The following is a 57,671-nucleotide window of genomic DNA, read 5'->3' as shown; positions in this document are numbered from 1 at the left end:
GGACAGCCGGAAGGCACGCACCGGGTCACCCGCCAAGTAGGCGATGTAGGCGGTCAGTTCGCGCAGCTTCAACACCTCGCCGTGTTCCGGCCCGAGCACCGCCATGGCCTCCCCCACGGCTCCCACAGCCAACCCGTCCGCCTCCGCTATCCGCCCCGCCTTCACGGCCTCGTTGATCCGTGTCATCGGCTCCGCGAGAACCCCGGTGGTGGTGGACGGCTCGTCCCCCAGCACCGCCTCGGCCACGGCATCGAACCCACGGGCGGGGGTCGGGGTGGGCTCGGGACCGGGGTCGAGGGGCGGGATGGCGAGGGGGTTGGGGGCGGGGGCGGAGGCGACAGAGGCGGGCGCGGGTAGGGGGGTGGGGGCCAAGGGTGCTGAAGGGGGCGCGGGAAGCGGGTGGGGGGTGGCGATGCGCGGGGGTACGGCGGCTCGGGCGGCGCTGGTTCCGGGTGTCTGGTCGGCCCCGGGTGCCTGGTCGCCCTTTGCTCCGGTTGCCTGGTCGGCCCCGGCGACCGCGTGCGGCGGGATCGCGTCCATGGGCGGGGGCGGACCGAACTGTCCCGTGGGCGGTGCGACCGTGCCGGGTGCGCGGTCCTGAGGCGGCTCCGGCAGCGCGCGCAAGGGGAAGGTCGGCGCGGCGTCCCGTACGGGCTCGGAGGCCGGCCGCAGCAGGTGGGTGGGCTTGTCGCGGTACGGCGTGGACTGCGGCTGGGGATCGGACGGGTCCGCAGGGTGCTCCTTCGCCACCGCGTCCCCCGACAGACCTGCGCCAGCCGCCGCCGGGGCCGACTCCCGTACCGCGGAAGCCGACGGGACCGCTTCCTCCCGGTGCCGGGCCTCACCCCTCGCCCGCTCCCCCTGCTCGACCGGTTCCCTCGGCTCGACCGGTTCCCTCGGCTCAACCGCCGGAGGCATCCGTACCGGCTCCCCCGTGAATGTGCTCGAACCGTCGGCCGCCACCTGGAGGTGTACGACGCAGCCGATGCGCTCGTCGTGAATCGTGGCCCGGACGGGGTGGCCCGTGGCGAGGGCGATGCGGTGGAGGTGGTCGAGGACGGCCTGCTGGATCTCCTGACCGGCCGCCGGGACGACCGGAACGCCGCCGATCGAGGCACCCCCCGCTCCCGGACCGCCCGCGGGGACATGGACGTCGATCGGTGCCGCCGCGGGAGCCGCGGGGAGCGCGGCCCCCTTCTGTTCCCGCTTCTTCTCGCGGCTGAGTCGAGACATCGGTTCCCTCACTCGGATGCGTCGGAAGTGGAGCGGACGGCGCGTTCGGGTTCCATGGTGCTCCCTCCCGCCGTCGGGCCCGGCCACCCCGGCGTCAAGATCCGGTCGTTCACGTACTGTCGAGTCTCTCCGGTCACTGCCGGTTCAACGTCACCGTCGCGTCACAGACTCGTCCCAGCGATCGGCGTCCCGGTTCGTGGCCGCCCGGCACCCCGCGGATCCCTGGGCTTGGCGAGGAAGGAGAGCGGGCATGCGCACGGACATGCAAAAGGGACCGGAGATCTGGCTCCGCGGACCGGTCGCCCCGTCGGAGCCCGGACCCCAGGAGCCCGCCCACGCGGTCGCCACCGCCCGGCGCTACTCCTGGGTCGGCACCCACGGCGGCGCCGGCGTCTCCACCCTCGCCGCCGTGTACGGCGGCCATGACTGCGGCCGGGAGTGGCCCGGACCGGACGACCCGCGCTCCGTCCTGCTCGTCGCCCGCACCCATGCCTCCGGACTGGCCGCCGCCCTGCGCGCCCTGGAGGTGTTCCGGCGCGGGCAGGCGCCCCAGGGGCTCGACCTGGACGCCCTCGTCCTGGTGGCGGACGCGCCGGGCCGGCTGCCCCGCCCGCTGGACCGGCAGATCCGGCTGCTGGAGCAGGTCATCGACGTCTACCGCGTCCCCTGGGTCGCCGACTGGCGTCTCGGCGACCTCGGCGGCCGTCCGCCCCGCGAGACGGAGGCGCTGGCCCGGCTGACGGGGGCGGCGGCCGGACGGCGCGGCTGAGTCCCGTCCGTTGGGGGCGCCCTCCGGGCGTCGCCCCGCCACCCCATGGACAGCTACTTGCGTATGCATATAATGCAGGTGCGAGTAATCGTCGTACGCCGCCTTCCTCTGGGGGACCTCATGACTCGTCGCTTCCTGTTCGTGCTCGGCAGCAGCCGCACCGACGGCAACACCGAACTCCTCGCCCGCCGGGCCGCAGAGCAGTTGCCCGCCGATGTCGAGCAGCAGTGGATCAGCCTGGCCGAGCAGCCGCTGCCCGACTTCGTGGACCTGCGACGCGACAGCGACCATGTCCACCCGCCCACCGGCAGTGTCCCGGCCCTCCTGCTCGACGCGACGCTGGCGGCCACCGACATCGTGATCGCCTCCCCGCTGTACTGGTACTCGCTCTCCGGTCTGACCAAGCGCTACCTGGATTACTGGTCCGGCTGGCTGCGCACCCCGGGTCTCGACTTCAAGGCGGCCATGGCCGGCCGCACGCTCTGGGGTGTCGCCGCGCTCGCCGACAGCGAGCCGTCCGTCGCCGACCCGCTGATCGGCACACTGAACAACTCGGCCGCGTACCTCGGGATGCGGTTCGGCGGAGTGCTCCTCGGCAACGGCAGCCGGCGCGGTGATGTGCTGCACGACAACGCGGCCCTCGCCCGCGCCAAGAGCTTCTTCGCGCAGGAACCGCCGCTCGCCCGCTTCCCCCACGAGACCCGGGCCGCCGCCTGAGCTACGCCGTGATGTCCCTCGCCGTGAACCGCGCCCAGGCCGCCGAGCCGAACACCGCCGCGTACAGGGCCTGGAGGCCGAGGTTCTTCGTCAGGTCGTCCCAGTAGACCGGGTCGCGCATCAGGTCGGCGAAGGACAGCCAGTAGTGGGAGAAGAAGTACGGCTGCAGGGCGTGGAGTTGGGGTATCTGGTCGAGGATCTGAACGGTGATCAGCAGTCCGACGGTCGTGGCCATCGCGGCGATGCCGCTGTTGGTCAGCGTCGAGATGAACAGGCCGAGCGCGGCTATGCCGATGAGCGAGGCTGCGACGACCAGGGCGATCAGCAGGGCCCGCCCCAGACCGTCGGCGAAGCTGATCCGGGTGCCGGAGATGGTCGTCAGATCGCCGAGCGGGAACAGGACGGCTCCGACGGCGAGCGCCGATGCCGCGACCACGAGGGTGGCGACCAGGCAGAAGGCCAGCACCGTCGCGTACTTGGTGAGCAGCAGCCGGGTGCGGCCGGCCGGGGCGACCAGCAGGTAGCGCAGGGTGCCGGCGTTGGCCTCCCCCGCTATCGCGTCTCCCGCGACGACCCCGATCGCCATCGGGAGGAAGAACGGCAGCGTCGCCGCGAGGGCCGTGAAGACCAGGAACAGGCCGTTGTTGGTGATCTGGGCGATGAACGCCGGGCCGCCCCCTCCGCCACCGCGGCCGGGACCGGCCGAGGAGCCGTCGCTCGTCTCGATCTTGACGGCGATGCCGACGAGGATCGGGACGGCCGCGAGGACGGCGAGCAGGGCGAGGGTGCGCCAGCGACGGAAGGTGGTGACCAACTCGCTGCGCAGCAAGCCGAAGGTCCACAGGGGGCTCGGCGTGCGCACCTCGCCCAGCTCCTCCCGTGGGACCGCCGTCTCAGCCCGCGACATCGAAGCCCTCCCCCGTCAACGCCACGAACGCGTCCTCCAGCGAGGCCCGCTCCACTCCGAAGCCACGCACGCGCACGCCCGCCGTCACCAGCGCGGCGTTCACCTCGGCCAGGTCCCGGTCCGGGGGCTCCGCGGTCACCCGGTCCTCGGTGACGACGACGTCGCCGGCGCCCTGCTCCTTGAGCACGCGGGCCGCGTCCCCGGTGTCCGGCGTCGTGACGACCAGTCGGCCGCGCGCGCCCGCCGCCAGGTCGGACACCGCGCCCTGGGTGATGAGGCGGCCCTGTGCCATCACCGCCGCGTGGGTGCAGACCTGCTCGATCTCGTCGAGGAGGTGGGAGGAGAGGAAGACGGTGGTGCCGTCCGAGGCCAGCTCCCGGACCAGGGAGCGGATTTCTCGCATGCCCTGGGGATCGAGGCCGTTGGTCGGCTCGTCCAGGACCAGGAGTCTGCGCGGCTGCAGCAGCGCGGCGGCGAGACCGAGCCGCTGCTTCATGCCGAGCGAGTAGGCCTTGGCCTTCTTGCCGGCTGCCGCCATGAGCCCCACCCGCTCCAGCGCCGCCGCGACGCGGGCCCGCCGGGTGCGCGGGTCGGCGGTCGGGTCGGCGGCGTCGTAACGGATCAGGTTGTCGCGGCCGGAGAGGAAGCCGTACAGGGCGGGGCCCTCGATGAGCGCGCCGACGTGCGGGAGGACGGCGCGCGAACTCCTCGGCATGGGGCGGCCGAGCACCCGGGCGGTGCCCGAGGTGGGCTCGATCAGGCCCATCAGCATGCGGATGGTGGTGGTCTTGCCCGAGCCGTTCGGACCGAGGAAGCCGAAGACGCTGCCCGCCGGGACGGTCAGGTCGAGGCCGTCGACGGCGAGTTGCCCGCCGCGGTAGCGCTTGGTGAGCCCGCGGGTGGCGATGACGCTGTCACCCGGCTCAGCGCGGTCCGGCTCCGGGGCGGACGCCTCGTCCATCGGCTCCCTCGATTCGTGCTCGTACCGCGTGGCGCGGTGACTACTCACCGTGATGACGAACGGCCGCCGCGCAAGGTTCCCGGCTAGCCCGCGTTCGCCGCCTTCACCAACGCGTCCTTGCTGACCGCGCCGACGTAGACCTTGCCGTCGTCGGTGATCAGGGCGTTGATCAGGCGGGTCTTGAAGACCGTGCCCGAACCGAACTTGCCCGTGACCTTGTCGCCGAGGGAGTCGAGGAAGCCGCCGAACTGGCCGCCGGCCTCGGCGCCGGAGGGCACGCCCTTGCCGCCGGTGTCGAAGGTGGCGATGGAGTCCCAGCCCTTGCCGATGACGTTCATCCCGTCGGGACCCTTGCCCGAGTCCTTCCCGGACGGGCCGCTCCAGTCGTCACCCTTCGGTGCGCCCTTCGGAGCGACCTTGGCGTGCCCGTCCGCGTGCTTGCCCTGGTCGCCCTCGGTGACCTTCGCGCCCTTGGGTGCCTTGAAGTCGAAGGTCGAGGCGGCCGGCTTGGCGAAGCTGATCCGAGTGAAGCCCGCGTCGATGACGGCGGCGCCGCCGCTCGCCGGGGTCAGGGTGAACTTCAGCGGCAGACCGGTCTTCGCGTCCACGGCCACGGTGATCTGACCGACCGTCGAACCGGAGTCCTTCGGCTTGACGACCAGCCGGTACGCGTCCCGGCCCGCGACCTGGGCGGTGCCCTGGACGGTCACGGAGGTGGTGTCGTCGACGGCCTTCAGGGCGTCCTTGGTGAGCTGGTCGGGCGTGGCGGGCGGCTGCTCCTGCTTCTTCTCGGAGGCACCGTCGTCGGGGGCGGTGGAGTGGTAGACCTCGTTCGACTGGCTGTCGTAGCCCCAGACGTCCTTGCCGTTGTGGATGAGGCTGTACTCCGCCGCGTTCTCCAGCAAGGACAGCTTCTGTCGGTCCGGGCCGTCGGCCGCCACGCGCAGGGTGTGGGTGCCGGTGGCGAGCTCGGTGAGCTTGGACGTGGGGTCGGCGGAGGATCCGTCACCGGATCCGCGCCCGGCACCGGACGTCAGGCTGCTCTCCAGGCCGCCCAGGTTCGGCAGGCCCAGATCCGTGGTGACCTTCACCGTGCCGGACAGCTGCTGCACGTCCGACTTGGCGATCTTGTCGAGGAGTTGCTGCGCGCTGATCTTCGGCAGGCTGGGGTCGCCGGAGTCGGCGAGCGCCGGGACGAGCCCGATGGTCGCCGCCGCCACCCCCACCACCGCGACCGGGACGACGTACCGCGCGGCCTTGCGCCTGCCCGCGCGCAGGTCGTCGGCCTCGCCGGCGATCGTGCTGTCGTCGGATTCGTACGGTGCCATGTGTGCGCTACCTCCGTCGTCGGCGGCGGCTTCCAACTTGCCTGTCAGCACTCGTCTTCCACCCAAGCCGCCATTCTCACCCGAATCGGTGAGGAGTGGTGTTTTCCGTGGTTTCCAGTTGACCAAATCGACGGAGGAGAAGCGTCAAACCTCGGAGGCAACTCCGTGTACTCCTGGGGTATGACACGAGAGGGCGACGCCTCCCCCGACCCGTAGGGGTACGGGTGTGAGGGGGAGGGCGCCGCCCTGCGTTTGAGCCTCAACTACCGTGTCAGCGCTGCAGGAACACGTAGTCGGCGTGGTACGGAACCCCGACGATGTCGCCCGGCGTGCAGCTGCCGGAGGGAGCGACTCCGCCGACCGTGTTGAGCCGCAGGATCTCCGCGGTGCCGGCGAGCAGGCCCCGGTGCTTGCCGGACTGCGTGGCCTTCAGGTCGAGCTCGGGGATGTTGCCGTTGCCGTTCGGGGTCTTGGTCAGGACGGCCCCGGTCACCGAGCTGCCGTCGGGTGCGACCCACTGCGGCGTACCGGAGTTGGGGGCGACGAAGGAGTGCTTGATGCCGCCGCCGAGCAGGGCGCTGACGTCCCGCTGGGCGAAGGCGTACCCGCCGCCGTCCGCCGGCTTGCACTCGTAGATCTGCTTGCCCTTGACCACGGACGCCTGGAAGTTGTGCAGGGCGTCGCGGAAGTCGAAGGCGGCGACGGCGACCTTGTGGAGCTGGCCGCGGACGGCTCCGCCCGGGAACCGGGACGTGTGCAGGTTGGCGTAGAAGGAGCCGGGGTCGGAGGTCAGCGCCTCGAGCAGCGCCGGGTCGTCGACCTTGACGGTACCGGTGAGGTGGTGGCCCTTGGCCTTCTTGGCGATGAGCTTGCTGAAGTCGATCTTGACGCCGCCGTTGGTGCCCTTGGCGCCCTGGTGGATGTGGAGCATGGTCGGCCTGCCGGTGCCGCGCCAGGTCACGGCGACGGACACCTTGTCGCCCCGGACCTTGATGAACTCCAGCGCGGCGCCGTCCTTGTCCCCCACGGCCGGGCCGCCCTGCACCGGCACCTCGTTGGCGCCGCGCAGGCTGGTGGCGAGCAGGGTCGCGGTGGAACCCGCGTGGTCGGCGCGGGTGCCCGTGGTGGCGGAGGCGGGAATCGTGGCGGCGGCGACACCGCCGGCGGCGGCCACCGCGAGGGCGGTGACGATGAGGCTCTTACGGCGCTTCGAGAACGTCGTGTTCTTGCCCATGATGCAGTTTTCTCCCCGTAGACCGGCCGACACCCCCTGCGTCGGCCTGCTGGGTATGAGTACGGAAGCGATCTGAGACTGGACTCAGTCCAAGGATGTGATGCGCATCACATCACCGGGAAGGGCTGGCTCAGCCCGTCCGTTGTAGCCCGTACGGCATCCGGGGAACGAGGCCCTTCCGGGCCGACGGCGGTGCAGGGGACGAGTCCCCTGCCGCGTCCAAAGGGGCATTCCCTCTGGTGAGGGGGCGTGGGCAGATCAGCCCGCGCGGTGCACCACCGCGTCGCACATCTCCATCAGCGCCAGCTTCGCGTCGCACTCCCTCAGCGGCGCCAGCGCCGAGCGCGCCTCCTCCGCGTAGCGCACGGTGTCGCGCCGCGCCTGCTCCAGGGCGGGATGCGCCCGCAGCCCGGCCAGCGCCTCCGCGTGCCGCTCGTCGTCGGTGAGGTCGGAGTCGAGCAGCTCGCACAGGGCGATGTCCTCGGCCAGCCCGAGGCGCGCAGCCCGCTCGCGCAGCCGCAGCACCGGCAGGGTCGGGATGCCCTCGCGCAGGTCCGTCCCCGGCGTCTTCCCCGACTCGTGCGAGTCGGACGCGATGTCCAGGACGTCGTCGGCGAGCTGGAAGGCGACCCCGAGCCGCTCCCCGTACTGGGTGAGCACGTCCACGACCGTCTCGTCGGCGCCCGACATCATCGCGCCGAACCGGCAGGACACGGCCACCAGCGACCCTGTCTTGCCGCCGAGCACGTCCAGGTAGTGGTCGACCGGGTCGCGTCCGTCCTGTGGTCCCGCGGTCTCCAGGATCTGTCCGGTGACCAGTCGCTCGAACGCCTCAGCCTGCACCCGCACGGCCTCCGGACCGAGGTCGGCCAGGATGTGCGAGGCACGCGCGAAGAGGAAGTCGCCGGTCAGTACCGCCACCGAGTTGCCCCAGCGGGTGTTCGCGCTGTCGACCCCGCGGCGCACCGCCGCCTCGTCCATGACGTCGTCGTGGTACAGCGTGGCGAGGTGGGTCAGCTCCACGACCACGGCGGACGGCACGACTCCGGGCGCGTACGGGTCGCCGAACTGGGCGGCGAGCATCACGAGCAGCGGCCTGAAGCGCTTTCCACCCGCCCGCACCAGGTGCTGGGCGGCCTCCGTGATGAAGGGGACCTCACTCTTGGTGGCTTCGAGCAGTCCCTCCTCGACGGCCGCCAATCCGGCCTGGACATCGGCTTCCAGAGCCTGGTCCCGCACGCTCAGCCCGAACGGCCCGACGACGGTCACGAGGGGTCTCCTGTCTGCTGGTGTCTACTGGCGGTTACGCGGTTTGTCGATACGTCGCTGCCATCACTCAAGTCAGCGTATCCGGTCACCTTTCGATCACCGATGCCGCCCACCCGTCCAGGCCGGGCGGTATCGGATCACGACCGGTATGTATTTGATCAACTGATATGAACCGATTTTTACCGACTCACGCGCCCGACGTGAAGAGGAGCGGCGGCGCGTGTCCCGAACAGAAGCCGACGCCGAGCCCGGCAGTCAACCTTTCCCCGGTGACGACCACGCATTCCTCGGCAGTCAGACCATCCCGATACCCCTGTCCGCCGACACGCTCACCAATGGCGGAACGGGCGAGTGCCACCTCTGCCCCACGGGCGGCCGTTTGACTATGAGTTGAGGGCATTGCCCGTTTTGCCTCTCTTGTCTAAACCAGTGACTTGGCTCACGCCTGAGCATGATCCGCATTCCGGTGCATTTCTCCCGATCCGCCTTTTCCTGCGCCCGAGTTGAGGCTTGGCAACCGCAAAGGATCAAGCACCCCATATGCCTCAGACCAAGGTCAACAGGGGTGATGTGTGAATTCGGGACTTGTTCCGGACATGTGCTCTCGCATACGTTCCCGGCCTGTCGGGCGGACGCCTAATCCTGCCGCCGCCCGTTCCACCAACCGAGAACGCACGGCAGGAGCGGGGGAACCAGGTAGTTCGCCGATTCGGACGTCCCAGGACATCCGGTCCGGCTCGGGGTGAAGTCGTGTCGCCGTACGGCGGTGCGGCCGGGCATCTCCCGCCCGAACCCGACAGCTCACCTCGCAGGCGACGGAGAGGAACCTCGTCATGTCCGCTGCCGCTCAGCACCGCCGTACCAGAAGCTCCCGCATCGTCCGCAAGCTCGCCGTCATCGGCACGGGTGCCGCCGTCCTCGCCCTGCCGATCGTGGGCGCGACCAGCGCCTCCGCCGCCACCCCCACCGTGGCCACCGCCACCTCGCTGGGCTACGCCAACAACCTCGACGGCTGGATCCGGGCCTCCCTCCAGGTCATGGCGCAGCACGGGATCCCCGGCACCTACAACGGCATCTACCGCAACGTGATCCGCGAGTCCTCGGGCAACCCGTACGCGATCAACAACTGGGACTCCAACGCGCTCGCCGGCACCCCGTCCAAGGGTCTGCTGCAGGTCATCGACCCGACCTTCACCGCCTACCACGTGTCCGGCACCTCGTGGGACCCCTACGACCCGGTCGCCAACATCACCGCCGCCTGCAACTACGCGGCCGCGCGCTACGGTTCGATCGACAACGTGTACGGCGCCTACTGAGCCGACCGGTCAGAACAGTCTCTCGAGGACGACGGCGATGCCGTCGTCCTCGTTCGACAGGGTGATCTCGTCGGCCACCGCCTTGAGTTCGGGATGGGCGTTGGCCATCGCGACGCCGTGGGCGGCCCAGTCGAACATCGGGATGTCGTTGGGCATGTCGCCGAAGGCGATGGTCTGCCGCGGGCCGAGCCCCAGGTGTTCGGCGGCCAGCGCGAGCCCGGTGGCCTTGGTGATGCCGCACGGTTGGAGTTCGACGGTCCCGGGCCCCGACATGGTGACGGTGGCCAGCGAGCCGACCACCGAGCGCGCCGTCGCCGCCAACTCGTCGTCGGACAGCTCGGGATGGCGCAGCAGCACCTTGCTGATGGGCTCGCACCACAGGTCGTCGCGCCGGCCGACCCGTACGGCGGGCAGGGTGGGGTGCGGCATGAGGTACCCGGGTTCGATGAGCGTGAGGCCGTCGACGCCGTCCTGGTCGACGGCCGCGTACACCTGTCCCACCTCGGCCTCGATCTTGCCGAGGGCCGTCTCGGCCAGCTCCCGGTCCAGCGTGACGGACCACAGCAGACGGTCCGCGCGGTGGTCGTACACCTGCGCGCCCTGTCCGCACACCGCGAGCCCCCGACCGCCCAGGTCGTCGAGGAGCGGCCGCACTCTGGGAGCCGGCCGGCCGGTCACCACGAGGTGCCGGACACCGGCGCCGGCCACGCGCGCGAGGGCGGCGAGAGACCGGTCGGAGAGGGTGTCGTCACCTCGGAGCAGTGTGCCGTCCAGGTCGGTGGCGATGAGTCCATATGCGGTGGGTGCGGCCATGATCAGAGAATACGGACCGCACGTCCCACCGACTCATCGCGAACCGGTCGACCGGCCCGTTCTCCCCCGCCCCTCCGTCAACTCCCGTATCTCCGGCAGGTGTCGCTCAACTCCCTTGTCACCGGCGGGTGTCGGGGAGCTCGCGAGGAGCGCCTCGCGCCGGGCGGACGCGCTCCTCGCCGGTCGGCGGTGGGCGGTTCAGCCGTGTGCCGCCGCCAGGTGCCTCGCCAGCCTCGGGGAGGCGAACCCCGTGCCGCAGACGAACCGCATCACCGGTCCGTACGAGGCCGCGGCCGGCAGACCGGTGAAGTACAGGCCGGGGACCGAGGACACGTACCCGGCGCCCAGCCGGGGCGCGCCACGGCTGACGGCGACACGGGTGCGCAGCTCGGGCCCGAGGAAGTCCATCGCCGCGATGTCCACGCGGTAGCCGGTCGCCGCGATGACGTGGTCCGCCGCCAGCTTCTCGGTCTGACCGCCGAAGGTGCGCACCGTGAGCGTCGGGCTGCCACCGTCCGCGTCGGTTCCTACGATCCTGTCGACCTCGGTGACCTGCACCTTGCCCTCGAAGCGGTCGCGCAGCCACCAGGCGCCGAGCGGGCCGAGGACCCGGCGGACGAGATAGTGGCGCGCCCCGGCCGGGAGACGGCGGTACGGGTGCGGGTAGTAGCTCAGTGCCCACAGCGACCAGGCACGGCCGAAGGGCGACTCGGGGCGCAGCCTGGGCTGGTTCCAGGGCGGTGCCCCGAAGGCGACCTTGCCGCGGCCCCGGGAGACCACCCTCACCTGCGCGCCCGCCTCCGCCGCCAGCACCGCCGTCTCCAGCGCGGACTGGCCGGCGCCGACCACGATCAGGTCCTTGCCGGCGTAGCGCGTGAGGTCGTGGTGCTGTGAGCTGTGGGAGACCGGGCCCGTGGGGGCGGGGCCGTCCGGCGCCGCGGCCAGTTCCGCGGGCAGGTGGGCGAGGCCGTGCAGGCCGGTCGCCACGACGACCGCGCGGGCGGTGAACAACTCGCCGGAGTCCAGCTTCAGTTCGAAGCCGCCGCCGCTCCCCCGGTCGACCGAGACCACCCGCACCCGCTCCAGCTCGGGCACCAGCTTCTGCTGGAACCACTCGCCGTAGGCGATGAAGGTCTCGACCGGGATGATGTCCTCGTCCGTCACCAGCCGCTTGATGCCGGCGGCGTCGCAGTAGTCGGCGAGAGTGTGCCCCTGCTGCGGCGCGTCGAGGCTGGAGGCCACGGGCGTCGACTTCAGGAGCATCCCGGCGGGCATGTGGTCGCGCCAGCTGACCATGGGCTCGCCGAAGACGCGGACCGGGATGCCGCGTGCGCGCAGATGGGCGGCGGTGGACAGGCCGAACGGCCCGGCGCCGATGATCGCAACCGGTTGAATCACGAAGTCCCTCCCCAGGACGCTGAATTCGCCACTTCGTGTGGTTCGGCTCGGACGGCTGACGGTCGGCTAGCCCCCCGAACTGGTGGTGCCGCCGCGGCGGTTGGTCCGCCACAGCTGATACAGGTGCTTCGCGCCCGGCCGCACGAAGCGCGCGAGCATCGTGAGGAACGGCAGCGGGTCGTCACCCGCGAGCCAGGCCAGTTCCGTCCCGCTCGCACGGGCCGGCGCGTGCGGCGTCGTGTAGCCGCTGCGGCGGTAGGCGAGCAGGGCGGGCAGGTCGATGTTCTCCACGATGTACCGGTGACCGGCTCGCTGTTCCCCCTCCGGGACGGTGCGGCCGGTCAGGTCCAGATGCATGGCGCGGACGACGTCCACCCCCGACTCGTTCTCGAAGAGCCGGAACTGGGCGCCCACGCGCGGGTTGAAGTCGAGCAGCTTGTACCGGCCGTCGCGCCGGTCGAAGCGCAGGTCGAGGTCGATGATGCCGGTGAAGCCGATCTGCTTGATGAAACGCGCGGCGAGGTCGGCGAGTTCCGGGTTGTCGACGACGTACGCGTTCGCCGTCATTCCGGCGTGCGGGGGCCAGGAGCGCACCTTCACGCCGGTGAACATGGCGAGCGGGGTGGAGTCCTGGTCGAAGTAGGCGTGCACGATCCAGTCCTCGGCGTCCTCCCTGGGCAGGTACTCCTGGAGGATCACCCCGGGCCGCTCGCCCCAGTCGCGGGCCAGCCGCAGCAGGCCCTCGCGGGTGCCGATGCGTGTCGTGCCGTTCACCGCGGGCCGCCTGCGCCGCAGGAACGCCTCGCGGTTCTTGGCCACCACCGGGAAGCGGGCCTTCTCGGCGAAGGCCACGATGTCGTCGTACGACCGCGGGAACGCGGCCGTCGGGCTGGGGATGCCGTGCTCCACGCACAGTTCGTGCAAGCCCTGCTTGCTCGCCAGGCGGCGCGGCAGGGCGGGCTCCACACGCGGGAAGAGGAAACGGCCCGCGAGGTCGCCCTGGTGCTCGGCGATCAGGACGGCGGCCTCCTCGTCGGTGGGCAGGAGGACGGTGGGGCGGCCGATGCGCCGCCCGACGCGCAGCAGGCCCTCCACCAGGTGGCCGGGGTCCTCCGTGCCGGTGGTCGGCCAGACGAAGGCCCGCTTGAGATAGCGGGAGGATGCGGCGGGCGTGTAGGCGTCCTCGGTGATCGCGTACATGGGGATGCCCAGCCGGCCCAGACTGCGGATCGCACCCACGCCGCCGTGGTGCAAGGGATAGTCGCCGAACTTGACGATCAGGCCCGGCACGTCACGGTCCGCCTGGAACGGCACACTGCTCGTGCTCCTGGCCACGGGTCCCCCCACGTGTCCCCCCTACGGACCGGACCCACCCCGTCCGTGTCCCCCAAAGGACGCTAAGCCGGAATTGCCTGCTCCGACAAGGCCAATTCGGACATTGCAAACTCTTTAGACACTGCCCAAGAAGGCGGCCCCGGCCGTAACGTGTGGCACGGCCAGCAGAAACGCACGAGAGTGAGGCAGCACCCCATGCCCCCCTTCGATGTTCCCGAAGGCGATCCCTTCGGTCCGCACAACCTTCCGTACGGCGTGTTCTCGCCCGCCGGTTCTGCCCGGCGAGGTGTCGGCGTCCGGCTCGGCGACCACGTCCTGGACGCGGGCGGGGCGGCCCGGGCGCTCGGCTCGCCGTACGTGTCGCTCCTGGCGCAGCCCTCGCTGAACCCTCTGCTCGCCGCGGGTCGCACCGCCTGGTCGGACGTGCGGCGCGCGCTGACGGCGTGGGTGACCGTGCCGGCGCATCAGGAGGCGATCGCGGACTTCCTGCACCCTCTGTCCTCGGTGACCCTGCACCTCCCCTTCGAGGTCGCGGACTACGTCGACTTCTACGCCTCCGAGAACCACGCGCGGAACGTCGGGCAGATCTTCCGCCCCGACGCGGCGGACTCGCTGACGCCGAACTGGAAGCACCTCCCGATCGGTTATCACGGACGGTCGGGCACGGTGGTGGTCTCCGGCACCGATGTCGTACGGCCCTCGGGCCAGCGGAAGGCTCCGGGGGACGCGGAGCCGGTCTTCGGGCCGTCGGTCCGCCTCGACATCGAGGCCGAGGTGGGTTTCGTGGTGGGTGTGCCGTCCGCCATGGGAACGCCCGTGGGGCTCGCGGAGTTCCCCGAGCACGTGTTCGGGCTGTGCCTGCTCAACGACTGGTCGGCGCGGGACGTCCAGGCCTGGGAGTACGTCCCGCTCGGCCCGTTCCTCGGCAAGTCCTTCGCCACGTCGGTGTCCGCCTGGATCACTCCGCTGGACGCGCTGGAGCACGCGCGTGTGGCGCCGCCGCGGCGCACGCACGCGTTGCTGCCGTATCTGGACGACTCCGGCCCCGAAGCCGAGCCCGGGGGCTACGACCTGCGGATCTCCGTCGCGATCAACGGCCATGTCGTCTCGGAGCCGCCCTTCTCCACCATGTACTGGACGGCGGCGCAGCAGCTGGCCCACATGACCGTGAACGGGGCCTCCCTGCGGACGGGCGACCTCTACGGATCCGGCACGGTGAGCGGGCCGGAGCCGGCGCAGCGCGGGTCGCTGCTGGAGCTGACCTGGAACGGACGGGATCCGCTGGAACTTCCGGAGGGCAAGCGGACGTTCCTGGAGGACGGGGACGTGGTGACGCTCTCGGCGTGGGCTCCGGGGCCGGACGGGGTGCGGCTGGGTCTGGGGGAGGTGACGGGGCGGATCGTGGCGGGGTGACGGGGTGACGGGGTGACGGGGCGCTGATCGTAGTGACGTGGGCGCGGTTCGCGGCGGGTGACGAGGCACGGATCGTGGCGGGTGATGCGGCAGGGATCGTGGCGCTGTGACACGGCCGGGAGGGCCGGTGAGCAGGCCGATCGCGGGTGAGGGACGGGCCGGCGAGGCGCTGATCTCCGGAAGGTGTCGGGGCGTTGGGGTGTGACGGTGACTGCACGGGACGTAGTGGGTCGCTCTTGTCTCCTGACTCCGGCGTCCTTCGCCGTCATACTGGCGGCGGGCGACTTGCGCGCCGAGCCGGTTGCCCCGCCCTCGCCCCTTTCCTCCGACCAGGATCCGGAGCCCGTGGCATGACCTTCTGCCTGCTCCTGCTGAGTGTCGTGGCCCTGACGGCCGCCGTGCCGGTCCCGCGTGCCCTGGTGCGGGCCGGCTGGCCCGAGCGGGAGCCCGTGGTCGCGCTGTGGGTGTGGCAGTGCCTGGTCGCCACGGTCCTGATGTGCTGCCTGGCGGCGCTGCTGCTCGGCGCGGCGGCCGTGTTCGGCACGGTGCGCACCCAGCTCTTCGCACCCGCGCCACCGGCGGTCACCGCCGCCTACGACCTGTCCGTCGCGCCCGTGTGGGCCGCCGCCCTCACGGTGCTGCTGGCCTGCGGTGCCGCCTGGACGACCGCGGTGCTCGGCCGCGAACTGGTCGAGGCCCGGCGGCGGCGCGGTGTGACCCGGGCGCATCTGCGCGAGCGGGCGCCCGAGCTGCCGGCCGGTCTCGAGGCGGCGGCGCGGGGGCCGCTGCTGGTGCTGGAGGACGAGTACCCCGACGCCTGGTGGATGCCGGGACATCCGGCGCAGCTCGTCGTCACGACGGGCGCGCTGCACCGGCTCACCGACCACCAGCTGGACGCCGTACTCACGCACGAACGGGACCACGCGCGGGCCCACCACGACTGGTTGCTGCATCTGTCGACCGCGCTGGCCACCGGGTTCCCGCGGGTGCCGCTGTTCGCCCACTTCTGCGACCAGACGCACCGGCTGGTGGAGCTGGCGGCGGACGACACGGCGTCACGGCGGTGCGGACATCTGACGACCGCGCTGGCGCTGATCGAGCTGAACCAGCACCGCGGGGTACTGTCCTGCGCCTCCAGCCACCGGCTGCTGGGCGAGCGGGTGGACCGGCTGCTGGAGCCGCCACTGAGGCTGGGGCGGCGGCACCGGGCACTGACGGCGACGGTGGCCGCCCTCGTGCCGCTGCTGCCGTTGCTGATCACGTTCGCTCCCGGACTGACCGCCCTGTCCTGACTGGCAGATCTTGCTCCACACCAGCCCTTTGCGCAGGTCAGTGCTCTGCCTGACGGGTCGGCAGGTGGCGCAACACTGTCGCAACACTTCGTTCCCTACCTGCTCGGTATGGTTCGAGGCATGCCACCGAGCGACCGCATCCGAGACCACGCCGGACAGGGCGCGACCACCGTCGCCGCCCACCGTGCGCGGGGCCGGCTGCGCGCCGACCAGGCACGGCAGCTCGCCGACCTGCTCCGTCACCAACTGCTGGCCGGCGGCTTCCCGGACCGCACGCTGCCGCACGAGACGACCCTCGCGGCGGACTATCGCGCCACCCGCAACACCGTCCGCCAGGCCCTGGACCTGCTGAGGGCCGAGGGCCTCGTCGAGCGTCAGCCGGGGGTCGGCACCGTCGTCGTGGGGCGGAAATACCCGCACGGCCTCGACCGGCTGATGGGGCTCGCCGAGACCCTCCACGAACACGGCCGGGTCACCAACGAGGTCCGCACGATGGGCCCCGCCCCCGCACCCGCCCCGGTCGCCGAACGCCTGCGGGTCCCCGCCGGCGCCGACGTCCTCTACATCGAACGCCTGCGCAGGCTCAACGGCATTCCCCTCTCCCTCGACCTGACCTACATCCCGCTCGACATCGGCACCGCCCTGCTCGGCGCCGACCTGGAGAACACCGACGTCTTCCGCCTCATCGAGGCCATCACCGGCCGGCGGCTCGGCCACGCCGAGATCACCCTGGAGGCGGTCAACGCGGACGCCCACTCCGCCGCCGTGCTCGAGGCACCGCGCGGCGCGGCCGTCCTCATGCTGGACCGGCTCACGCATCTCGCCGACGGCCGCCCGGTCGACCTGGAGTTCATCCGCTTCCGCGGCGACCGCATCACCATGAGCGGCCTGCTGCACCGCTCCCTCTAGTCCCCCTTCAGGCAGTCCCCTTCCCGTAGTCCCCTTCCTGACCCGTTTCCTGGAGACAGCCATGCCTTTGGCGCCCCAGCGGGCCGACGTGCCCGTGACCATCGACGAGTCGAAGTGCATCGACGGCTGCACCCTCTGCGTGGACATGTGCCCGCTGGACTCCCTCGCCATCGACGACAGCAGCGGCAAGGCGTACATGCACGTCGACGAGTGCTGGTACTGCGGCCCGTGCGCGGCCCGCTGTCCCACCGGAGCCGTGACGGTCAACATGCCCTATCTGCTCCGGTGAGAGGCCCGAACTCCCGTGAAACGCGCCGTACTTGCGAACCGACTCGTGAAACGCACCGCCCCTCCCGTCTCCGCCGCCCTGCTGCTGCTCCCCCTGACCGCCTGCGGCGGCAGCGCCGAGACCGGTGACGGCAAGAACGTCACCATCACCGTCGGCTACCAGTCCAAGACCATCAACACGGTCACCGCGGGCACCCTCCTGCGCTCCCTCGGCTACTTCGAGCGGGACCTCAACGCCCTCAACGACGGCCACACCTACAAGGTCGACTGGCAGGACTACGCCACCGGTGCCCCCATCACCGCGCAGATGACCGCGGGGAAGATCGACATCGGCTCGATGGGCGACTTCCCGCTGCTCATCAACGCGGCCCGGGGCAAGCAGCTCGGCAGGCCGACTCGTCTGGTCTCCGTCACCGGCTACAACCTGCGCGGCGGCCTCAACACGATCGTCACCTCCCCCGACTCCAAACTGGCCTCCCTCGCCGACCTGAAGGGCAAGAAGGTCTCCACCAGCATCGGCTCCGCGGCCGACGGCACGCTCGTACGGGCCGTGCAACGGGCCGGCATCGACTCCGACAAGGGCATCGAGAAGCTCAACCAGCAGCCCGCGGTGGGCGCTTCGGCCCTGTCGGCGGGCAGCGCGGACGCGCTGTCCCAGTTCGTCGCCTGGCCCGGACTGCTCACCTTCCAGGGCAAGGCGAAGGCCCTGTACGACGGCGCCGAGCTGAACCTCCCCACCTTCCACGGTGTCACCGCCCGCGAGGACTTCGCCAAGCAGCGGCCGGCCGTCCTGGAGGCCTTCCTCAAGGCCCAGTCGGAGGCCACCGACTATCTCGACGCCCACCCGGTCGCCGCGGCCGAGTCCGTTGCCAAGGCCACCGGACTGCCCGCCGAGGTCGTCTACCTCTACAACGGCGCCCACGGCATCTCCACCTTCGACCCGGCGATCAAACCGCAGCTGATCTCCGCGCTGAAGCAGGACGTCTCGGTCCTGAAGTCGGCCAAGCTGACCGGGGACATCGACGTGGACGCCTTCGTCGACGACCAGTACGTCAAGAAGGCCCTCGGCGCGGACTACGCCCAGCAACTCGCCTCGGCACCCCCGGCGGCGGCGAGCGAGGTGTGGCCGAAGGGCGCCGAGAAGACCCTGAGCTTCAAGTCACCCGACCAGCTGCTGAGTTACGTGGCCCGGCACAAGGACGGCATCCGCGCCGCCTACGTCCCCGACGCCACCACCGGCACCCTCTGGTTCGCCGACAAGGCGATATGGGTGGCCGACGGCAAGCAACTCCTGCCCTTCGTGGCCCCGGAGACCGCGCGGGCGTACGTCGCCGCGCACGGAGGCGCCCGGGTCGTCACGTACGCGGACGCGCTGAGGCGGGCGTCGTGAGCCTGCGACCCCTTGCACGCTATGGACTGAGGGTGGCGTCGCTGGCCGTCGCCCTCGGGGTCTGGCAGCTGCTGACCAGCCTTGACGTCGACCTGTGGCTGCGCTTCTCGCAGTTCCCGACGGTCGCCGACGTGGCCCGCGCCTTCGCCGACCGGCTGTCCGGGCCCGACTACTGGACGGACCTCACCGACAGCCTGACCCGTATCCTCACCGGCTTCCTCCTCGCCGCCGTCCTGGGTGTGGCGACGGGCGTGCTCGTGGCGCGCTCCCGCCTCGCCGAGGACGTGCTCGGCCCGTTGCTGGAGGTCGTCCGCCCGATCCCGGCGATCGCCCTGGTCCCGGTCGCGATCCTCCTCTTCCCCTCCAACGAGCAGGGCATCGTCTTCATCACCTGCACGGCCGCCTTCTTCCCGGTCCTTGTCTCCACCCGGCACGCGGTCCGCGCGCTGACGCCCGCGTGGGAGGAGGCGGTGCTCACGATGGGCGGCGGCCGCTGGCGGGTCCTCGGCTCGGTCGTGCTGCCCGGCGCGCTGCCCGGCATCTTCGGCGGACTGTCGGTCGGCATCGGCGTCTCGTGGATCTGCGTGATCTCCGCCGAGATGATCTCCGGCCAGTACGGCGTCGGCTACCGCACCTGGCAGGACTACACGGTCGTCGACTACGCGGGCGTCTTCGTCGGCATGGTCACGATCGGCGTACTCGGCTGGATCACCTCCACGGCCGTGGAACTGCTCGGCCGCCGTCTCACACGGTGGCTGCCGCGGACCTCGTACGTCCCCGGCGTACGCCCCCGAGCGACCGTCCCGGTGTCGCCCGCCGCCGCGGTCACGAAGACCGAGACCGCCACGTCGACCGAGGAGACACGCGATGAGCACCTCGTCTGACACGGAAGTGACCACCCCGGAAGTGACCGGCCCCGAGGCGTCCCGCCCTCCCCTCCCGGAGAGGGAGGGGCAAGTACCGAAGAGGGAGGGGCAAGCACCGGGCGCGGTACGGGGCACGCGCCTCGCCCTCCGGCGCGCCGCCCTCGGCCGCCCGGACGCCGCGGTCCTGGCGGACGTCGACCTGGACATCGCACCCGGCGAGATCCTCACCGTCGTCGGCGCCTCCGGCTGCGGCAAGTCGACGCTGCTGCGCACCCTGGCCGGGCTGCTGCCGCTGCTCGCCGGCGAGATCACCCAGGACGGCGGCCCGCTGACCGGCCCCGCCGCGGACCGCGCCCTGGTCTTCCAGGAGGACGCCCTCCTGCCCTGGCGCACCCTGCGCGCCAACGTCGAACTCCCGCTCGCCATCAAGGGCCTGTCCCGCACCGCACGCCGGTCCCAGGCCGACTCCTGGCTCGACCGGGTCGGACTCGCCGCGCACGCACGGCAGTTGCCGCACCGCGTCTCCGGCGGACAGCGCCAGCGCGCCCAACTGGCCCGCGCGCTCGCGGGAGCGCCCCGCGCCGTCCTCATGGACGAACCCTTCGGCGCGCTCGACGCCCAGACCCGCGCCGGCATGCAGGACCTGCTGGTGGAGGTGCTCGGCGGCACGGGCGCGACCGTCGTCTTCGTCACCCACGACGTGGACGAGGCGCTCTTTCTCGGCGACCGCGTGGCCCTGCTCGGCAATGGCCGGCTGACCGCCGTACGCGAGGTGCCGCGCCCTCGTGACCGCACGGCGCACGACGACCCCGCGCGCGTGGCGCTGCGCCGCGACGTCCTCTCCTCGCTCGGAACGTGACCCGGCCCGGCACTCGGACGGTGACTCGCATGGTGAAAGGCACATTGGTGGACACCCCTCTGCAGATCCCCGCCCTCGACGAGGCGGAGGAGATCTCCTGCGACGTCCTCGTGGTCGGCGGCGGCACCGCCGGCACCATGGCCGCGCTGACCGCCGCCGAACACGGCGCGAACGTGCTGCTGCTGGAGAAGGCCCACGTCCGCCACTCCGGCGCGCTCGCCATGGGCATGGACGGCGTCAACAACGCGGTCATCCCCGGCCGCGCCGAGCCCGACGACTACGTCGCCGAGATCACCCGCGCCAACGACGGCATCGTCGACCAGTCCACCGTCCGCCAGACCGCCACCCGCGGCTTCGCCATGGTGCAGCGGCTCGAGTCCTACGGCGTGAAGTTCGAGAAGGACGAGCACGGCGACTACGCGGTCCGCCAGGTGCACCGCTCCGGCTCCTACGTGCTGCCGATGCCCGAGGGCAAGGACGTCAAGAAGGTCCTGTACCGGCAGCTGCGGCGGCGTGAGATGCGGGAGCGGATCCGCATCGAGAACCGGGTGATGCCGGTGCGCGTGCTGACGTCCCCCGATGACGGGCGGGCCGTGGGGGCGGTCGGCTTCAACACACGTACGGGTGCGTTCGTGGTGGTGCGCGCCGGCGCGGTGATCCTGGCGACCGGCGCATGCGGCCGCCTGGGACTCCCCGCCTCCGGCTACCTGTACGGAACCTACGAGAACCCGACCAACGCGGGCGACGGCTACGCGATGGCCTACCACGCGGGCGCCGAGCTCACCGGCATCGAGTGCTTCCAGATCAATCCGCTGATCAAGGACTACAACGGCCCCGCCTGCGCCTACGTCGCCAACCCCTTCGGCGGCTACCAGGTCAACCGGCACGGCGAACGCTTCGTCGACTCCGACTACTGGTCCGGCCAGATGATGGCCGAGTTCGCGGCGGAGATCGCCTCCGACCGGGGACCTGTGTACCTGAAGCTCAGCCATCTCCCAGAGGAGTCGATCTCCGCCCTGGAGTCGATCCTGCACTCCACGGAGCGGCCCACGCGCGGGACCTTCCACTCCGGCCGCGGCCACGACTACCGCACCCACGACGTGGAGATGCACATCTCCGAGATCGGCCTGTGCGGCGGCCACTCGGCCTCGGGAGTACGGGTGGACGACCACGCCCGTACGACCGTGCCGCGGCTGTACGCCGCCGGCGACCTGGCCTGCGTGCCGCACAACTACATGATCGGCGCGTTCGTCTTCGGTGACCTCGCGGGGGCGGACGCGGCCCAGTACTCCCCCTACGAAGGGGAGTTGTCCGCCGACCAGCTGCGTGAGGCGCACGAGCTGATCTACCGCCCGCTGCACAACCCGGACGGGCCGCCGCAGACCCAGGTCGAGTACAAACTGCGCCGCTTCGTGAACGACTACGTGGCGCCGCCGAAGTCGGGCGCCCGGCTCTCGCTCGCCCTCGAGGCCTTCGAGCGGATGCGCGACGACATCGCGGCGATGGGTGCGCGGACCCCGCACGAGCTGATGCGGTGCGCCGAGGTCACCTTCATCCGCGACTGCGCGGAGATGGCCGCGCGCGCCTCGCTGGCCCGCACGGAGTCCCGCTGGGGCCTGTACCACGATCGCCTGGACCATCCCCATCGCGACGACACCTCCTGGTTCCACCATCTCGATCTCCACAAGTCCCCCTCCGGTGCGATGGAGTTCACGGCCCGTCCCGTGGCTCCGTACCTCGTGCCCATCGACGAGTTCACGCCGGTGGGCGGCCCGTCCCGCCACCTCGGCGAGGTCCACGCCGAGGAGGTCGCCACGGCCGGGTCACGGGACGTGGCACCGGTGGCGGCGGGCGCGGTCACGGGCGGCGTGTCGGTGGCGGACGGCACGGGTGCCGGGCTGGGTTCGGGTTCGGGTGCGGGTGCGGGTTCGGGTGCGGGTTCGGCTTCGGGTTCGGCTTCGGCTTCGGGCGGCTTCTCCGAGCCGGCCGTGGACCAGACCCGCGCGTCCGACGCCTCCGAGGCCTCCAACCCCGAGCGTGCCTCGGCGCGCCTCCTCGAACTCGTCGCCCTCGCCGAGGAGGAACCCGAACTCGACGCGTTGCGGCCCTACTTGACCGACCCGGCGTCGGCCGTCCGCCGTGAGGCCGTCGCCGTCCTCACAGAGACGGTGCCGCCGGGGACGGGCCCCGCCCTCGCCGAGGCCCTCCGCGACGGCGCCGCCGAGGTACGCGCCGCGGCCGCCGCCTCACTCCGCGAACTCGTCGAGACACTGCCCGCGGAGGCCACGCTCCGGGACGGCCTCGCCGCCGCGCTGACCGTGGCCGACCCGGTCGTCCGTGCTGCCGCTCTGGACGTCCTGCGCGCGCTGCGCCTGGGTGACGCGGCGCTGTTCGCCGGGGCGTTGACCGACGCGGAGATCCCGGTCCGCATCGAGGCCGTCCGGGCCCTGGTCTCGGTCGACGCCGCCACGGAACTGGCCCGGGCCGCCACCGTCGACCCGTCCCGCGAGGTCCGGGTGACCCTCGCCAAGGCGCTGGCGACGGTGTGGGCGGAGGGCGGTGCAGGGACCGTCGGTTCCGACGACACCGGCCCCGACGACACCGGGCCCGGCAGCCCGTCGGCCACCATCCTTGCCGCCCTTGCCGACCTCGCCCAGGACCCTGACGCGCTGGTCCAGGGGGCCGCCTACGGGGCGCTCGGTACGACCGGGTGTCCGCCGCCGCTGGCCGCACGTGCCGTGGCCGCCCTGTCCGCCTCGGCGTGGCAGGTCCGGTCGGGCGCCGCGACCGCGCTGTCCGCCGCCGAGTCCGACGTGGCCGTCCCCGCCCTGGCGAAGGCCCTCGCCGACCCGAACGCCGACGTCCGCAAGGCCGCCGTACTGGCCCTGACCCGGCACAACCACACCGCCGACGCCCGCGCGGCCCTCGCCACGGCCACGACGGACACGGACGCGGACGTCAGGGCGTACGCGGCGCGGGCGCTGTGACCCATGCTGACGCCCTGAGGAGGACGGAGGGTTCGCCCTGGAGCGAGCTGCGCCTTCCGCCTTTCGCCGCCGGACACCGGCCGCCCCGGGTCACCGATGCCCGACCCGGGCGGCCGGCCAACCTGCAGCCCACGGCACCCCCGGCCGCCTAGATCCAGTCGTCCGGCTCCGGCTCCGGCTCCATCTCGGGCCAGTCGTCGTGTATCTGCTTGTCGTCCGGCGCCGGCTTGCCGTCCGTCGCCGGAGCCGCACCCGGGGCGTCGCCCAGTGAGGCCAGTACCGCCAGCACACCCTCCCCGTACGTCGTCAGCTTCTTCTCGCCGACCCCGCTGATGCCGCCGAGCTGCCGTACCGACGTCGGCCAGGCCAGGGCGATCTCCCGCAGCGTCGCGTCGTGGAAGATGACGTACGCCGGGACGCCCTGCTCCCGGGCCTGCTCGGCGCGCCAGGCGCGCAGGGCCTCGAACGCCGGCTGCAGGGCCTCGGGCAGCTCCACCGCGGCGGCCTTGGCCTTGCGCTCGCCCCGGCCGGTGGACGAGGACGCCGACCGCGAGGTCGCCGGCTTCTTCGGCTCCTTGCGCAGCGGCACCTCCCGCTCGCGCCGCAGCACCGATCCGCTGGCCTCGGTCAGCACCAGCGTGCCGTACTCGCCCTCGACCGCGAGCAGTCCCTGGGCCAGCAACTGCCGTATGACGCCCCGCCATTCGCCCTCGGTCAGTTCCTCGCCGATGCCGAACACCGACAGCTGGTCGTGGTCGAACTGGATGACCTTGCCGGTGCGCTTGCCCAGGAGGATGTCGATGATCTGCACCGCGCCGAACTTCTGCCCACGCTCCCGCTGCAGCCGCACCACCGTCGACAGAACCTTCTGCGCGGCGACTGTGCCGTCCCAGGTCTCGGGCCGGGTCAGACACGTGTCGCAGTTGCCGCAGCCGGCCGGGTCCGGTTCCTGGCCGAAGTAGTTCAGCAGCTGTCCGCGCCGGCACCGGGCCGTCTCACACAGCGCCAGCATCGAGTCCAGGTGGGCGGCGGCCCGCCGACGGAACGCCTCGTCGCCCTCGCCGAGCTGGATCAGCTTGCGCTGCTGTATGACGTCGTTGAGGCCGTACGCCATCCAGGCCGTGGACGGCAGACCGTCGCGGCCCGCGCGGCCCGTCTCCTGGTAGTAGCCCTCGACCGACTTGGGCAGGTCGAGGTGGGCGACGAAACGGACGTCCGGCTTGTCGATGCCCATGCCGAAGGCGATGGTCGCCACCACGACCAATCCCTCCTCCCGCAGGAACCGGGACTGGTGCGCCGCGCGAGTGCCCGCGTCCAGACCGGCGTGGTACGGGACGGCCTCGATGCCGTTGCGGCTGAGGAACTCCGCCGTCGCCTCCACGGACTTGCGCGACAGGCAGTACACGATGCCCGCGTCGCCCGCGTGCTCCTCTCTCAGGAAGCCCAGCAGCTGCTTCTTGGGGTCGGCCTTCGGCACGATCCGGTACTGGATGTTGGGCCGGTCGAAGCTCGCCACGAAGTGCCGGGCCGTCGGCATGTGCAGCCGCTCGGTGATCTCCTGGTGCGTCGCGTGCGTGGCCGTGGCCGTGAGTGCGATGCGCGGCACGTCCGGCCAGCGCTCGCCGAGCAGGGACAGGGCCAGGTAGTCGGGGCGGAAGTCGTGGCCCCACTGGGACACGCAGTGCGCCTCGTCGATCGCGAAGACGGAGATCTTGCCGCGGGAGAGGAGATCGAGGGTGGAGTCCAGGCGGAGCCGCTCCGGCGCCAGGTAGAGGAGGTCCAGCTCCCCGGCCAGGAACTCGGCCTCCACCACTCTGCGCTCGTCGAAGTCCTGCGTGGAGTTCATGAACCCGGCGCGCACGCCGAGCGCCCGCAGCGCGTCCACCTGGTCCTGCATCAGCGCGATGAGCGGCGAGACCACCACGCCCGTACCGGGTCTGACCAGGGCCGGGATCTGGTAGCACAGGGACTTGCCGCCGCCGGTCGGCATGAGGACCACGGCGTCACCGCCGGCCACCACATGCTCGATCACCGCCTCCTGCTCGCCGCGGAAGGCCTCGTACCCGAAGACCCGGTGCAGCGTGGCCAGCGCCTCGCTCTCAGTCGCCCCTGCCGTCCCGGTCACCGTTGGCATCGCGCTGATCCCGCCCATCCCACCCATAGTCCTGTCCCCCGTACGTCGTCCCTCGACCACTGCCTCCACGATAGGGGTCCGGACCGACAGCGCCGGAGTTATCCACAGGCTGTGCCCGCCGAGCCCGGCGTCAGCCCAATGGCTCCCGTCGCATGGCGTGCTCCCGGCGGCCGGGACATGCTGCTCGGGCGGGACGGGGGTGGCCCGCCCATCCCCGAGCCCAAGGAGCACCGCGATGTCCCCTCGGCCCGTCAAGGCCGCCATCACCGTGGCGCTGGCCGCTGCCTTCTCGCTGGCCGCCGTGCCCGCCCAGGCCGACACCGACCCCTCCGTCTGGACCGATCTCGTCGACACGTACAACGCGACGGCCCAGTACGCCTACGAGGGCCTCGCGAAGGACAGTGACTTCGTCCCGATGGGCGGGTGCTACGCCACCACCGCGGGAGGCGTGGGCTACCACTACGTCAATAAGGCGAACATCGGCTCACTCGATCCGGCGAAACCCGCGGCTCTGGTTTACGCGGACAAGGTCGCCGACGACTACGACTTCGTGGACACGGACGAGGTCGGCGCCAACCGCAAGCTGGTCGCGGTGGAGTGGATCGTCAAGGACACGGGACAGGCCACACCGACGCTGTTCGGCCATACCTTCCAGAAGAACCCGGTCGCCGGTTACTACACCCTCCACGCGTGGATCTACCAGCCCAACCACAACGGGCTCTTCTCGGCGTACAACCCCGACGTGACCTGCGCGACCACCTGATCAGGCGCATACGCACAAGGCCCCGGCCCCACCACACGGGGGAACCGGGGCCTTGTGCACGCCCGTCGCGGGTCAGCGCACGAACACTCCCGCCTGGCTCGCCAGGTCCAGGAAGTACTGCGGTGCGACACCGAGGACCAGCGTGACCACCACACCGAGCCCGATGGCGGTCATCGTCAGCGGGGACGGCACGGCGACCGTGGGGCCTCCGGGCCTGGGCTCGCTGAAGAACATCAGCACGATCACGCGGATGTAGAAGAAGGCAGCGATGGCGGACGAGATCACACCGATCACGACCAGCGGGGCCGCCCCGCCCTCCGCCGCCGCCTTGAACACGGCGAACTTCCCGGCGAAGCCGGAGGTCAGCGGGATGCCGGCGAAGGCCAGCAGGAACACTGCGAACACGGCCGCCACCAGCGGTGAACGGCGGCCGAGTCCGGCCCACTTGGACAGATGGGTTGCCTCGCCGCCCGCGTCGCGCACCAGGGTGACGACGGCGAAGGCGCCGATCGTCACGAAGGAGTACGCGGCCAGGTAGAACAGGACGGAGGAGACGCCGTCCTTCGAGGTCGCGATGACACCCGCGAGGATGAATCCCGCGTGCGCGATCGACGAGTACGCCAGCAGCCGCTTGATGTCCGTCTGGGTGATCGCGACGATCGCGCCGCCCAGCATGGTGACGATCGCTACGGCCCACATGACCGGCCGCCAGTCCCAGCGCAGGCCCGGCAGGACGACGTACAGCAGGCGCAGCAGCGCGCCGAAGGCCGCCACCTTCGTCGCCGCCGCCATGAACCCGGTCACCGGGGTCGGGGCGCCCTGGTAGACGTCCGGCGTCCACATGTGGAACGGGACCGCGCCCACCTTGAACAGCAGACCCATGACGATCATCGCGCCGCCGACCAGCAGCAGCGCGTCGTTGCCCATGGTGTCCGCGAGCGCCGGGTCGACGTTGGTGACCGTGCCGTCGACGACCCGCGCGATGGTCCCGTACGACACCGAGCCCGCGTACCCGTACAGCAGCGCGATGCCGAACAGCGTGAACGCCGAGGCGAAGGCGCCCAGCAGGAAGTACTTGACCGCGGCCTCCTGCGACATGAGCCGCTTGCGGCGGGCCAGGGCGCACAGCAGGTAGAGCGGGAGGGAGAAGACCTCCAGGGCCACGAAGAGGGTCAGCAGGTCGTTGGCCGAGGGGAAGACCAGCATTCCGGAGACCGCGAACAGCAGCAGCGGGAACACCTCGGTGGTGGTGAACCCGGCCTTCACGGCCGCCTTCTCGCTGTCGCTGCCCGGCACGGACGCGGCCTGCGCGGCGAAGGAGTCGACCCGGTTGCCGTGTGCCGCCGGGTCCAGGCGCCGCTCGGCGAAGGTGAACAGGCCGACCAGGCCGGCCAGCAGGATCGTGCCCTGCAGGAACAGGGACGGCCCGTCGACCGCGATCGCGCCCATCGCCGCGATGTGCGCCTTGGTGGTGCCGTATCCGTCGGCCGCGAGCGCCACGACCGCCGCGAAGGCGGCGACGAGCGCGACGGCGGAGACGAACACCTGGGCGTAGTAACGCGACCTGCGCGGCACGAACGCCTCGATCAGTACCCCGATGATCGCTGCGCCCACGACGATCAGGGTGGGCGACAACTGCCCGTACTCGATCTTCGGCGCGTTGATCTTCGAGATCGGTTCGGCCGCCGTGGCCGCCGTTGTCCACAGGCTGTGGACGGCTGCTGCGCTCACTTGGCCACCGCCTCCACCTCGGGCTTGGGGTCCTTCTTGTGTACGTCGGACAGGGTCGACTTCACGGCCGGGTTGACGATGTCCGTCACCGGCTTCGGGTAGACGCCCAGGAAGATCAGCAGAACGATCAGCGGAGCGACGACCACCAGCTCACGGGCTCTGAGGTCGGGCATGGCGGAGACCTCCGGTTTCACCGGGCCCGTCATCGTCCGCTGGTAGAGGACGAGGGCGTACAGCGCGGCGAGGACGATGCCGAAGGTGCCGATGATGCCGATCGCCGGGTAGCGCGTGAACGTGCCGACCAGGACGAGGAACTCGCTCACGAAGGGCGCGAGTCCCGGCAGGGAGAGCGTGGCCAGCGTGCCGATCAGGAACGTGCCGGCGAGCACGGGGGCGACCTTCTGCACGCCGCCGTAGTCGGCGATGAGCCGCGAGCCGCGCCGGGAGATCAGGAACCCGGCCAGCAGCATCCACGCGGCCGTGGAGATCCCGTGGTTGACCATGTAGAGCGTCGCGCCGGACTGGCCCTGGCTGGTCATCGCGAAGATGCCCATGATGATGAAGCCGAAGTGCGAGATGGACGCGTACGCCACCAGACGCTTGATGTCCCGCTGGCCGACCGCGAGCAGCGCTCCGTAGACGATGCTGATGAGCGCCAGGACGAGGATCACGGGCGTCGCCCACTTGCTGGCCTCCGGAAAGAGCTGGAGGCAGAAGCGGAGCATCGCGAAGGTGCCCACCTTGTCGACGACCGCCGTGATGAGGACGGCGACCGGGGCGGTGGACTCCTGCATGGCGTTGGGCAGCCAGGTGTGCAGCGGCCACAGTGGCGCCTTCACCGCGAAGGCGAAGAAGAAGCCGAGGAACAGCCAGCGTTCGGTGCTGGTCGCCATGTGGAGCGAGCCGTTCGCGCGGGCCTGGGCGATCTCCTGGAGGCTGAAGTTCCCGGCGACCACGTAGAGGCCGATGACCGCGGCCAGCATGATGAGGCCGCCGACCAGGTTGTAGAGGAGGAACTTCACGGCCGCGTACGACCGTTGCGTGGACGCCGCCTCCTCGCCGTGCTCGTGGGCACGGTCCCCGAAGCCGCCGATGAGGAAGTACATCGGGATGAGCATGGCTTCGAAGAAGATGTAGAAGAGGAAGACGTCGGTGGCCTCGAAGGAGATGATCACCATCGCCTCGACGCCCAGGATCAGGGCGAAGAAACCCTGTGTGGGACGCCAGCGACGGCTTCCGGTCTCCAGCGGGTCGGCGTCGTGCCAGCCCGCGAGGATGATGAACGGGATCAGCAGGGCGGTCAGCGCGATCAGCGCCACCGCGATGCCGTCCACGCCGAGTTCGTAGCGGACCCCGAAGTCCTTGATCCAGGCGTGGGATTCGGTGAGCTGGTAGCGGCCGCCGTCCGGGTCGAAGCGGACCAGGACGGTGATGGCCAGGGCGAGGGTGGCGAGCGAGACGGTCAGCGCCAGCCACTTGGCGGCGGTGCGCCGCGGGGCCGGTACGGCGGCTGTGGCAATCGCGCCGATCGCCGGGAGCACCGCCGTCGCTGTCAGCAGAGGAAAGGACATCGGTATCAGACCGCCCTCATCAGCAGGGTCGCGGCGACGATGATCGCCGCGCCGCCGAACATCGAGACCGCGTAGGAGCGCGCGAAGCCGTTCTGCAGCCTGCGCATGCGTCCGGACAGGCCCCCGACCGAGGCCGCCGTGCCGTTGACGACGCCGTCGACCAGGGTGTGGTCGACGTACACCAGGGAGCGGGTGAGGTGCTCGCCGCCGCGGACCAGGACGACGTGGTTGAAGTCGTCCTGCAGCAGGTCGCGCCGCGCGGCCCGGGTGAGCAGCGACCCCCGCGGGGCGAGGGACGGCACCGGGCGGCGGCCGTACATGGCGTACGCGATGCCGACACCGATGATCAGGCAGACCATCGTCGCGCCGGTGACGGCCCCGGCGCTGAGCGGGGAGTCGCCCTCGCTGTGGCCGGTGACGGGCTCCAGCCAGTGCAGGAAGCGGTCGCCGATGCTGAAGAACCCGCCGGCGAAGACCGAGCCGAAAGCCAGCACGATCATCGGGATCGTCATGACCTTCGGGGACTCGTGCGGGTGCGGCTCGGCGTGCTCGCCGTGGTGCTCGGCGGCGGGCTCCGCGCTCGGCGCCTCCGGGGAGCGGGTGGGCTGGTTCTTCCAGCGCTCCTCTCCGAAGAACGTCATCAGCATCACGCGCGTCATGTAGAAGGCGGTGATGGCCGCGCCCACCAGGGCGCAGGTGCCCAGGATCCAGCCCTCGGCGCCGCCCTCGGCGAAGGCAGCCTCGATGATCTTGTCCTTGGAGAAGAAGCCGGACAGGCCCGGGAAGCCGATGATGGCGAGGTAGCCGAGGCCGAAGGTGATGAAGGTGATCGGCATGTACTTCCTCAGGCCGCCGTACTTGCGCATGTCGACCTCGTCGTTCATGCCGTGCATGACCGAACCGGCGCCGAGGAAGAGCCCGGCCTTGAAGAAGCCGTGCGTCACCAGGTGCATGATCGCGAAGACGTAGCCGATGGGGCCGAGGCCCGCCGCCAGCACCATGTAGCCGATCTGGGACATGGTCGAGCCGGCCAGCGCCTTCTTGATGTCGTCCTTGGCGCAACCGACGATCGCACCGAACAGGAGCGTGACCGCTCCGACCACGACCACCGCCGTCTGCGCGTCCGGCGCGCCGTTGAAGATCGCCGCCGAGCGGACGATCAGGTAGACGCCCGCGGTCACCATCGTCGCGGCGTGGATGAGGGCCGAGACCGGGGTCGGGCCCTCCATCGCGTCCCCGAGCCAGGACTGCAGCGGCACCTGGGCGGACTTGCCGCAGGCGGCGAGCAGGAGCATCAGGGCGATGGCGGTGAGCTTGCCCTCCGAGGCGTCTCCCGCGTGGCTGAAGACCGGTCCGAAGGCGAAGGTGCCGAACGTCGTGAACATCAGCATGATCGCGATGGACAGGCCCATGTCGCCGACGCGGTTGACCAGGAAGGCCTTCTTCGCCGCCGTCGCCGCGCTGGGCTTGTGCTGCCAGAAGCCGATGAGGAGGTACGAGGCGAGACCGACGCCCTCCCAGCCGACGTACAGCAGCAGGTAGTTGTCGGCGATGACCAGGAGCAGCATCGCCGCGAGGAACAGGTTCAGATAGCCGAAGAAGCGGCGGCGGCGCTCGTCGTGCTCCATGTACCCGACCGAGTACAGGTGGATCAGCGAGCCGACGCCGGTGATCAGCAGGACGAACGTCATCGAGAGCTGGTCGAGGCGGAAGGTGACGTCCGCCTGGAAGCTCTCGACGGGGATCCACGTCCACAGGTGCTGCATCAGGGTGCGGTGTTCGGCGTTCTTGCCGAGCAGGTCGGCGAAGAGGATCACGGCGAACACGAAGGAGAGGGTAGACAGCAGGACGCCGATCCAGTGGCCGACGGCATCGAGCCGCCGGCCGCCGCACAGCAGTACGGCCGCTCCGAGCAGTGGCGCCGCCACCAGCAGCGCAATCAGGTTCTCCACGATTCAGCGACCCCTCAGAGCTTCATCAGGCTGGCGTCGTCGACCGAGGCCGAGTGGCGGGAACGGAACAGGGACACGATGATCGCGAGCCCGACCACGACCTCCGCGGCGGCGACGACCATCGTGAAGAACGCGATGACCTGGCCGTCGAGGTTGCCGTGCATCCGGGAGAAGGTGACGAACGCGAGGTTGCAGGCGTTCAGCATCAGCTCGATGCACATGAACACCACGATGGCGTTGCGCCTGATCAGCACGCCGGTGGCACCGATCGTGAACAACAGGGCCGAGAGATACAGGTAGTTGACCGGGTTCACTTCGACGCCTCCTCCCGCTTGAAGGTGGCCGGTTCGATCTCGGTGCGCTCCAGGCGCTCCTGCGCGCGCTGCTCCAGCGCCCGCAGGTCGTTGAGCGCCTCGGCGGACACGTCACGGATCTGGCCGCGATCGCGCAGCGTCTTGCTGACCGTGAGCTCCGACGGGGTGCCGTCGGGGAGCAGACCCGCGATGTCGACCGCGTTGTGCCGGGCGTAAACACCGGGGGCCGGCAGCGGCGGCACGTGCTTGCCCTCGCGCACGCGCTCTTCGGACAGCTCGCGCTGGGTCTTGGCGCGCTCGGTGCGCTCGCGGTGGGTGAGCACCATGGCGCCGACGGCGGCCGTGATCAGCAGGGCGCCGGTGATTTCGAAGGCGAAGACGTACTTGGTGAAGATCAGGGCGGCGAGGCCCTGCACATTGCCGTTCGCGTTGGCCTCGGCCAGGCCGTCGAACTGCTTGAGGGAGGCGTTGCCGATCCCGGCGAGCAGCAGGATGCCGAAGCCGAGGCCGCACAGTAGGGCCAGCCAGCGCTGGCCCTTGATGGTCTCCTTCAGCGAGTCCGCGGCCGTCACGCCGACGAGCATCACAACGAACAGGAACAGCATCATGATCGCGCCGGTGTAGACGACGATCTGCACGATCCCCAGGAAGTAGGCGCCGTTGGCGAGATAGAAGACCGCCAGGATGATCATGGTGCCGGCGAGGGAGAGGGCGCTGTGCACGGCCTTCCTCATGAAGACGGTGGACAGGGCACCGATCACGGCGACGGTGCCGAGGACCCAGAACTGGAAGGCCTCTCCGGTGGAGGTGGAGTAGGCGGCGAGTTGCAGCGGGCTCATCGGCCGATCACCTTCTCCGACGCGGGCTCTTCCTCGCCGAAGGTGGAGGCGGCCTCCTGCGGGACCTCGCCCTTGGAGAGCGCCACCTGCTGCACCGTGCCCGGCGCGGCCTCGGTCACCAGGCCCCGGTAGTAGTCCTGTTCGTCGGTCCCCGGGTAGATCGCGTGCGGGGAGTCGACCATGCCCTCTTCCAGGCCGGCGAGCAGCTGCTCCTTGGTGTAGATGAGGTTGGCGCGGCTGGAGTCGGCCAGTTCGAACTCGTTGGTCATCGTGAGCGCGCGCGTGGGGCACGCCTCGATGCACAGGCCGCACAGGATGCAGCGGGCGTAGTTGATCTGGTACACGCGCCCGTACCGCTCGCCGGGCGAGTAGCGCTCCTCGTCCGTGTTGTCGGCGCCCTCCACGTAGATGGCGTCGGCGGGGCAGGCCCAGGCGCACAGCTCGCAGCCGACGCACTTCTCCAGGCCGTCCGGATGGCGGTTGAGCTGGTGCCGTCCGTGGAAGCGCGGAGCGGTGGTCTTCTTCTGCTCCGGGTACTGCTCGGTCAGCCGCTTCTTGAACATGGCCTTGAAGGTCACGCCGAAGCCGGCGACGGGGTTCATGAAACCGGGCTTGGTCTCCTTCGGCTCCTCAGCCATCGGACGCCTCCTTTCCATCCGTAGATCCGTCACTGGCAGTATCCGACCCACCACTGACAATGAGCTCCCGCTCCCGGCGCGGGCTGCGCCTGGGAACCGGCGGAAGCTCCTGTCCGGGCAGTGGCGGTACAGGGAATCCGCCCGCCATGGGGTCGAATCCGGCGGGTTGCGCGGCGGGCTGTTCGCTCTCCTTGGCCTTCTCGCGGAACATGTCGACGACGAAGGACAGGAGCAGCAGGGCGAGGACGCCGCCGACGATGTAGAGGGCGATGTCGGCGAAGTCGTAGTTCTCGTTCCTCAGTGCCCGCACGGTCGCGACCAGCATCAGCCAGACCACGGACACGGGGATGAGGACCTTCCAGCCGAGCTTCATCAGCTGGTCGTAGCGGACCCGCGGGAGCGTGCCGCGCAGCCAGATGAAGAAGAACAGCAGCAGCTGCACCTTGATCACGAACCAGAGCAGCGGCCACCAGCCGTGGTTGGCACCCTCCCAGAAGGTGCTGATCGGCCAGGGGGCGCGCCAGCCGCCGAGGAAGAGCGTGGTCGACACGGCCGAGACGGTCACCATGTTGACGTACTCGGCGAGCATGAACATCGCGAACTTGATCGACGAGTACTCGGTGTTGAAGCCGCCGACCAGGTCGCCCTCGGACTCCGGCATGTCGAAGGGGGCGCGGTTGGTCTCGCCGACCATGGTGACGATGTAGAGGATGAAGGAGACCGGCAGCAGCAGGATGTACCAGCGGTCGTGCTGCTGTTCGACGATCGTCGAGGTCGACATCGAGCCCGAGTAGAGGAACACCGAGGCGAAGGCGGCGCCCATGGCGATCTCGTAGGAGATCATCTGCGCGCAGGAGCGCAGGCCGCCGAGCAGCGGGTAGGTGGATCCGGAACTCCAGCCCGCGAGCACGATGCCGTAGATGCCGACCGAGGCGACCGCGAGGATGTAGAGCATCGCGATCGGCAGGTCGGTGAGCTGCATCGTGGTGCGGTGGCCGAAGATCGAGATCTCGTTGTCGGCCGGGCCGAAGGGGATCACCGCGATCGCCATGAAGGCCGGGATGGCCGCGACGATCGGCGCGAGGACGTAGACCACCTTGTCCGCGCGTTTGACGATGACGTCTTCCTTGAGCATCAGCTTGATGCCGTCGGCGAGCGACTGGAGCATGCCCCAGGGGCCGTGCCGGTTGGGGCCGATGCGCAGCTGCATCCAGGCGACGACCTTGCGCTCCCAGACGATGGAGAACAGCACGGTCACCATCAGGAAGGCGAAGCAGAAGACGGCCTTGATGACGACCAGCCACCAGGGGTCACGGCCGAACATCGAGAGGTCTTCAGCGGCGAGGTACGGGCTCATGCCTCCACCTCCTTCGGGGCCTCGCCGACGGACGTCGCCGGGCCGATGCGGACGAGGGCGCCGGGCAGCGCCCCGGTGTCGGAGGCGACGCCGCTGCCGACGGAGTTGAGCGGAAGCCAGACCACCCGGTCGGGCATCTCCGTGATCCGCAGGGGCAGTCCGGTCGTTCCGGCGGGACCCGTCACGGCGAGGACGTCGCCGTCCTTGACGCCCGCCTCGGCGGCCGTCGCGGGCGACACGCGCGCGTGGGCCGCGTGCCGGGTTCCGGCCAGCGCCTCGTCGCCCTGCTGGAGGACGCCGAGGTCGAGCAGGAGACGGTGCCCGGCGAGGACGGCCTCTCCGGCCGCCGGCCGCGGCAGCACGCCCGCGCTCTCCAGGGATCCGCCGGCCCGCGGGCCGTCCCAGGGGCCGAGCCGGTCGATCTCCGCGCGGATGGTGCGCAGATCCGGCAGGCCCAGGTGGACGTCCATGGCGTCGGCCAGCATCTGCAGCACGCGCGCGTCGGTCGGCGCGAGACGCCGGGTCATCTGGTCGGGCTTGAGCGCGGCCTCGAAGAAACGCACGCGGCCTTCCCAGTTGAGGAAGGTGCCCGGCTTCTCGGCGACCGCGGCGACCGGCAGGACGACGCTGGCGTGCTCGCTGACCTCGCTGGGCCGCAGCTCCAGCGACACCACGAACCCGGCCTCGTGAAGTGCTTCACGTGCGCGTGCCGGGTCGGGCAGGTCGGCGACCTCGACGCCCGCGACCAGCAGGGCCTGCAGCTCGCCGTTGGCCGCGGCCTCGACGATCTGGCTGGTGTCACGGCCGTAGCGGTGCGGGAGTTCGGCGAGCCCCCAGGCCGCGGCAACCTCCTCACGCGCGCGTGGGTCGGTCGCCGGGCGTCCGCCGGGCAGCAGCGACGGCAGCGCGCCCGCCTCGACGGCGCCGCGCTCCCCGGCGCGCCGCGGGATCCACACCAGCTGGGCGCCGGTGGCGGAGGCGGCCCGTACGGCGGCGGTGAGGCCGCCCGCGACGGCGGCCAGCCGCTCGCCGACGACGATGACCGCGCCCTCGCCGCGCAGCGCCTCGGCGGCCGTAGCACCGTCGCCGTCCAGGCCGACCCCGCTCGCGAGCGCGTCCAGCCATTCGGTCTCGGTACCGGGGGCCGCGGGAAGCAGGATGCCGCCCGCCTTCTCCAGGCCGCGCGTGGTGTGCGTGGCCAGCGAGAACACCTTCTGCCCGTGCTTGCGCCAGGCCTTGCGCAGCCTCAGGAAGACGCCGGGGGCCTCCTCCTCGGCCTCGAACCCGACCAGCAGGACGGCCGGCGCCTTCTCCAGGGAGGTGTACGTGACACCCGTACCGTCCAGGTCACGGCCGTGCCCGGCGATCCGGGACGCCAGGAAGTCGGCTTCCTCGCTGCTGTGCACGCGCGCGCGGAAGTCGATGTCGTTCGTGTCGAGCGCCACGCGCGCGAACTTGCTGTACGCGTAGGCGTCCTCGACGGTGAGGCGGCCGCCGGTGAGGACGCCGGTGCGGCCGCGCGAGGCGAGCAGACCCTGGGCCGCGATCTGCAGCGCCTCCGGCCAGGAGGCCGGTTCGAGGTCGCCCTCGGCGTTGCGCACCAGCGGCGTCTGGAGCCGGTCGCGCTGCTGCGCGTACCGGAACGCGAAGCGGCCCTTGTCGCAGATCCACTCCTCGTTGACCTCGGGGTCGTTGGCCGCGAGCCGCCGCATGACCTTGCCGCGCCGGTGGTCGGTGCGGGTCGCGCAGCCGCCGGAGCAGTGCTCGCAGACCGACGGCGAGGAGACCAGGTCGAAGGGGCGGGAGCGGAATCGGTACGCAGCCGAGGTCAGCGCACCCACCGGGCAGATCTGGATGGTGTTCCCGGAGAAGTACGACTCGAAGGGGTCGCCCTCTCCGGTGCCGACCTGCTGCAGCGCGCCGCGTTCCAGCAGCTCGATCATCGGGTCGCCCGCGACCTGGTTGGAGAAGCGGGTGCACCGGGCGCACAGCACGCACCGCTCACGGTCGAGCAGCACCTGAGTGGAGATCGGGACGGGCTTCTCGAACGTCCGCTTCTTCCCCTCGAAGCGGGACTCGGCCTGGCCGTGCGACATGGCCTGGTTCTGCAGCGGGCACTCGCCGCCCTTGTCGCAGACCGGGCAGTCCAGCGGGTGGTTGATGAGCAGCAGCTCCATCACCCCGTGCTGGGCCTTCTCGGCGACCGGCGAGGTGAGGTGCGTCTTGACGACCATGCCGTCGGTGCACGTGATGGTGCAGGACGCCATCGGCTTGCGCTGACCCTCGACTTCGACGATGCACTGGCGGCAGGCGCCGGCCGGGTCGAGGAGAGGGTGGTCGCAGAAGCGGGGGATCTCGATGCCGAGCTGTTCGGCGGCCCGGATGACCAGGGTGCCCTTGGGCACGCTGATCTCGGCGCCGTCGATGGTCAGCGTCACGAGATCTTCCGGCGGGACCGCCGCCTCTCCCCCTCCCGCGGGAGCGTTGGTGGTCACGGTCATGCGTTCACCTCCGGGCGGTCGGCCCAGGCCGTCGACTTCGCCGGGTCGAAGGGGCAGCCCCGGCCGGTGATGTGCTGCTCGTACTCCTCGCGGAAGTACTTGAGCGAGGAGAAGATCGGCGAGGCGGCGCCGTCGCCGAGGGCGCAGAAGGACTTGCCGTTGATGTTGTCGGCGATGTCGTTCAGCTTGTCGAGGTCGGACATGACGCCCTTGCCGGCCTCGATGTCGCGCAGCAACTGCACGAGCCAGTAGGTGCCTTCACGGCACGGTGTGCACTTGCCGCAGGACTCGTGGGCGTAGAACTCGGTCCAGCGGGTGACGGCGCGGACGACGCAGGTCGTCTCGTCGAAGCACTGCAGGGCCTTGGTGCCGAGCATCGAGCCGGCGGCGCCCACGCCCTCGTAGTCGAGGGGCACGTCGAGGTGCTCGTCGGTGAACATCGGCGTGGAGGAGCCGCCCGGCGTCCAGAACTTCAGCCGGTGCCCCGGCCGCATGCCGCCGCTCATCTCGAGCAGCTGGCGGAGCGTGATGCCGAGCGGGGCCTCGTACTGGCCGGGGCTCGCGACATGGCCGCTGAGCGAGTAGAGCGTGAAGCCCGGGGACTTCTCGCTGCCCATCGACCGGAACCATTCTTTGCCCCGATGCAGAATCGCGGGAACCGACGCGATCGACTCGACGTTGTTCACAACAGTCGGGCACGCATAGAGGCCCGCCACCGCAGGGAAAGGGGGACGGAGCCGCGGTTGACCACGGCGGCCTTCGAGCGAGTCGAGCAGTGCGGTCTCCTCACCGCAGATGTACGCGCCGGCGCCGGCGTGCACGGTGAGGTCGAGGTTCAGCCCGCTGCCCAGGATGTTCTCGCCGAGGTAGCCCGCCGCGTAGGCCTCGCGCACGGCCTCGTGCAACCGCCGCAGAACGGGGACGACTTCACCACGCAGATAGATGAAGGCATGCGACGACCTGATGGCATAACACGCGATGACAATGCCCTCGATGAGGCTGTGCGGGTTCGCGAAGAGGAGCGGGATGTCCTTACAGGTCCCCGGCTCCGATTCGTCGGCGTTGACAACTAGATAGTGTGGCTTTCCATCACCCTGGGGAATGAACTGCCATTTCATTCCCGTCGGGAATCCCGCGCCACCGCGGCCGCGCAGCCCGGAGTCCTTGACGTACGCGATCAGGTCGTCCGGCGACATGGCGAGCGCCTTGCGGAGCCCCTCGTAGCCCTCGTGCCTTCGGTAGACGTCCAGCGTCCACGACTTGTCCTCGTCCCAGAAGGCCGACAGCACGGGTGCGAGCAGCTTCTCGGGGCTGGTGTCTTTGAGTTCGGGTGCCAAGGTCATCACTCCCCCTCCTCGGCGGCAGGCCCTGCCGGGTGGGCTGGGTCGGAGGCCGACGTGTCCTGTGGCGCGTCGTGTGAGCTGAGGTGCTCGGTCGGAGAGGGCTCGTGCACGGCCCTGTCCTGCTCGTCGTGCGGTCCGCCGTCCCGTGGATGGACCACGCGCGCGGGTGCGGTCTCTCCCTTTGCCAGGCGGAGGCCCACCAGCGACGCCGGTCCCGCACTGCCGCTCGCCTCGACGGCCCCTGGCCGCTCGTCGGGGAAGCCGGCCAGGATCCGCGCGGTCTCCTTGAAGGTGCACAGGCGCGCCCCGCGCGTGGGCTCGACCTCCCGTCCCGCGCGCAGGTCGTCGACGAGGCGCTTGGCGCTGGCCGGGGACTGGTTGTCGAAGAACTCCCAGTTGACCATCACCACCGGCGCGAAGTCGCAGGCCGCGTTGCACTCGATGTGCTCCAGGGTGACCTTGCCGTCCTCGGTGGTCTCGCCGTTGCCGACGCCGAGGTGCTCCTGGAGCTCCTCGAAGATCGCGTCGCCGCCCATCACCGCACACAGGGTGTTCGTGCAGACGCCCACCTGGTAGTCACCGCTCGGCTTGCGCCGGTACATCGTGTAGAAGGTCGCGACGGCGGTGACCTCGGCCGTGGTCAGGTCCAGTACGTCCGCGCAGAACCGCATCCCGGTGCGCGTGACATGGCCCTCCTCCGACTGCACGAGGTGCAGCAACGGCAGCAGGGCCGAGCGGGAGTCCGGGTAGCGGGCGATGATCTCGCGCGCGTCCGTCTCCAGCCGGGCTCGGACGTCGTCCGGGTAGGCGGGCGCAGGCAGTTCGGGCATGCCCAGGCTGACGCCCCGCTCGGAAGAACTGGTGGTCACCGGTCGACGCCTCCCATCACGGGGTCGATGGACGCGACGGCGACGATGACGTCGGCGACCTGGCCGCCCTCGCACATCGCCGCCATGGCCTGCAGGTTGGTGAAGGACGGGTCGCGGAAGTGGACCCGGAAGGGGCGGGTGCCGCCGTCGGACACGGCGTGCACCCCGAGTTCGCCCTTGGGTGACTCGACGGCCGCGTACGTCTGTCCCGGCGGGACGCGGAAGCCCTCGGTGACCAGCTTGAAGTGGTGGATCAGGGCCTCCATGGAGGTGCCCATGATCTTCTTGATGTGGTCGAGGGAGTTGCCGAGCCCGTCCGGTCCCAGGGCGAGCTGGGCGGGCCAGGCGATCTTCTTGTCGGCGACCATGACCGGGCCGGGCTGCAGCCGGTCCAGGCACTGCTCGATGATCCCCAGCGACTGGCGCATCTCCTCCAGGCGGATCAGGAAGCGCCCGTAGGAGTCGCAGGTGTCGGCGGTCGGGATCTCGAAGTCGTAGGTCTCGTAGTCGCAGTAGGGCTGTGCCTTGCGCAGGTCGTGCGGCAGGCCGGTGGAGCGCAGGATCGGTCCCGTCGCGCCGAGGGCCATGCAACCGGCCAGGTCGAGGTAGCCGACGTCCTGCATACGAGCCTTGAAGATGGGGTTCCCGGTGGCGAGCTTGTCGTACTCCGGGAGGTTCTTCCTCATCTTCTTCACGAACTCGCGGATGTGGTCCACCGCGCCGGGCGGCAGGTCCTGGGCGAGTCCGCCGGGCCGGATGTACGCGTGGTTCATGCGCAGGCCCGTGATGAGCTCGTAGATGTCGAGAATCATTTCACGATCACGGAATCCGTAGATCATGATCGTGGTGGCGCCGAGCTCCATGCCGCCGGTGGCGATGCACACCAGGTGCGAGGAGAGCCGGTTCAGCTCCATCAGGAGCACCCGGATGATCTTGGCGCGCTCGGTGATCTGGTCCTCGATGCCGAGGAGCTTCTCGACGGCGAGACAGTAGGCGGTCTCGTTGAAGAAGGACGTCAGGTAGTCCATGCGCGTCACGAACGTGGTGCCCTGCGTCCACGTGCGGAACTCGAGGTTCTTCTCGATGCCGGTGTGGAGGTAGCCGATGCCGCAGCGGGCCTCGGTGACCGTCTCTCCGTCGATCTCCAGGATCAGGCGCAGCACTCCGTGGGTGGAGGGATGCTGGGGGCCCATGTTGACGACGATGCGCTCGTCGTCGGCGCGGGCGGCGGACTGGACGACCTCGTCCCAGTCGCCTCCGGTGACCGTATATACGGTGCCTTCCGTGGTCTCGCGAGGAGAAGCGTGCGAAGTGCTCACGAGTACGACCTCCGCTGGTCCGGAGCCGGGATCTGGGCGCCCTTGTACTCGACGGGGATGCCGCCGAGGGGGTAGTCCTTGCGCTGCGGATGGCCCTGCCAGTCGTCCGGCATCATGATCCGGGTCAGGGCCGGGTGACCGTCGAAGACGATCCCGAAGAAGTCGTAGGTCTCGCGCTCGTGCCAGTCGTTGGTCGGGTACACGGAGACCAGGGACGGGATGTGCGGGTCGGCGTCCGGGGCGCTGACCTCGAGGCGGATCAGCCGGTTGTGGGTGATCGAGCGCAGGTGGTAGACGGCGTGCAGCTCGCGTCCCTTGTCGTGGAGGTAGTGGACGCCGCTGACGCCGGTGCACAGCTCGAAGCGCAGGGCCGGGTCGTCGCGCAGGGTGCGGGCGACGCGCAGCAGGTGCTCGCGCTCGATGTGGAAGGTGAGTTCGCCGCGGTCGACGACCGTCTTCTCGATGGCGTTGTCGGGGAGCAGTCCCTGTTCCTCCAGGGCGCCCTCCAGTTCGTCGGCGACCTCGTCGAACCAGCCGCCGTAGGGGCGGGCCGCCGGTCCCGGGAGACGGACCGAGCGGACCAGTCCGCCGTAGCCGGAGGTGTCGCCGCCGTTGTTGGCGCCGAACATGCCGCGCTGGACGCGGATCTCCTCGCCGCCCTCGCCTCGCTGGCCGGGGAGGTTGGAGGCGCCTAGGTCCTTCTCGGGGTTCACCCCGTTCGCGCCGGTGCCGTTCGCGTCGCTCACCGCAGCAGCCCCTTCATCTCGATCGTGGGCAGGGCCTTGAGCGCCGCTTCCTCCGCCTCGCGAGCCGCTTCCTCGGCGTTCACGCCGAGCTTGGAGTTCTGGATCTTGTGGTGCAGCTTGAGGATGGCGTCCATCAGCATCTCGGGCCGCGGCGGGCAGCCGGGGAGATAGATGTCGACCGGGACGATGTGGTCGACGCCCTGGACGATCGCGTAGTTGTTGAACATGCCGCCCGAGGAGGCGCAGACCCCCATGGAGATCACCCACTTGGGGTTCGGCATCTGGTCGTAGACCTGCCGCAGCACCGGCGCCATCTTCTGGCTGACCCGGCCCGCGACGATCATCAGGTCCGCCTGGCGGGGCGAACCGCGGAAGACCTCCATGCCGAAGCGCGCCAGGTCGTAGCGGCCGGCGCCGGTGGTCATCATCTCGATGGCGCAGCACGCCAGGCCGAAGGTGGCCGGGAAGACGGACGCCTTGCGCACCCAGCCCGCGGCCTGCTCGACGGTGGTCAGCAGGAAGCCGCTCGGCAGCTTTTCTTCGAGTCCCATGTCGTTAAAGGCCCCTCAGTCCCATTCCAGGCCGCCGCGCCGCCATACGTACGCGTACGCGACGAAGACGGTGAGCACGAAGAGCAGCATCTCCACGAGCCCGAAGATCCCCAGGGCGTCGAAGGTGACGGCCCAGGGGTAGAGGAAGACGATCTCGATGTCGAAGACGATGAAGAGCATCGCCGTCAGGTAGTACTTGATGGGGAAGCGCCCGCCGCCGGCCGGCGTGGGGGTCGGCTCGATACCGCACTCGTAGGCCTCGAGCTTGGCCCGGTTGTACCGCTTCGGACCGATCAGCGTGGCCATGACCACGGAGAAGATCGCAAAGCCTGCCCCGAGGGCTCCCAGTACGAGGATGGGCGCATAAGCGTTCACCGCTCCTCGCTCCTCTCAGTCGGCACTGACTGCTGGCGATGGCATCGGACTCACACCGGCCTCATACGTCTCTCTCACCCCGCTCGTCCCGGCGAAGATCGAGAACATGTGAAGCAGGTCACAAGCCCAACTGCCTCGCATCTTATGCCCGACGCTCTGTGATCTGCGACACGGGGTATTGCCCAAGCTTTGTGATCTCTACCACCTGACGAAGGATCATGAAGTCCGAAGAGAGGTGATCTTCGCACGAGAGGCGTCCGACTGATCACCAGAGGTGACATTTCTGCTCGTCGGCGCAGCTCGCGGGGGGCGTCTCAATATCAAGAGACTTCCCTTGCATGCAAATTGGTGCTGGACCGGATGTCTTGATAAGGGGCCGCGTTCACACGTCAGGAGGAGGTGTGGGGTGCGGTGTGGACGCGTGCACGCGTTCACGAGCGAGTCCCGGTCGCGATCCGGCCGCAATCGGGTCGTGATCTTCCCGCAGGACGCGGGCGATCTCGTAACCGTTGCGTGACCTCCGCCACATCCACAAGAGCCCCCCGAGAAGAGGGCTTGGCCAATGGTCCCAACCGGTGGTAAGCGCGGGGCAATTCGGGCGTATAGACGAAACACCGTGATCACGGGCCCGATGGGCGACGTCCGCAATGTCCGTTACGGCGTCAATAAAGAACTCCGCGAGGGGAATTTGGGCCGCCCATTGAGCAACTGTGGCGCACCACACGTTTCTTGTAGGTATGGAGGAGCCCCTGATACCGGTTGTTCTCATGTCCCACACCGCTCACATACGCAACCACCGGAAACCCCGCCGCAACGCGACGACGAGTCTCGCGGTGCGTGCCGGAGTTGCCGGTGGTGTTCTCAGCATGGCGGCGGCGGGTGCGTCGGCCTCGGCGAGCGCCGCCGAGACGACGCAGACCCTGCAACTGCCCACCCTGACGGCCGACCTGGCCGCTCAGGTCGCCCAGTCCGCGGACGCCACGCAGCAGGCGGCCGCGAACTACCAGCTGCAGGCGGAGCGTGACGCGGCCGCCGCGAAGGCCGCAAAGCAGGCCAAGGCGGACCTCGCCGCGGCCAAGAAGAAGGCGGAGGCCAAGAAGAAGGCCGAGGCCGCCCGCAAGGCCGCCGCCGAGCAGGCCGCGTCCCGCAGTGCCGAGCGGACCACGCTGGCCGCCACGACGACCAGCACCGCCTCCACGAGCTCCTCGACGGCCACCGGTTCGGCCGCCGCGGTCATCGCCTTCGTGAAGGCACAGATCGGCGACGCCTACGTCTCCGGCGGCACCGGTCCCAACTCATGGGACTGCTCCGGCCTCGTGCAGACCGCCTTCAAGCAGGTGGGCATCAGCCTGCCGCGCGTCTCGCAGGACCAGTCGACGGCCGGCACCCAGGTCTCGCTGAGCAATCTGCAGCCGGGCGACATCCTGTACTGGGGCAGCGCGGGCAGCGCCTACCACGTGGCGGTGTACGTGGGCGACGGCATGTTCGTCGGCGCGCAGAACCCGTCGACCGGCGTGGTCGAGAAGCCGCTGTCGTACGACCCGCCGACCGGCGCGGTGCGGGTGCTCTGACTCCCGTCACGACATGGAGGGCCGCAGCCGCTCGGGGGCAGCGGCCCTCCGTCACACCGTTCTTGGCCCCTTGACCGCCGGCGCACCCCTTGACCCTCAGCGCACCCCTTGACCGCCGGCGCATGGGTGCGTTCGCGGTTCTGCGGCCCGAGCCGCCCAGACCGGCACCGCAGGGTCCGTGAACCAGCCGAGGCGGTCGTCTCGCCGGTAAGGACCGTTTCGCCGGATTCGTCGAGGCTGCCCCTGAGTTGGGCCACGGCTCGGCGACGTTTCCTCCTTTGTGCACTCCTTTGCCACCCTGCCATGCGGCATGTCCGGCTTGTTCCGCGCGCCCATCGAGTGCGCCTCTTGTCGCCGAAGGCGTCGTAGAGACACCGCCGCCGAGAACGGCGACCCGCCTACCGGAGCCGCGCTCGCGGGAACCGTCGGCCATGAGGCGAGCGGGTCTGCCACCTCCCCTGACGCCCGCGAGGAAGCGTCTGTGGGTATGCCGGAGTTCTGCTGCGGCTGCCGGATGGGTTCTGTTGTCATGAATCCCGGAGGTCAGGGACGGGTTCCGGGGGCCGGAACCCGTTGTCCCGCCGCCACGGCATTCTCACAACGCACACGGCAGACACAACAAGGAGCCACGCGATGCCCAGTGTTTTCGTTCAGGGCCGCCCCGTCGACTCGTATCCACGGCTCGCGCCGGAGGCACGGCGCGGGACGGTGCGGCGCGTCACCGAGGTCGGGGAGGAGGTGCTGCACAAGCCGTGCCGGGACGTCACCGAGTTCGGGCCGGATCTCGCGGCACTGATCGACGACATGTTCCTGACCATGTACGTCGCTGACGGGGCCGGACTGGCGGCGAACCAGGTAGGGGTCGATCTGCGGGTGTTCGTGTACGACTGCCCGGACGACGACGGCGTGCGCCACGTCGGGCACGTCGTCAACCCGGTGTTGGAGCAACTCGCCGCCTCCGACAGGCGCCTGCTCGACGAGCCCGAGGCCTGCCTTTCGGTACCGGGTGGCTGGATGGACGTGCCGCGGCCCGACCGGGCCGTCGTGCTCGGTCTCGACAGGGACGGCAATGCCCTGCGCGTCGAGGGCACCGGGTACTTCGCCAGGTGTCTGGCCCACGAGACCGACCATGTGAACGGCCAGGTCTACCTGGACCGGCTCTCCGGGCGGGACCGCAAGGAGGCACTGAGGCGGATGGCTGACCGGCGCGACGAGGTGTTCGCCCGCCGCGCGGCCAGGACGGCCGAGCTGAGCCGAGGCTGACGGCCGTGCGGGACGGCGGCCCCTGCGGTCGGGCGGTCGGGCGGCCCGGCGATCGGGGTCAGGGCTCGCGCCGGTCGGGGTCAGGGCACGCGTCGGTCCGGGTGCGTGGCGGCCAGTTCTCGCTCCCGGGGCGTCAGTTCGTCGTTCCGCACCGGCGTGACCGTGGTCCAGTGGGCGGCGGCAGCGGACGATCGTCCAGCCACCCACGTCGTTGCCGCGACGGCGCGCGTACGCCGTCGCGGCCGCCAGCACCGCCATTCAGTCCGTGCCGTCACCCGGGTCCGGGCCAGGGGTCGTTGAGCCCCCGGCTCGGGTCCTGACGCGATCCATATGCCCGGTGTTCCGTTTGGCGCTTCCGTGCGCGCCCACGACCGCGGTGACGCGGACTACGCCTTCGGGGCCACCTTGCTCAGCCCGTTGATGATGCGGTCCATCGCGTCGCCGCCCGTCGGGTCGGTGAGGTTGGCGAGCATCTTCAGGGTGAACTTCATCAGCACCGGGTGGGTCAGGCCGCGCTGGGCCGCGATCTTCATGACCTTCGGGTTGCCGATGAGCTTCACGAAGGCGCGGCCCAGCGTGTAGTAGCCCCCGTAGGTGTCCTTCAGCACCCGCGGGTAACGCTGGAGCGCCATCTCGCGCCCCGCGGGGGTCGCGCGGGCGTGGGCCTGGACGATGACGTCGGCGGCGATCTGGCCGGACTCCATGGCGTAGGCGATGCCCTCGCCGTTGAAGGGGTTCACCAGGCCGCCGGCGTCGCCGACGAGCAGCAGCCCGCGCGTGTAGTGGGGCTGGCGGTTGAAGGCCATCGGCAGGGCGGCGCCGCGGATCGGGCCGGTCATGTTGTCCGGGGTGTAGCCCCAGTCCTCCGGCATGGAGGCGCACCAGGCCTTGAGGACCTCGCGCCAGTCGAGTTCCTTGAAGGAGTCGGAGGTGTTGAGGACGCCGAGGCCGACGTTCGAGGTGCCGTCGCCCATGCCGAAGATCCAGCCGTAGCCGGGCAGGAGACGGTCCTGGGCGCCGCGGCGGTCCCACAGTTCCAGCCAGGACTCCAGGTAGTCGTCGTCGTGGCGCGGGCTGGTGAAGTACGTCCGGACGGCGACGCCCATCGGGCGGTCCTCGCGGCGGTGCAGGCCCATCGCCAGGGACAGCCGGGTCGAGTTGCCGTCGGCTGCCACCACGAGCGGCGCGTGGAAAGTGACCTCGCGCTTCTCCTCACCCAGCTTGGCGTGGACGCCGGTGATGCGGCCGGTGCGCTCGTCGGTGATCGGGGCGCCGACGTTGCAGCGCTCGAAGAGCCGCGCGCCGGCCTTCTGCGCCTGGCGGGCGAGCTGCTCGTCGAAGTCGTCGCGCTTGCGGACCAGGCCGTAGTCCGGGAAGGAGGCCAGATCCGGCCAGTCGAGCTGGAGGCGGACGCCGCCGCCGATGATGCGCAGGCCCTTGTTACGCAGCCAGCCGGCCTCCTCGGAGACGTCGATGCCCATGGCCACGAGCTGCTTGACCGCGCGCGGGGTGAGGCCGTCACCGCAGACCTTCTCGCGCGGGAACTCGGTCTTCTCCAGCAGGAGCACATCGAGTCCGGCCTTGGCGAGGTGGTACGCGGTGGTGGAGCCGGCCGGCCCCGCGCCGACGACGATCACATCGGCGGTGTTTTCGGAGAGGGGCTCAGTCTCGACGGTCACGGCGGGATCTCCCCAAGTTCGAAATCTGCGTGCCGACCGGCACTGGACATGGGCAGTCTATTCAGCAGAATTGATCACCCGGCTGAAGGGCTGCCCCGTGAACCGAGCTCTGCCTGTCGTACGGCTGCGCGTCCCCACCGACGAGGACGCGATCGCCTGGCACCGGGTCTTCGACGACCCGGAGGTCATGGAGTTCCACGGCGGCAGGTCCGCGGAGCTGTCGGTCTACGAGGAGCTGACCGCCCGCCAGCGCCGACACGACGCGGAGCTGGGCTTCTGTCTGTGGACCATGGTCGGCGAGCAGGGCGAGGTCATCGGCTTCACCGGCGCCCAGCCCTGGCCGCGGGAGTGGGGCCCGACAGGAGAGATCGAGATCGGCTGGCGGCTCGGACGGGAGTTCTGGGGCCGGGGGTACGCGACCGTGGCGGCGCAGATGACGCTGGAGCGGCTCAGGGCGGCCGGGGTGCCGAGCGTGGTGGCGATGGTCAGACCCGGAAACGAACGGTCCATCGCGGTCACCAAGCGCCTCGGGATGGAACTGGCGCAGACGTTTCCGCACCCGTGGCTCCCCGAGGACGCCCTCTGCTTCCGGCTGGATCTACAAAACGGTCACTCACAGTAACTGACCGCTACAGAAAGACACTTGAGACTTCCGGTCACCACCCCCGCGCGGTTACCCTTCCAGTACCGCTGGGGGTGACATCTGTGCACATACCGCCCAAGACACCCGAAGTACGAGTTCCGAGGCTCGTCGGACTGATGGCCATGGACGCGCGCGAGGCGGCGAAATCGCGCGGTCTGTTCATCAACGCGCCGGACCGGCCCGACTTCCATCTCACCGCCGTCGAGTACGTCGTCCGCCAGTACCCCGCACCCGGCGCCGAGGTGCCCCGGGACTCGATGGTGTACGTGTGGTTCGACTTCGGCGAGGGAGAGGGCGGCGGAGGCGTGCGCGAGCCGCGCATCCCGCGCCCCCCGACCGGCGGGATGCAGCGCGAGCTGGACGAGCCGGGCGACCCCTACGCCGTCGTCAGCTCCGCCTGAAGCCGTCATCGGCTCCGCTTGAAGGCTTCGTCGGCTCCGCCTGAAGGCGTCGTCGGCTCCGCCTGACGGCGTCGTCAGCTCCGCCTCAAGGCTTGGTCGGCTCCGCCTCAAGGCTTGGTCGGCTCCACCTGAAGCCGCCGTCGCCGTCGTCAGCCCTGCTTGAAGCCGCGGTGCAGGGCGACGACCCCGCCCGTGAGGTTGCGCCAGGCCACCTTCGACCAGCCGGCCTTCTGCAGGTGCCCGGCCAGCGCGGGCTGGTCGGGCCAGGCACGGATGGACTCGGCGAGGTAGACGTACGCGTCGGGGCTCGAGGAGACCGCGCGGGCCACCGGCGGCAGGGCCCGCATCAGGTACTCGGTGTAGACCGTGCGGAAGGGCGCCCAGGTCGGGTGGGAGAACTCGCAGATCACGACCCGCCCGCCGGGCCTGGTCACCCGGTGCATCTCGCGCAGGGCCGCGTCGAAGTCCTGGACGTTGCGCAGGCCGAAGGAGATGGTCACCGCGTCGAACGTGTCGTCCTTGAACGGCAGCCTCGTCGCGTCGCCCGCGGTCAGCGGCAGCCAGGGATGCTTGCGCTTGCCGACCTGGAGCATCCCGAGCGAGAAGTCGCAGGGGACGACGTACGCGCCCGTGCGGGCGAACGGCAGCGAGGAGGTCGCCGTACCGGCGGCCAGGTCCAGGATCTTCTGCGCGGGCCGCGCGTCGACGGCTCTGGCCACCTCCCTGCGCCACGCCCGGTCCTGGCCGAGCGACAGCACGTCGTTGGTCAGGTCGTACCGTTCCGCCACGTGGTCGAACATCGAGGCGACTTCGTGCGGCTGCTTGTCCAGGGATGCGCGGGTCACGCGGCCATTCTTGCAGCCCGCCCTCAGGGAAGAAGCGTCGGCTTCTTCTTCCCGGCCACGTCCTCCACCCATCCACACGCAAGGACGAACCCCGCGATCAGGATCCAGCCGATGCCGAACATGAACCACTGGCTGTCCAGCGGAAGCCACTTCTCGAACGCGGGGACGTTCCAGAACTGGTCGATCAGCGGGACCGCCAGGATCAGCGCGATCTCGTGCCAGAGGTAGATCGTCACGGCGCGCGCGTTGAAGATCGTCACCAGCCGGTCGGTACGGCGGAAGCGGGTCAGCCCGGCGAAGTCGATCCTGAAGCAGGCCTTGGCCCACATCAGCAGCAGGACGTAGCCGGCCGACCAGAAGGCCTGCGCGAGCGGGATCTCGTCGAGGTCGTAGGTGCCGGCGTCGGCCTGGTGGGCGAAGGCGTACCAGCCGCCGTACCCGACCGCCGCCAGGGAGCGCACGACGACCAGGGCGGGCCGCAGCCGCCGCAGCAGGCCGTCGCGGTGGGCGAAGCCGAGGATCCAGCAGAAGAGGTACGTCGACAGGTCCCACAGGGCGCTGCCGAAGCGGTTGTCGGGGCCGGCCCAGACGAAGTTCAGGACCAGGAGGGGGGGCGAGGGAGAGGAACAGGACGGGCATCGGGGCGTCTGTTTGCCCTGGCCACGGCGGGATGCTCCGCGGGGCCGAAGCAGACCGCCGCCGACACCTCCTCAAGCACCACCTCCTACGCCTCCTCAGGCGCCACCTCAAGCCCCACCTCCTACGCCCCCTACGTCAGCGCGACCGAGGCCTCCGCCAATGACTCCAGCGGGTCGCCGTCGACGTACAACCTGGCCTTCGTGATCTCCGACGGCAATGACTGCACGCCCCGGTGGAACGGGGAGGACGCGATCGCGGACACGGCGGTGAAGTCCCGGATCTCCCGGCTCACGGCGGACAGCGGGACGGTCCGGGTCTCCTTCGGCGGGGCCTCCGGCAAGGAACTCGCGGCGACCTGCGACAGCGTCTCGAAGCTGACGGCCGCCTACGCCACGGCACTTGACGCCGCCGGCTCCAGCCAGGCCGACTTCGACATCGAGGGCGACGAACTGACCGCCGCGGACACGGTCGCGCTGCGGTCGAAGGCGATCGCGGCGCTGCAGAAGGAACGGCCCGACCTGGAGGTCTCCTTCACGCTGCCCGTGATGCCGTCCGGACTGGACTCCGACAGCCTGGCGCTGCTGGAGTCCGCGAACACCTACGACGTCCAGGTCTCCACGGTCAACCTCATGACCATGAACTACGGCGAGTCGTACGCCGGGGACATGGGGGACTACGCGCTACGTTCACCCTCTCCGACGCGGCGCAGGTGCGGATGTTCGCCGAGGAGAAGGAGATCGCCTGGGTGTCGATGTGGTCGACGTTCCGGGACCAGCAGTGCGCGAAGGGCATTGGCACGGACGCGGCGACCGACTGCAGTGGGGTGAAGCAGAGTTCGGGGGCATTCGGCGAGGCCCTCGCCGGATGACGACGGGTCCTAGCGGCGCCGGTGCACCAGACGCCCGGCGCACACCGTCGCCAGGCAGGCGCCGGTCCCGTCGAAGACGGCCAGGTCCGCCCTGCCGTGCACGGTGATCGCCGGTGACTGCGCGGAGGCCAGGACCAGCAGCTCGTTCCGGGTGGCGGCCGCGCGCAGTTCGGGCGAGTCGACGTACTCCCGCAGGACGGCCGTCGCCCCCGACTTCAGCACCGCGTGGACGCGCTCGCGGGGGCTCGGGGCGTCCGGCAGCGGGCCCTCGTGGACGCGGCCCGGTCCCAGCACCCCCGGCCACGTGCGCACCCGCGCCCCGGGGAACCGCTCCAGCAGCTCCTCCGACGGGCCCACCGCGGCGATCCTGCTCCCCTCGACCGCCACGGCACCGACCTTGACCGTCTCCGCGCCGTACCGGAGCTCGTCCGCCGCGTGAATCGTCAGCACTGAATCGCCGGCACAGACAGGTCAGTTGGAGGCGAGCAGCTTCAGCTCGGGGTGTGCCGTGCCGCCCGCGATCGCCGTCGAGGAGATGTGGGACATCACGCGCTCGTCGACCGGGTCGTTCGCGGGGTCGTCGTGGACCACCAGGTGCTCGTAGGTCGTCGAGCGCTGCGCCGGGACGCGGCCCGCCTTCCTGATCAGGTCGATGATCTCCAGGCGGTTGGAGCGGTGCTTGGCGCCGGCGGAGGAGACGACGTTCTCCTCGAGCATGATCGAGCCGAGGTCGTCGGCGCCGTAGTGCAGGGACAGCTGGCCGACCTCCTTGCCCGTGGTCAGCCAGGAGCCCTGGATGTGCTGGACGTTGTCCAGGAAGACCCGGGCGATGGCGATCATCCGCAGGTACTCGAAGATCGTGGCCTGCGTACGGCCCTTCAGGTGGTTGTTCTCGGGCTGGTAGGTGTACGGGATGAAGGCCCGGAAGCCGCCCGTGCGGTCCTGCACGTCACGGATCATCCGCAGGTGCTCGATCCGCTCGGCGTTGGTCTCGCCGGTGCCCATCAGCATGGTCGACGTGGACTCCACGCCCAGCCCGTGGGCGGTCTCCATGATCTCCAGCCAGCGCTCGCCGCTCTCCTTCAGCGGGGCGATCGCCTTGCGCGGCCGCTCCGGCAGCAGCTCCGCGCCGGCGCCGGCGAAGGAGTCGAGGCCGGCCGCGTGGATACGGCTGATGGCCTCCTCGACCGACACCTTGGAGATACGGGCCATGTGCTCGACCTCGGACGCGCCGAGGGAGTGGATCACGAGCTGCGGGAAGGCGTCCTTGATGGCCTTGAAGTGCTTCTCGTAGTACTCCACGCCGTAGTCCGGGTGGTGGCCGCCCTGGAACATGATCTGCGTGCCGCCCAGCTCGACGGTCTCCGCGCACCGGCGCAGGATGTCGTCCAGGTCGCGCGTCCAGCCCTTGTCCGTGTCCTTGGGGGCGGCGTAGAAGGCGCAGAACTTGCACGCGGTGACGCACACGTTCGTGTAGTTGATGTTCCGCTCGATGATGTACGTCGCGATGTGCTCGGTGCCCGCGTACTTACGGCGGCGTACGGCGTCCGCGGCCGCGCCCAGCGCGTGCAGCGGGGCGTCGCGGTAGAGGTCGAGCGCTTCTTCCGGCGTGATGCGTCCACCGGCGGCGGCACGGTCGAGCACGGACTGGAGGTCGGCCTTCTCGGTCACCGGGCGTCCCTTTCGTCAAGGGTTGTGGACGGCTGCGTCCGCGGTGCACGGACCGAACCAGCCTACGCCAGCCCTCCGACAACCCCGACGTCAGGCCGCGTACGCCCCGATGAGCAGCCCCAGGAACGCCCCCGTGATCAGGAACGGCCCGAACGCGATCGCCGTCTTGCGCCCGGCCCGCCGCGCCACGACGAGCGCGCCGCCGTATAGCGCGCCGAGCAGGAACGCGGCGAAGGTCCCGAGCATCACCGTCGCCCACCCGTACCACCCGAGCACGGCCCCGAGCCCCAGCGCCAGCTTCACGTCCCCGAAGCCCATGCCGCCCGGGTTGATGAGGAACAGCAGGAAGAAGGCACCGCCGAGCGCGAGGGCGCCGTACAGCGCGGTCGGCCAGTCGCCCGCGTGCTCCGGTACGAGGGCGACGAGTCCGAGCAGTACGAGCGCCACGCCCGCCAGGGGAAGCGTCAGCGGGTCGGGCAGCCGCTGCACCCGGAAGTCGACGACGGCCAGCAGCACCCCGACGGGCGCGAGCAGCAGCCAGACCGCGAGTTCGGGCCGGGTCCCGGTGGCGGCGGCGAGGGCGGCACAGACGAGGGCGGTGGCGAGGACGAGGGCGGGGGTACTGGGGCCGTACGACGGCGCCGGCGCGGTCTCCCGGGCTGCCCCGACGGCTGTATCGGCCTCCCCGGCAGATGCTTGGGCTTCCTTGCCCCCTTCTCCGGCAGCCGCTCGGCCCTCCTTGCCGACATCTCCGGTGAGGGCGCCCGCGCACTCCCCGCAGCGGGCCCGGCCGAGCCAGCCGCCGAGCCGTCCGCCGATGCGGTGCTCCCCCGGGCACGCCTCTCGCCAGCTCTCCCCCGACGGTACCGAGAACCGGTACGCGGCCCGCGGCAGCAGCGATCCCGCCGCCGCGCCCCACAGCGCGGCGACGGCGACCAGCGCCCCCGTGCTCACCCCGGCGTTCATCCCACCGCGGCGACGCCGGTGCGCCAGGACGGCAGCAGTTCGTCGAGGAGGGCCTCGGTGCGCGCGGGCAGCCCGCGGGCACCGCTGCGGTTGACGAGGTCGGAGGCGAGGGACTTCAGACGGTCGGTGTCACCCGTGGCGTGGGTGGCGCGCAGCAGCTCGTTCCACAGGCGCTCGTCCGCGGGCGCGGAGTTGAGCGCCGCGTTGAGGGCCTCGATGGCCTTCTCCGCGCGGTCCTTCTCCAGGTGGAACGCCGACAGCGCGAGCCCGATGTCGGCGACCAGCAACGGGAGTTGAGCGTCGATGATCTCGTGGGTGAGCCAGCGGTAACGCCCCTCGGGCCGGTCGGCGAGCAGCGGGCCGCGGACCAGGACCAGCGCGTCGGTGAGCAGTCGCCCCCGTACGACACGGCTGTCGACGCCCTTGCCCTGGGTGGCCTCGTGGTACAGCGAGCGCAGCACGTCCAGGTCGGAGACGACGGACTTGGCGAGCACGAGCCGCCCGGTCGCGTCGGCGGACAGCCGGGGGCTGCCGTCCGGATCGGTACCGAGCCAGACCCGCAGCCGCTCCAGCAGCGCGTCCCGCACGTCCTCCGTGACGCCCCTCGGCCACAACGCGGAGGCCAGCACCCGGGGATGAACGCCCTCGCGGTGCAGCAGCAACAGCGCGAGCGCCTCGTGGAGCAGCGCGCTGCGCTCCCCGTCCGGGGTCTCCAGCCCGATGATCTCGTACGACCCGACAAGCCGTGCGTACACCGCGGGCCGCCCCTGCTCGCTGATGTCGACGAGGAACGGCGGTGTGGGCGTGGGCCCTTGGGGATCGCGCTCGGGGTCGGCCTCGACGAACAGCTCGACGACGGCCCGCTGTTGTGCCGACGGCAACAGCTGGGCGTCGAGTTCGAGGCCGAGGAGCGGGGCGAGCAGCTTGCCCGCGCCGGTGATCTCCATCTCCCAGGCGGCGCCGGGCAGATCGCCGGTCTCGGTGCCGACGAGGTAGCCGATGCCCAACCTGCTGGCGTCGGAGGCGAGTTCGGCGAGCTTGACGGCGTCCTCCGGGGAGGGCTGGGCGGCGAGCAGGACGAGGTGCGGCGCCCAACGGGTGTGCTGGGCGGGCCCGGTGCGCCCGGTGAGCACGGAGTCGTGGCCGGCGGCCCCCAGAGCCCCGCGCCGCTGCCGGGTCTCGGCCTCCATGGTCTCGATCAGGTCGTCGATGCCGTCGAGATGACGGAGCCGGTTGGGAGCGAGGGGAGTCAGATCCTCCCCGAACCCGACGAGCGTGATCGTCATCCGGTCCGACCACCCGTTGGTCGCCAACTCGGCGGCCACGGAGGCGAAGACGGCGGCCCGGTCGGCCTCCCGCCCGCTCAGCGAGACGATGCCGGGCACGGCCTCCAGATTGAGCAGCAGCCGGGAGTCGTCCATGGTCCCGAGGCTGACGAGACCGGGGTACGGCGCCGCAGTATCCACCTCCGGGTACCGCTCGGCATCGCTGCGGGCCAGCATCCAGAACGTCTGGTCCTGCCCGAGCTGCCAGGGCGCCGGCGGCTTCCCGGCGGGCTGAGCGAGCTGCAGATGCAGGTCGCCGTTGGTGAGCCAAGCGGCGTAAACGGTCGGCAACGGCCGCGACTCCCCGGCCAGTTGCGCGGCCAGCCCGCGCAGGGAGCGGTCGAGCAGTCGTACGGCCTCGGGGTCGGCGCCGACGAGGAGCGCGTCCTGCGCGTCGGCGGCGTCCCCGGTCGGCGTGGGCGGCTCCATACCGCGCCGGCCGCCGACGGCACCGAGCGCCGACTGCCACAACGCCTGCCGACGCCGACGGCCGAGGGCACCGAGGAGACCGGCGGCGAGGAGGGGGGCGGTGAGGAGGGCTTCGGAAAGACCGAACGAGTTGGAGTGGGAGTGGGAGTGGGAGCCGGACTCGGAGGCGGTGGCCTGCTGCTGGTGCTCCTGGTTGGCTGCGGGCCGCTGCTGAGGTACGGAGACCTGCTGGCCGCCGCTTTCCTGCGCGTGCGCACCGGACTTGGCGTAGTCGTGGATCTGCTGCTGCACCTCGGGCGAGACCTGCGCGTTGGCGTCCGGCATCTCCACGAGCTCGCCGCCGTGCGCGTCCCCGGGCATCTCCATGATCCAGCCTGGCCGGATCAGACTTGCCTCGGACAGCCTGGAACCGTCCGGCTGCACCCGGTCCTTGTTGAGCTCGTAGATCTCCTTGTACCGCCGTCCGTCGCCGAGGTGCCGCTGGGCGATCTCCCAGAGGGAGTCATGGTGACGCCCCTCGGGCGGCTGGATGCGGTAGTACTTCGTGTCACCGTGCTGCTTGGCGGTGACCGCGGCGTCGGCCTGCGCGTGGGACGCCTGCTCGGCGAGGGCGGCGGCGGTGTGCGCGGCCTGCTCCTGCTGCTGGGCGAAGAGACCGGGCGTCGCCTGGGCGGCGGCCACGGTCGGCTTCTGGTTCCCCTCCAGGCTGTGACCGAGCTGCGAGAGCCCCGGGGTCAGGCTGGCGGCGGCGGCGCCGACGAGGAGCAGCGCGGCGACGAGCTGCCGGGCGAGGATCTGGCTGGGGCCCGCCCCCGGAACGCGCCCGGGTACGCCGACCCCGCTGAGCGCGGCCTTCACCTCCACCAGCACGCAGGCCGTGAACTGCGCCCAGGCCAGCCACACCACCACGGTGAGGATGTGGATGAACGTCCAGACGGTGATCTCCTGCTGCAGCCAGTCGAGGCTGGGCGCCCCGCTGGGCAGCGGCCACCCGATGGTGACGGCGAGCGCACCCGGCACGCCGACGACCAGGACGAGCAGCGCGACGAACGCGAAGAACGCCTTGACGAAGTCCCCGAAGCTGCGACGCCGGATACGGACGGGCTGCGGGGTCCGGTTCCTGGGAGCCGACGAGTTCGCTGCCGGGCTGCCCGTCGAGTTGCCGGTTGACCTGCCCGTCGAGCTGGACGAGCTGGAGGTGCGGCGTCGTGGCATGGCGGGTGTCCTGGGGTCGTGTGCGGGCGGTGGCCGGGCGTGCTGCTGGAAGCGGTGCGGGTGGGTGGGTGCTTGGGCGTACTGAGCCTACAGAGATCTTATGAACTCTCATTTACAAGGCCGAAGCCCGGATACATGACTGAGACCTGGATCGTCCGCCCGTTCGCGTCCGCGACACCCTCACTCCGCACATTCCCCACACAATCCCCCACCGCCGCTCAAGGCCCCCTTACCCGCCCCTGATAACTTCGTTCCCCGTTGCACACAGCCGACTTCGGGGGAGATCAACCGTGGCCCGCCGCGCACTGACGTCCACTGCCGCCGCGTTCACCTTGGCGGCGACGCTGCTGCTCACTGCGTGCGGTGGGGGTGACAAGTCATCTTCGGACGACATCAAGGGAGCGGACACGGGTTCGGCCAGCCCATCGGCTTCGGTCTCTGCGTCCGACGCGGACGCTCCCGATGTGAGCGTTCCCAGCGACTTCCACCTGGTGTTCGACTTCGAGACGCCGTCCGACGCCAAACAGGCGGCCGCACTGGCCGGCGCGGAGAACTTCATCCGGGCCCTGAAGCACGGCATCGCGCAACAGGATCCGAACGACCCGGCCTACCAGTACTACTCGAGCGGCCAGGCCGCGAACTACGCCAAGTCGCAGATCCAGGCCTGGGTGAAGGGCAGTTGGACGGTCACCGGCACGGACAAGTACTACGACGCCAACGTCACCTCGCTGAGTGGCGGCAAGCGTGAACTCGTCACCTTCTGCCGTAACCAGGGCAAGTCCTTCAGCAAGGAGATCAAGACCGGCAAGATCCTCTACACCGACGAGAACGCGGACAGCTATGTGAAGTATCAGTTGCTCGTGTTCCCGCCCAGCGGTTCCACCAAGGTCTGGAAGACATCGGTCGTGGATGTCACGGAGCGGGCGAAGGAGTGCCAGAAGTGAGGCGGCACGCGCTCTCCGGACGCCTGCTCCCGGCCGCCGGCGTCACCCTCGTGCTGATCGGCGGCGGAACCGCGCACGCCAATGACACCCCGCCCCCGTCCTCCGGCTCCCCCGGCACCTCAAACTCCTCGGGCGGCAAGCACGGCAGCGACATCTACGCCTCGGCCACCTACTCCACGATCAAGGTCCGTCAAGTCAGCGGTCCCACCGGCGGCAAGCGCGGCTCGATCGCTTCCGTGGACGTCAACTGGAAGCCCCCCGCCTGCTGGTACGAACCCGTCTTCACCGGTCAGGAGCTCAAGGACTTCGTGGACCGTACGGACGGCGACGGAGACGTCGGCATTCACGAGTCCTGGTACGGCAAGCGCCTGTGGACCGACCACTACCAGGACGGCAAGCCGGAGAACAACTTCGACGACACCAACAGCGTCGCCGAGGGCTACAAGAACTACAACATCGGCAAGGACGGCTACTTCTGGCGCAGCGTCGCCCCGGACGAGAGCGACCCGGACTCCTGGGACTGCGGCCGCATCATGTTCTGGCAGGACGCCAACGTGGTTCCCAAGGTGCCGCACGCACCCACGCCCGAAATGCTCGCCGACTACGCCTACAACCAGATCAAGGTCCCCAACACCGAGATCGAGCTGAAACCCACCGCCAAGTCCACGGTCAACCTGCCCACTTGGGTCTGGCTGGACAAGGGCACGTTCCAGGACGTCAAGGTTCGCGCGGAACTCCCCCGTACCAACCTCTGGGCCGAAACGACAGCCAAGCCGGTCGCCCTCCACCTGGACCCGGGTACCGGTGACGCGACGACCTTCCCGGCCTCCGGCGACTGCACCATCAACGACGACGGCTCGATCGGCACGCCGTACAAGCCGGGCGACTCGGACAAGACCCCGCCCTGCGGCATCACCTACCTCAA

At 70.4% G+C, this 57,671-nt stretch carries 48 protein-coding genes, 2 pseudogenes and 1 riboswitch (1 of these 51 running past the window's edge); of the genes and pseudogenes, 19 read left to right on the top strand and 31 right to left on the bottom strand.

The features are described from left to right. On the bottom strand, positions 1-1,233 hold the 5' portion of the coding sequence (locus ABZZ74_RS32795; RefSeq protein ID WP_356771162.1) for a tetratricopeptide repeat protein. The gene continues 252 nt to the left of window position 1, outside the view; only the first 1,233 of its 1,485 coding nucleotides appear in the window; the start codon lies at positions 1,231-1,233; its stop codon lies beyond the left edge, outside the window. A gap of 250 nt (positions 1,234-1,483) precedes the next feature. Here ABZZ74_RS32795 and ABZZ74_RS32790 point away from each other — a divergent pair, with 250 nt between their 5' ends. Both ABZZ74_RS32790 and ABZZ74_RS32785 read left to right on the top strand, forming a co-directional pair. Continuing rightward, positions 1,484-2,002, top strand: a complete 519-nt coding sequence (locus tag ABZZ74_RS32790) for a DUF6668 family protein (protein ID WP_356771160.1) — start codon at positions 1,484-1,486, stop codon at positions 2,000-2,002. 120 nt (positions 2,003-2,122) lie between these two features. Continuing rightward, entirely contained in the window at positions 2,123-2,719 is a 597-nt protein-coding gene (locus ABZZ74_RS32785; protein WP_356771158.1) for an NAD(P)H-dependent oxidoreductase, read from the top strand. A gap of 1 nt (position 2,720) precedes the next feature. Here the strand turns inward: ABZZ74_RS32785 and ABZZ74_RS32780 are convergent, their stop codons facing one another. From ABZZ74_RS32780 to ABZZ74_RS32760, 5 genes are all read right to left on the bottom strand, one after another. Further along, a complete protein-coding gene (locus ABZZ74_RS32780) occupies positions 2,721-3,626 on the bottom strand; it encodes an ABC transporter permease (RefSeq protein WP_356771156.1) in 906 nt (301 codons plus the stop codon). Beyond that, on the bottom strand, positions 3,613-4,587 hold the full coding sequence (locus tag ABZZ74_RS32775; RefSeq protein WP_356771154.1) for an ABC transporter ATP-binding protein: 975 nt from the start codon (positions 4,585-4,587) through the stop codon (positions 3,613-3,615). The genes ABZZ74_RS32780 and ABZZ74_RS32775 overlap by 14 nt, the downstream gene beginning before the upstream one ends. An 83-nt stretch (positions 4,588-4,670) precedes the next feature. After that, positions 4,671-5,915, bottom strand: coding sequence for a DUF2092 domain-containing protein (locus tag ABZZ74_RS32770; protein ID WP_356771152.1), 1,245 nt, complete (start codon positions 5,913-5,915; stop codon positions 4,671-4,673). A 271-nt stretch (positions 5,916-6,186) separates the two neighbouring features. Next, positions 6,187-7,149, bottom strand: coding sequence for a CHRD domain-containing protein (locus tag ABZZ74_RS32765; protein WP_356771150.1), 963 nt, complete (start codon positions 7,147-7,149; stop codon positions 6,187-6,189). A 258-nt stretch (positions 7,150-7,407) separates the two neighbouring features. After that, entirely contained in the window at positions 7,408-8,418 is a 1,011-nt protein-coding gene (locus ABZZ74_RS32760) for a polyprenyl synthetase family protein (protein ID WP_133043353.1), read from the bottom strand. A gap of 639 nt (positions 8,419-9,057) precedes the next feature. Then, a riboswitch (cyclic di-AMP (ydaO/yuaA leader) is annotated at positions 9,058-9,246 on the top strand. A 5-nt stretch (positions 9,247-9,251) separates the two neighbouring features. On the opposite strand from ABZZ74_RS32760, the gene ABZZ74_RS32755 reads away from it, so the two are divergent. Further along, complete coding sequence (locus ABZZ74_RS32755) at positions 9,252-9,734, top strand: transglycosylase SLT domain-containing protein (protein ID WP_356771148.1); 483 nt, start codon at positions 9,252-9,254, stop codon at positions 9,732-9,734. A 9-nt stretch (positions 9,735-9,743) separates the two neighbouring features. Here ABZZ74_RS32755 and ABZZ74_RS32750 read toward each other — a convergent pair whose 3' ends face one another. The 3 genes from ABZZ74_RS32750 to ABZZ74_RS32740 all read right to left on the bottom strand — a co-directional run bounded on the left by ABZZ74_RS32750 (position 9,744) and on the right by ABZZ74_RS32740 (position 13,280). Next, positions 9,744-10,547, bottom strand: a complete 804-nt coding sequence (locus ABZZ74_RS32750) for an HAD family hydrolase (RefSeq protein ID WP_356771146.1) — start codon at positions 10,545-10,547, stop codon at positions 9,744-9,746. Between the two features lie 198 nt (positions 10,548-10,745). Continuing rightward, the gene (locus ABZZ74_RS32745) at positions 10,746-11,945 is read right to left on the bottom strand and encodes an FAD-dependent oxidoreductase (protein WP_356771144.1); all 1,200 of its coding nucleotides are present in this window, start codon (positions 11,943-11,945) and stop codon (positions 10,746-10,748) included. 66 nt (positions 11,946-12,011) lie between these two features. Continuing rightward, entirely contained in the window at positions 12,012-13,280 is a 1,269-nt protein-coding gene (locus tag ABZZ74_RS32740) for an ATP-grasp domain-containing protein (protein WP_356771142.1), read from the bottom strand. A 195-nt stretch (positions 13,281-13,475) separates the two neighbouring features. Here ABZZ74_RS32740 and fahA point away from each other — a divergent pair, with 195 nt between their 5' ends. The 8 genes from fahA (at position 13,476) to ABZZ74_RS32700 (ending at position 23,284) form a co-directional block, all read left to right on the top strand. Then, positions 13,476-14,693 (top strand): fumarylacetoacetase, encoded by a 1,218-nt coding sequence (fahA, locus tag ABZZ74_RS32735; protein WP_356771140.1) that lies wholly within the window; start codon positions 13,476-13,478, stop codon positions 14,691-14,693. Positions 14,694-15,043: 350 nt separating this feature from the next. Then, positions 15,044-15,985, top strand: coding sequence for a M56 family metallopeptidase (locus tag ABZZ74_RS32730; protein ID WP_356771138.1), 942 nt, complete (start codon positions 15,044-15,046; stop codon positions 15,983-15,985). A 120-nt stretch (positions 15,986-16,105) separates the two neighbouring features. After that, complete coding sequence (locus ABZZ74_RS32725) at positions 16,106-16,894, top strand: GntR family transcriptional regulator (protein WP_356771136.1); 789 nt, start codon at positions 16,106-16,108, stop codon at positions 16,892-16,894. A 61-nt stretch (positions 16,895-16,955) separates the two neighbouring features. After that, a complete protein-coding gene (locus ABZZ74_RS32720; RefSeq protein ID WP_016437651.1) occupies positions 16,956-17,183 on the top strand; it encodes a ferredoxin family protein in 228 nt (75 codons plus the stop codon). 45 nt (positions 17,184-17,228) lie between these two features. Beyond that, positions 17,229-18,572: an ABC transporter substrate-binding protein gene (locus tag ABZZ74_RS32715; RefSeq protein ID WP_356771134.1), complete on the top strand. Its 1,344-nt coding sequence runs from the start codon at positions 17,229-17,231 to the stop codon at positions 18,570-18,572. Beyond that, positions 18,569-19,456: an ABC transporter permease gene (locus ABZZ74_RS32710; protein ID WP_356771132.1), complete on the top strand. Its 888-nt coding sequence runs from the start codon at positions 18,569-18,571 to the stop codon at positions 19,454-19,456. The genes ABZZ74_RS32715 and ABZZ74_RS32710 overlap by 4 nt, the downstream gene beginning before the upstream one ends. Next, positions 19,440-20,297 carry an ABC transporter ATP-binding protein gene (locus ABZZ74_RS32705; RefSeq protein ID WP_356771130.1) on the top strand — a complete coding sequence of 286 codons (858 nt, stop codon included), beginning with the start codon at positions 19,440-19,442 and terminating at the stop codon, positions 20,295-20,297. The genes ABZZ74_RS32710 and ABZZ74_RS32705 overlap by 17 nt, the downstream gene beginning before the upstream one ends. 29 nt (positions 20,298-20,326) lie before the next feature. After that, the gene (locus ABZZ74_RS32700) at positions 20,327-23,284 is read left to right on the top strand and encodes a fumarate reductase/succinate dehydrogenase flavoprotein subunit (protein ID WP_356771128.1); all 2,958 of its coding nucleotides are present in this window, start codon (positions 20,327-20,329) and stop codon (positions 23,282-23,284) included. Between the two features lie 148 nt (positions 23,285-23,432). On the opposite strand, the gene recQ is transcribed toward ABZZ74_RS32700, so the two are convergent. Further along, the gene (recQ, locus tag ABZZ74_RS32695; RefSeq protein WP_356771126.1) at positions 23,433-25,445 is read right to left on the bottom strand and encodes a DNA helicase RecQ; all 2,013 of its coding nucleotides are present in this window, start codon (positions 25,443-25,445) and stop codon (positions 23,433-23,435) included. A 208-nt stretch (positions 25,446-25,653) separates the two neighbouring features. Here recQ and ABZZ74_RS32690 point away from each other — a divergent pair, with 208 nt between their 5' ends. Then, positions 25,654-26,181, top strand: a complete 528-nt coding sequence (locus ABZZ74_RS32690) for a hypothetical protein (protein ID WP_356771124.1) — start codon at positions 25,654-25,656, stop codon at positions 26,179-26,181. A 72-nt stretch (positions 26,182-26,253) separates the two neighbouring features. Here ABZZ74_RS32690 and nuoN read toward each other — a convergent pair whose 3' ends face one another. The 14 genes from nuoN to ABZZ74_RS32620 are packed head-to-tail and all read right to left on the bottom strand — an operon-like array spanning position 26,254 to position 42,287. Further along, on the bottom strand, positions 26,254-27,912 hold the full coding sequence (gene nuoN, locus ABZZ74_RS32685; RefSeq protein ID WP_356771122.1) for an NADH-quinone oxidoreductase subunit NuoN: 1,659 nt from the start codon (positions 27,910-27,912) through the stop codon (positions 26,254-26,256). Next, entirely contained in the window at positions 27,909-29,483 is a 1,575-nt protein-coding gene (locus ABZZ74_RS32680) for an NADH-quinone oxidoreductase subunit M (RefSeq protein WP_356771120.1), read from the bottom strand. Before ABZZ74_RS32680 ends, nuoN begins: the two co-directional genes overlap by 4 nt. Before the next feature lie 5 nt (positions 29,484-29,488). Next, positions 29,489-31,435, bottom strand: coding sequence for an NADH-quinone oxidoreductase subunit L (gene nuoL, locus ABZZ74_RS32675; protein ID WP_356771118.1), 1,947 nt, complete (start codon positions 31,433-31,435; stop codon positions 29,489-29,491). 14 nt (positions 31,436-31,449) lie between these two features. Beyond that, positions 31,450-31,749, bottom strand: a complete 300-nt coding sequence (gene nuoK / locus ABZZ74_RS32670) for an NADH-quinone oxidoreductase subunit NuoK (protein ID WP_016437642.1) — start codon at positions 31,747-31,749, stop codon at positions 31,450-31,452. Beyond that, complete coding sequence (locus ABZZ74_RS32665; protein ID WP_356771115.1) at positions 31,746-32,588, bottom strand: NADH-quinone oxidoreductase subunit J; 843 nt, start codon at positions 32,586-32,588, stop codon at positions 31,746-31,748. The genes nuoK and ABZZ74_RS32665 overlap by 4 nt, the downstream gene beginning before the upstream one ends. Beyond that, the gene (gene nuoI, locus ABZZ74_RS32660) at positions 32,585-33,226 is read right to left on the bottom strand and encodes an NADH-quinone oxidoreductase subunit NuoI (protein WP_356771113.1); all 642 of its coding nucleotides are present in this window, start codon (positions 33,224-33,226) and stop codon (positions 32,585-32,587) included. The genes ABZZ74_RS32665 and nuoI overlap by 4 nt, the downstream gene beginning before the upstream one ends. Next, entirely contained in the window at positions 33,219-34,583 is a 1,365-nt protein-coding gene (gene nuoH, locus ABZZ74_RS32655) for an NADH-quinone oxidoreductase subunit NuoH (RefSeq protein WP_356771111.1), read from the bottom strand. The genes nuoI and nuoH overlap by 8 nt, the downstream gene beginning before the upstream one ends. Next, entirely contained in the window at positions 34,580-37,084 is a 2,505-nt protein-coding gene (locus tag ABZZ74_RS32650) for an NADH-quinone oxidoreductase subunit G (protein WP_356771109.1), read from the bottom strand. Before ABZZ74_RS32650 ends, nuoH begins: the two co-directional genes overlap by 4 nt. Next, complete coding sequence (gene nuoF / locus ABZZ74_RS32645; RefSeq protein WP_356771107.1) at positions 37,081-38,430, bottom strand: NADH-quinone oxidoreductase subunit NuoF; 1,350 nt, start codon at positions 38,428-38,430, stop codon at positions 37,081-37,083. Before nuoF ends, ABZZ74_RS32650 begins: the two co-directional genes overlap by 4 nt. Next, a complete protein-coding gene (gene nuoE, locus ABZZ74_RS32640) occupies positions 38,427-39,296 on the bottom strand; it encodes an NADH-quinone oxidoreductase subunit NuoE (protein WP_356771105.1) in 870 nt (289 codons plus the stop codon). The genes nuoF and nuoE overlap by 4 nt, the downstream gene beginning before the upstream one ends. Next, on the bottom strand, positions 39,293-40,615 hold the full coding sequence (locus ABZZ74_RS32635; RefSeq protein WP_356771103.1) for an NADH-quinone oxidoreductase subunit D: 1,323 nt from the start codon (positions 40,613-40,615) through the stop codon (positions 39,293-39,295). Before ABZZ74_RS32635 ends, nuoE begins: the two co-directional genes overlap by 4 nt. After that, positions 40,612-41,361: an NADH-quinone oxidoreductase subunit C gene (locus ABZZ74_RS32630; protein WP_356771101.1), complete on the bottom strand. Its 750-nt coding sequence runs from the start codon at positions 41,359-41,361 to the stop codon at positions 40,612-40,614. The genes ABZZ74_RS32635 and ABZZ74_RS32630 overlap by 4 nt, the downstream gene beginning before the upstream one ends. Then, positions 41,358-41,912: an NADH-quinone oxidoreductase subunit B gene (locus tag ABZZ74_RS32625; RefSeq protein ID WP_055635348.1), complete on the bottom strand. Its 555-nt coding sequence runs from the start codon at positions 41,910-41,912 to the stop codon at positions 41,358-41,360. Before ABZZ74_RS32625 ends, ABZZ74_RS32630 begins: the two co-directional genes overlap by 4 nt. A gap of 15 nt (positions 41,913-41,927) precedes the next feature. Then, complete coding sequence (locus ABZZ74_RS32620) at positions 41,928-42,287, bottom strand: NADH-quinone oxidoreductase subunit A (RefSeq protein ID WP_003992243.1); 360 nt, start codon at positions 42,285-42,287, stop codon at positions 41,928-41,930. A 767-nt stretch (positions 42,288-43,054) separates the two neighbouring features. Here ABZZ74_RS32620 and ABZZ74_RS32615 point away from each other — a divergent pair. Further along, positions 43,055-43,858 carry a C40 family peptidase gene (locus ABZZ74_RS32615; protein WP_356771099.1) on the top strand — a complete coding sequence of 268 codons (804 nt, stop codon included), beginning with the start codon at positions 43,055-43,057 and terminating at the stop codon, positions 43,856-43,858. Between the two features lie 633 nt (positions 43,859-44,491). Beyond that, entirely contained in the window at positions 44,492-45,121 is a 630-nt protein-coding gene (gene def, locus ABZZ74_RS32610; RefSeq protein ID WP_356771097.1) for a peptide deformylase, read from the top strand. 386 nt (positions 45,122-45,507) lie between these two features. On the opposite strand, the gene ABZZ74_RS32605 is transcribed toward def, so the two are convergent. Next, the gene (locus ABZZ74_RS32605) at positions 45,508-46,800 is read right to left on the bottom strand and encodes a geranylgeranyl reductase family protein (RefSeq protein ID WP_356771095.1); all 1,293 of its coding nucleotides are present in this window, start codon (positions 46,798-46,800) and stop codon (positions 45,508-45,510) included. 97 nt (positions 46,801-46,897) lie between these two features. Between ABZZ74_RS32605 and ABZZ74_RS32600 the strand changes: the two genes are divergently transcribed. Both ABZZ74_RS32600 and ABZZ74_RS32595 read left to right on the top strand, forming a co-directional pair. After that, positions 46,898-47,422 carry a GNAT family N-acetyltransferase gene (locus tag ABZZ74_RS32600; protein WP_356771093.1) on the top strand — a complete coding sequence of 175 codons (525 nt, stop codon included), beginning with the start codon at positions 46,898-46,900 and terminating at the stop codon, positions 47,420-47,422. Between the two features lie 83 nt (positions 47,423-47,505). Next, positions 47,506-47,844, top strand: a complete 339-nt coding sequence (locus tag ABZZ74_RS32595) for a PASTA domain-containing protein (protein ID WP_356771091.1) — start codon at positions 47,506-47,508, stop codon at positions 47,842-47,844. A gap of 149 nt (positions 47,845-47,993) precedes the next feature. On the opposite strand, the gene ABZZ74_RS32590 is transcribed toward ABZZ74_RS32595, so the two are convergent. Both ABZZ74_RS32590 and ABZZ74_RS32585 read right to left on the bottom strand, forming a co-directional pair. Further along, positions 47,994-48,689, bottom strand: a complete 696-nt coding sequence (locus tag ABZZ74_RS32590; protein WP_356771089.1) for a demethylmenaquinone methyltransferase — start codon at positions 48,687-48,689, stop codon at positions 47,994-47,996. A 23-nt stretch (positions 48,690-48,712) separates the two neighbouring features. Further along, positions 48,713-49,334, bottom strand: a pseudogene (locus tag ABZZ74_RS32585) (acyltransferase family protein); the annotation flags it as partial. 2 nt (positions 49,335-49,336) lie between these two features. Here ABZZ74_RS32585 and ABZZ74_RS32580 point away from each other — a divergent pair. Beyond that, positions 49,337-50,196: pseudogene (locus ABZZ74_RS32580) on the top strand (hydrolase). 9 nt (positions 50,197-50,205) lie between these two features. On the opposite strand, the gene ABZZ74_RS32575 reads toward ABZZ74_RS32580, so the two are convergent. The 4 genes from ABZZ74_RS32575 to ABZZ74_RS32560 all read right to left on the bottom strand — a co-directional run bounded on the left by ABZZ74_RS32575 (position 50,206) and on the right by ABZZ74_RS32560 (position 55,802). Continuing rightward, a complete protein-coding gene (locus ABZZ74_RS32575) occupies positions 50,206-50,646 on the bottom strand; it encodes a hypothetical protein (protein WP_356771087.1) in 441 nt (146 codons plus the stop codon). Between the two features lie 21 nt (positions 50,647-50,667). Beyond that, positions 50,668-51,867 (bottom strand): cyclic dehypoxanthinyl futalosine synthase, encoded by a 1,200-nt coding sequence (gene mqnC, locus ABZZ74_RS32570; RefSeq protein ID WP_356771085.1) that lies wholly within the window; start codon positions 51,865-51,867, stop codon positions 50,668-50,670. A 90-nt stretch (positions 51,868-51,957) separates the two neighbouring features. Next, entirely contained in the window at positions 51,958-52,821 is an 864-nt protein-coding gene (locus ABZZ74_RS32565; protein WP_356771083.1) for an A24 family peptidase, read from the bottom strand. 8 nt (positions 52,822-52,829) lie between these two features. Then, entirely contained in the window at positions 52,830-55,802 is a 2,973-nt protein-coding gene (locus ABZZ74_RS32560) for a BTAD domain-containing putative transcriptional regulator (RefSeq protein WP_356771081.1), read from the bottom strand. A 464-nt stretch (positions 55,803-56,266) separates the two neighbouring features. On the opposite strand from ABZZ74_RS32560, the gene ABZZ74_RS32555 reads away from it, so the two are divergent. Further along, the gene (locus ABZZ74_RS32555; protein ID WP_356771079.1) at positions 56,267-56,746 is read left to right on the top strand and encodes a hypothetical protein; all 480 of its coding nucleotides are present in this window, start codon (positions 56,267-56,269) and stop codon (positions 56,744-56,746) included. Continuing rightward, the coding region (locus tag ABZZ74_RS32550; RefSeq protein WP_356771077.1) for a hypothetical protein at positions 56,743-57,671 on the top strand (929 nt) is incomplete at its 3' end. The genes ABZZ74_RS32555 and ABZZ74_RS32550, both read left to right, overlap by 4 nt.

The organism is Streptomyces sp. NPDC006476 (assembly GCF_040612015.1).
Classification (GTDB): Bacteria; Actinomycetota; Actinomycetes; order Streptomycetales; family Streptomycetaceae; genus Streptomyces; species Streptomyces griseorubiginosus_B.
This window is presented reverse-complemented; position numbering and strand designations above follow the sequence as displayed.

Coding starts and splice junctions, on each gene's coding strand:
- ABZZ74_RS32765 (WP_356771150.1), bottom strand. CDS start 7,149: ATGGGCAAGAACACGACGTTCTCGAAGCGCCGTAAGAGCCTCATCGTC.
- ABZZ74_RS32560 (WP_356771081.1), bottom strand. CDS start 55,802: ATGCCACGACGCCGCACCTCCAGCTCGTCCAGCTCGACGGGCAGGTCA.
- ABZZ74_RS32780 (WP_356771156.1), bottom strand. CDS start 3,626: ATGTCGCGGGCTGAGACGGCGGTCCCACGGGAGGAGCTGGGCGAGGTG.
- ABZZ74_RS32750 (WP_356771146.1), bottom strand. CDS start 10,547: ATGGCCGCACCCACCGCATATGGACTCATCGCCACCGACCTGGACGGC.
- ABZZ74_RS32720 (WP_016437651.1), top strand. CDS start 16,956: ATGCCTTTGGCGCCCCAGCGGGCCGACGTGCCCGTGACCATCGACGAG.
- recQ (WP_356771126.1), bottom strand. CDS start 25,445: ATGGGTGGGATGGGCGGGATCAGCGCGATGCCAACGGTGACCGGGACG.
- ABZZ74_RS32690 (WP_356771124.1), top strand. CDS start 25,654: ATGTCCCCTCGGCCCGTCAAGGCCGCCATCACCGTGGCGCTGGCCGCT.
- ABZZ74_RS32680 (WP_356771120.1), bottom strand. CDS start 29,483: ATGTCCTTTCCTCTGCTGACAGCGACGGCGGTGCTCCCGGCGATCGGC.
- ABZZ74_RS32725 (WP_356771136.1), top strand. CDS start 16,106: ATGCCACCGAGCGACCGCATCCGAGACCACGCCGGACAGGGCGCGACC.
- ABZZ74_RS32665 (WP_356771115.1), bottom strand. CDS start 32,588: ATGAGCCCGCTGCAACTCGCCGCCTACTCCACCTCCACCGGAGAGGCC.
- ABZZ74_RS32700 (WP_356771128.1), top strand. CDS start 20,327: ATGGTGAAAGGCACATTGGTGGACACCCCTCTGCAGATCCCCGCCCTC.
- ABZZ74_RS32755 (WP_356771148.1), top strand. CDS start 9,252: ATGTCCGCTGCCGCTCAGCACCGCCGTACCAGAAGCTCCCGCATCGTC.
- ABZZ74_RS32770 (WP_356771152.1), bottom strand. CDS start 5,915: ATGGCACCGTACGAATCCGACGACAGCACGATCGCCGGCGAGGCCGAC.
- ABZZ74_RS32785 (WP_356771158.1), top strand. CDS start 2,123: ATGACTCGTCGCTTCCTGTTCGTGCTCGGCAGCAGCCGCACCGACGGC.
- nuoH (WP_356771111.1), bottom strand. CDS start 34,583: ATGAGCCCGTACCTCGCCGCTGAAGACCTCTCGATGTTCGGCCGTGAC.
- ABZZ74_RS32730 (WP_356771138.1), top strand. CDS start 15,044: ATGACCTTCTGCCTGCTCCTGCTGAGTGTCGTGGCCCTGACGGCCGCC.
- ABZZ74_RS32790 (WP_356771160.1), top strand. CDS start 1,484: ATGCGCACGGACATGCAAAAGGGACCGGAGATCTGGCTCCGCGGACCG.
- ABZZ74_RS32625 (WP_055635348.1), bottom strand. CDS start 41,912: ATGGGACTCGAAGAAAAGCTGCCGAGCGGCTTCCTGCTGACCACCGTC.
- nuoI (WP_356771113.1), bottom strand. CDS start 33,226: ATGGCTGAGGAGCCGAAGGAGACCAAGCCCGGTTTCATGAACCCCGTC.
- ABZZ74_RS32615 (WP_356771099.1), top strand. CDS start 43,055: ATGTCCCACACCGCTCACATACGCAACCACCGGAAACCCCGCCGCAAC.
- ABZZ74_RS32775 (WP_356771154.1), bottom strand. CDS start 4,587: ATGGACGAGGCGTCCGCCCCGGAGCCGGACCGCGCTGAGCCGGGTGAC.
- fahA (WP_356771140.1), top strand. CDS start 13,476: ATGCCCCCCTTCGATGTTCCCGAAGGCGATCCCTTCGGTCCGCACAAC.
- ABZZ74_RS32705 (WP_356771130.1), top strand. CDS start 19,440: ATGAGCACCTCGTCTGACACGGAAGTGACCACCCCGGAAGTGACCGGC.
- def (WP_356771097.1), top strand. CDS start 44,492: ATGCCCAGTGTTTTCGTTCAGGGCCGCCCCGTCGACTCGTATCCACGG.
- ABZZ74_RS32650 (WP_356771109.1), bottom strand. CDS start 37,084: ATGACCGTGACCACCAACGCTCCCGCGGGAGGGGGAGAGGCGGCGGTC.